This is a genomic window from Acinetobacter sp. WU_MDCI_Abxc222 (assembly GCF_025514755.1).
In the GTDB taxonomy this organism is placed as follows: Bacteria; Pseudomonadota; Gammaproteobacteria; order Pseudomonadales; family Moraxellaceae; genus Acinetobacter; species Acinetobacter geminorum.
The window spans coordinates 1-57,671 of sequence record NZ_JAHPVG010000005.1 but is presented as its reverse complement, the minus strand read 5'-3'; the positions used below and the strand labels follow the sequence as shown (position 1 = coordinate 57,671).

Here is a 57,671-nt window from a genome sequence, read left to right as displayed (position 1 = left end):
GAAACAGGTCAGTGGTGCAGGTTATTTAGATGCGAGTAGTCTTGATTCATTAGAAGACTTACTTTCAGCAACTGATATGCGTGCTGTAGAGGGCGACCGTCTGCTTATTTTAAAGCATGGTGATGTTTGGAAACGTATGTCTGTTGGTTTCAAAATGGATTTGAACCATTGGGATTCACGTATTGAAGCTCAGCGTAGTTGGTTTATTTCTCGTCAGCCTTATCTTGATCGTTTAAGTGCCCGTGCAAGTCGTTATTTGTACCATACAGTTAAAGAAGCTGAACGCCGTGGTTTGCCGACAGAACTTGCACTCTTACCTGTAATTGAAAGTTCATATGACCCAGCTGCAACTAGTAGTGCCGCAGCAGCAGGTTTATGGCAGTTTATTCCGAGTACTGGCCGTATTTATGGCTTAAAGCAAACTGGTATGTATGATGGCCGTCGAGATGTTGTTGAGTCGACTCGTGCTGCCTATGAGTTTTTAGGAAGCTTATATAATCAATTCGGTTCTTGGGAGCTTGCTTTAGCAGCCTACAACGCTGGACCGGGACGTATTCAACAAGCGATTAACCGAAATCAGGCAGCAGGTTTGCCAACTGATTATTGGTCTTTAAAATTACCTCAAGAAACCATGAACTATGTTCCGCGTTTCTTGGCTGTTGCCCAAATTATTAAAAATCCAAAAGCTTACGGTATTTCTTTACCACCAATTGCAAATAGACCCCATTTCCGTGAAGTAACTTTATCTGCACCTTTATCTTTAAATGAAATTGCTTCTGTAGCTGGATTAAGCCGTTCGGAACTCTATGCATTAAACCCGGGATATCGTGGTGAGATGGTGGATCCTGCAAGTCCAATGCGTATCTTGATTCCAGCAGATTTAAGTCCTTCAATTGATAATAAATTAAAAGGTATGAAGTCAGGCGGTGGTTCAGGTTGGTGGGCAAATGTGACTTCACCATCTAAGCCAGATGTAAGTGCTTCAACATCTGTGACAATTAAAACCACGCCTGCAAATCAGGTTCAACCAGTTAAACCGTCAACACCTACTAGAACAACGAGTAGCTCTACCACGGTAAAAACTTCAACTCCTCGTGGGTCTGATGCTTTAGCTGCGTTTGCAGCTTCGGCTGATGTACCAAGTGCTCCACGTATTCCTGTTGCTGTGACACCTGCGGCAAATATTAAGCAAGTGAAGACAGAGCCACCAATCTCGGCTGCAGAACGTGAAAAGATTTTAGCGGCAGTTCGAGCTGAAGGTGAGAAAGAAACAGTTCAGCAAGCTCTAGAGCCACAACCAACGCAGGCTGAAAAAGATCAAGTAGTTGCCGAGTTAAAAGCTATTGCACCACAAGGAACAGAAATTGTTGATCCTTATGATGGCAAAATTAAGTTAACTGCGATTCAAACAAGCCAGTCAGTTGCAGAGCAACAAGGTAAAGAAGTAAGTAAAGGTTTTGCATATCCAAAAACTTTAGCTGAAGACGTGACTGTTGCTAACTCTGAAGATGGGCGTCGCAATAAAGACAAACCTTATATTAAAACAGATACAGATGTAGTGGTTGTGCAGCCAAAAGGCAAACGCAGTACCTATACAGTTTTACCGGGTGATACTTTAGCCGTTATTGCGATGAAAAACGGCGTAAACTGGCGCGATGTTGCTAAGTGGAACCAGATTGATCCTGAAAAGACGTTATATGTTGGTTCAACGCTTTATCTTTATGACGCTAAGCCACAAGAAACTCAAACGACTTCAAAAAGCACAGCTAAACCAGATGTATATGTCGTTCAGGCTAACGATAGCTTAAGCGGTGTGGCAAACCAGTTTAATTTGTCAGTAAGACAATTGGCTGAATATAACGATTTGTCAGTGACTGATGGCTTATTTGTTGGGCAAAAACTTCAGTTAAAAGAACCAAAAAATAGTCGCGCAAGTGCTAAAGCAGAACCGAAAGCAGTTCAGGCAAGTGCAAAACGTATAGCAACTAAAAGCTATACTGTGAAGCGCGGTGAATACCTTAAATTAATTGCAGATCGTTATGCGCTCTCGAATCAGGAACTTGCTGAATTAACTCCAGGGTTAACTGCGGGCAGTAACTTAATGGTAGGCCAAAAAATTAATGTGCCTACCCAAGATATTTCTGTAGATGAAGTTGCTGAAATTAAGGCTTCTAGTAAATCTGAGAAAGCATCGGCAAGCGTTTCTTATAAAACAGAAGGCTATAAAGTACAACGTGGTGATACTTTATCTAGTATTGCAACTAAATCAAAAATTAGCCTAGCTGAGTTAGCCGAATTAAATAACTTAAAAGCAAATAGCTATGTACAGCTTGGTCAAACTTTAAAGGTACCAGCGGGTTTAAGTGTTCCAGATCAATACGTTGTACAGTCGGGCGATAGTTTAAATGCGATTGCGAATAAATATAATTTGCAAACAAGCTATTTGGCTGACCTGAACGGTTTGTCTCGTACTGCTGGTTTGCGTGCTGGTCAACGTCTAAAATTGACAGGTGATGTTGAAGAAGCACCAACTAAATCTTCTAAAAATACTAAAGAAGAAACACCAGAAACTTATACAGTTAAATCTGGTGATAGCTTAGGAAATATCGCTAATCGCTACCATTTACAGTTGGACTACCTTGCTTCACTAAATGGCCTTTCACGCACCAGTAGCGTTCGTGTAGGGCAGCGCTTAAAGCTAACGGGTGATGTCCCTACAATTGAAACGGCTAAAGCAGATACTAAGTCTTCAACTAAAACAGTTGTGGCTGGAAAAAACACTGAAAGATATACGGTTAAATCTGGTGAGTCTTTAAATAGTATTGCGAGCCGTGCAGGTATTTCAGTGCGTGAACTGGCTGAAATGAATGCATTAAAAGCAAATGCTAATTTACAGCGCGGTCAAAATATTGTGATTCCAAAAACTGTGGTGGAATACAAGGTGAAGCGTGGCGATACCTTGATCGGCCTTGCGAGTAAATATGGTTTAGAAACCAATTTCTTGGCTGAGCTGAATAATTTAACGCCTTCTACTCAGCTTCGCATTGGTGATGTGATTAAAGTGCCTAATTTGTAAAATAATTAGTCATTTATGCATAAATTAAATTTTCAACTGAGCCTGCTAGTCGGGCTCAGTGTCATTTCCCATAGTGTTTTTTCTGCACAGCAAACCACTTCATATATAGCGATTCATTCTAAGCCTAAGTATTTAGAAATGATGGCTATGCCATATGCAAATCCTAATGCACCTAAGGGTGGCCTATTAAGTCAGGCAGCTCAAGGAACTTTTGATAACCTCAATAGTATGAATGGGAAAGGGAATGCTACAGAAGGCGTGAATTATCTTTTTGATACTTTAATGACTCACTCACTTGATGAGGTTGGAGTTTTATATCCGCTTTTGGCTCAGAAAGTGAGTTATGACCCAGAAAAAACGCAATCAGTGACTTTCTATTTAAACCCTAAAGCGCGTTTTAGTAATGGGCAGCCAGTCACTGCGGCAGATGTTAAATTTAGTTTTGATGCTTATCAGACTAAATCTAATTTAGGTTTGCAAATGTACCTTGCTGATTTAGCAAAAACAGAAATAATAAACGCCTATCAAGTAAAGTTTAGTTTTAAGTCTATCCATAACCCTAAAATGCCATTCATTTTGGCAACCTTACCCATTTATTCAAAAGCAGATTGGCAAAAAAGAGATTTTAGCCGAATTACCTTACAACCGATTATTGGTTCGGGGCCATATGTAGTTGAACGAGTTGATCCGGGCAGAAGCATTAGTTATAAACGGAACCCAAATTATTGGGCAAAAGATTTGCCTATTAATAAGGGGCGTTATAACTTTGACCGCTTGAGATATGTTTATTATCGAAATTGGGATATTGCTTTTGAAGGATTTAAATCTGGGCAATACACTTTGCATGAAGAAACTAATCCTAAAAAATGGGTAACAGATTATCGATTTCCAGCCGTAAAAGCAGGGTTGGTTACTCAATATAAGTTTCGTCACCATAACCCGATTGCCACTGAAAGCTATGTGTTTAACACACGACGAAAACCTTTAAATGATATTCGTTTTAGACAAGCTTTAACCTATGCGTATGACTTTGAATGGCAAAATAAAGCTTTGTTTTATGGACAATATGAGCGCCTACAAAGTTATTTTGAAAATAGTGAATTAGCAGCAACAGGCCGACCTTCAAAAGCTGAATTAGAGTTGTTAAAGCCGTTATTGCCTAAGTTATCTCCACTCATGCAGCAAGGTGTTTTAGCAAACTGGAAATACCCAGTGTCAGATGCGAGTGGATTTAACCGTCAGAATTTGTTAACTGCACGGCAATTACTGATACAAGCTGGTTATAAAGTTCAAGAAGGGCAGCTATTTACGCCTGAGGGAAAGAAAGTTCAGCTCGAATTTTTAATTCAGCAAGATGGTAAACAACGAACACTTCTACCTTTTATTCGTAGCTTAAAAAAATTAGGTATTGCAGTTAATTTGCGTCAGGTTGATGCTCCGCAATATTTAGAACGGACTCGCCGTTACGATTTTGATATGACCACAATGAATTTGCCGCAATCTCTAAATCCGGGAAATGAACAAACTCAGTTTTGGGGGAGTGTAGCCGCAGCTCAGGATGGAAATTACAATTATGCGGGAATTCGCAATCCAGTGATTGATCAAGTGATTTCAAAACTCGTTGCGAGTAAAAGTCGTGAACAACAGATTATTTATACTCGCATTCTCGATCGATTGCTTAGAGCTGGTTATTATCAAATCCCAACTTATGGTAAAGGTGAAAACTGGTATGCTTATTGGAATATGTATCAACAACCTAAAGTTAAACCAGCACTTTCTTCTGGGATAGAATATTGGTGGAGTGATACAAACAAAGCCAAAAAAGTTGCCAAATATCTACATCAACAATAAAAAGCACTTGCCATAAAGGAAATCCTGCTATATGGGTTCATATATTCTCAAGCGACTTCTTTTAATGATTCCCACATTGTTTGTCATTCTATTGATTAACTTTGTGGTTGTGCAGATTGCACCGGGTGGACCAGTTGAGCAAGCAATACATCAGGCACAAAGCGATTTGGGAATTGGTCGTGCATTAAGTGCAGAAACTTATTATCAAGGTGCTCAAGGTTTAAGCCCTGAAATGGTTGAACAAATTAAGGCGCAGTATGGCTTTGATCGTTCTGCACCTGAACGTTTTTTCTTAATGTTAAAAGGCTATTTAACTTTAGATTTTGGACAAAGTTTCTTTAAAGATAAACCCGTTGTGCAATTGTTGTGGGAAAAAATGCCTGTTTCCATTTCACTTGGGCTGGTGAGTACTTTGCTCATTTACCTCATTTCTATTCCGCTGGGAATTAAAAAGGCAAAGCAGCAGGGCTCTTGGTTTGATCGATCCACTTCTTTAGTGCTTGTGGTGGGGTACGCTGTACCAAGTTTTGTATTTGCTATTTTGTTAGTTGTTTTTTTTGCAGGTGGATCTTATTTTCAATGGTTTCCACTACAAAACTTAGTATCAGATAACTTCCATCAACTTAGTGTCTGGGGCAAAGTTACCGATTATTTATGGCATATGACTTTGCCACTAATTACCATGGTATTAGGCGGTTTTGCCAGTTTAACCTATTTAACTAAATACTCATTTTTAGAAGAACTCAATAAGCCCTACGTTTTGGCTGCATATGCAAAAGGTTTGAACAGCCAACAGGTCTTATATAAGCATGTCTTTCGTAATGCTATTTTAGTTGTGCTCGCAGGGTTGCCAGAAGCGTTAGCGGGCATTTTCTTTGTAGGTAACCTATTTGTAGAAATTATTTTTCATTTAGATGGGGTGGGGTTGTTGGGCTTTGAAGCAATTGTTCAGCGTGATTATCCTGTTATTTTTGGGGTTTTATTTTTCTTTACTTTATTTAGCCTAATTTTACGTCTCATTTGCGATGTGTTGTACCAATGGATTGATCCGCGAATTCACTTTGACGCACAAGGAGGCAAATAATGTCTTTAATTGTGTGGACACGATTACAGCGTTTTAGACAGCATAAATTGGGCTGGGTCAGCTTTATTTTATTTAGTCTGATTTTGGTTTTGTCCTTAGCCGCGGAGTTGATTGCTAACGATAAACCGTTGTTAGTGAAGTATGAAAATTCTTACTATTTTCCTGTGTTTAAAACATATCCAGAAGCCACGTTTGGTGGGGTGTTTGAAACAGAAGCTGATTATAAAGATCCTGCTATACAAGCGCTTATTAATACTAAGGGATGGGCAGTTTGGCCCCTCATTCAATTTTCATATCAAACGCCCAATTTAGATTTGGCCGTTCCTGTGCCATCACCACCTTCCAAGCAAAACTGGTTGGGAACAGATGATCAGGGAAGGGATGTTTTTGCCCGCATTCTTTATGGCTTAAGAGTATCGTTACTTTTTGGTTTAGCTTTAACCTTTTGTTCCTCTTTATTTGGAATTACTGTAGGCGCCATTCAAGGTTATTATGGCGGTTGGGTAGATTTATTGGGGCAACGTTTGGTTGAGGTCTGGAATGGCTTACCCATGCTTTTTATGGTCATGATTTTAGTCAGTATGTTTGTTCCAAATGTATATTGGCTATTTTTCATTATGTTGTTTTTCGGCTGGACTGTTTTGGTGGGCATCGTTAGAGCAGAATTTTTGAAAGCTCGCCAGCTAGATTATGTTCGTGCAGCCCAAGTTTTGGGAGTGACCGATCGCGCGATTATTTTTAGGCATATTTTGCCCAATGCGATCAGTTCGAGTTTGTCTCAGTTACCTTTTATTTTAACGACTAATATTAGTGCGTTAACCGCTCTTGATTTTTTAGGGTATGGCCTGCCACCCGATGCAGCTTCATTAGGCGAGTTATTGTTGCAAGGTAAAAATAATTTAGATGCGCCATGGCTAGCAATTTCAGGCTTTTTTAGTCTGGCCATTGTTCTTTCACTTTTAATTTATATTGGGGAGGCGGCCCGTGATGCGTTTGACCCAAGAAAATAGTTTAAATACTGCTTCAACGTTATTGAAGGTAGAACATCTTTCAGTTCAAACCAAAGACCAAAAGATTTTATTAGAAGATCTAAATTTTTACTTAAATGAAGGGGAAACACTGGCTATTGTGGGGGAAAGTGGTTCAGGTAAATCGATGAGCTGCTTAGCAATAATGGGCTTGCTACAACAAAAATTAGAAATAACGGGTCAGGTCTGGATTGGTTCACAAAATATGCTTGAGCTAGATGAAAGAGCTCAATCAAATTTACGTGGTCGAAAAATCGCTATGATTTTTCAAGAGCCTGCTACTGCATTAAATCCGCTCCATCGGGTTGAAAAAATTATAGGGGAAAACCTTCTTTTATCTGGGTTTTCAAAACTTGAAGTTCGACAGCAAATATTTGAACTGTTAAAAGATGTTGGAATTGTTGAACCAGAACAAATTTTAAAACGTTATCCGCATGAGCTTTCTGGTGGACAAAGACAACGTGTCATGATTGCGATGACATTGGCACTTCGGCCTAAAATTCTGATTGCTGATGAACCTACTACTGCGTTGGATGTGGTCTTACAGATACAGATTTTAGAGCTATTAAAATCTTTACAAGCAAAATATGGAATGGCACTTATTTTAATTAGCCATGACCTCAATTTAGTACATCGCTATGCTGAGAAACTGATTGTATTGCAAAGTGGGCGTGTAGTAGAGCAAGGTGAACTGAGCCAAATCTTTGCAAATCCTAAAACAAGTTATACAGCACAGTTGTTAGATCATGATTTTGGAAAAGTAGAGTCTAGACCTGCTCAACAGAATGTTTTATCAGTTCGACAACTCAGCGTGCAGTTTCCTATAAGAAAAGGAATTTTAAATCGCATTCAAGGATATTTCACCGCAATAGAAGATTTGAGTTTCGATCTTGCTCAAGGTGAATCACTTGGGGTAGTTGGTGAAAGTGGTGCGGGTAAGTCATCTTTAGCTCTGGCTTTGGTTCAGCTTATTCAGAGCAAAGGACAGATTGTTTTCTTAGGTCAATATTTAAATCAGTTACAGCCAAAAGCCTTGCGTTTGATGAGATCAGATTTTCAACTCGTATTCCAAGATCCATTTGGCAGTTTAAACCCGCGTATGACAGTAGGGCAGATTATCGCGGAAGGGTTAAAATTAAAAGCTGTGAATGAAAACGAGATAAAGCAGCAAGTTGAATCTGCTTTGGTAAAAGTTGAATTGGCTGAAGATTTTCAACATCGTTATCCTCATGAGCTTTCAGGCGGTCAACGTCAACGTGTCGCCTTAGCCAGAGCTTTGGTGGTTCAGCCTAAACTTTTAATTCTGGATGAACCTACGTCGGCCTTAGATCGGACCACGCAAAAAACCATGATCAAGTTGTTGAGACAATTACAGCAAACTGAGCAGTTAAGTTATATTTTTATCAGTCATGATCTCAATATAGTAAAAGCACTGTGCCATAAAGTAATGGTGTTACGTCATGCCAAAGTTGTTGAATATCAGGAAACTGAACTCTTATTTTCTAAGCCTCAGAGTGAATATACGAAACAGTTAATTAAAGCATCCTTTTAAAGATATTTTTATAATTTATTGTTTTATATAAATAAATTTTAGTTAACTTCTAATGCAAAAAGTTGCATATTTTTATTTTTTTTAAAATTGACATGTGCTATTGTCAGTTATCGATTATGACTTGACATGACCAATAACTCATTTAAATTAGAGTAATTGCTCTAAAACTCAAAGAACAGAGGTTAACCATGAACCAGATTGCTCAACCCATCACAATTCGCAATACCACCTTTAAAAACCGAATTATTAAAGGTGCAATGAGTGAGGCACTTGCAAATTATGAAGGCCAACCAAATGACTTACATTTGGGTTTATATGGTGCATGGGCAAAAGGTGAGCTTGGCTGTGCGATTACTGGTAATGTCATGGTAAATGCCGGCGCAAAAAATGAACCAGGTGTTGTTGTTATCGAAAATGAACGTGACCTAGAGCGCTTAAAAGAATGGGCGGCATTAGGTAAAAAATATGGCATGGTGCAGTTGATTCAATTGTCGCACCCAGGTCGTCAGTGTCCAAAAGGTTTAAATAAAGAAACCGTAGCGCCTTCAGCCGTACCTTTTAGCCCAGCTTTAGCAACCATGTTTGGAACGCCACGTGAACTTACTCATGATGAAATTCTAGATATTATTAAACGTTTTGCGACAGCAGCTCACATTTGTGAAAAAGCAGGCTTTGAAGGGGTGCAATTACATGGTGCACATGGCTATTTAATTAGTCAGTTTTTATCGCCATTAACCAATAAGCGTACAGATCAGTGGGGGGGTTCAGTTGAAAATCGTAGTCGTTTTTTACTAGAGGTTTATAAAGCGGTGCGTGAAGCGACTTCAGATAATTTTATCATTTCAGTGAAACTTAACTCAGCTGACTTCCAGCGTGGTGGTATTAGCGAAGAAGATGTAATTTCAGTATTTAAAGCAGTGGATGAAGCTGGTATTGATTTAATTGAAATTTCAGGCGGTACTTATGAGGCACCAGCAATGGCTGGAGCTAAGGCCGACAAACGTAAAGCAAGTACGATTGCGCGTGAAGCATACTTTTTAGATTTTGCTGAAAAAATCCGCCAGCATGTTAAGTGTAAACTTATGGTGACAGGTGGCTTCCGTACGGTCGAAGGCATGAATGCTGCACTCGCAAGTGGTGCATGTGACTTTATTGGAATTGCTCGCCCATTTGCAGTAGAAACCGATTTAACAGAACGTTTAATTGCAGGGCAAGATGTTCGCTATGCTGTAAAACCGATTAAAACAGGTTTACCTTTTGTCGATAAAATGGCAATTATGGAAATCATTTGGTATGCCGCTCAATTTAAAACGATTGGCAAGGGTAAAAAACCAAATCCAAAACTTTCACCACTGGTGGTGTTTTTGAATTATGCCAAAGGTAATATTAAAGCGGTAATTCAAGGACAAGTGAATTCGCGTAAGTCTGCGTAAAACAAATGCGCCATTTCAATAACTGAAATGGCGCATTTGTTTTAGAACGTATAGCTCATACCTAATTGAACAGTACGTGATTCACCCGGATATGCATATAGATTGAAAGCGCTTTCATCATAAACTTTGTCAAAAAGATTTTTCAGATCTAAGTTAATACGAAGTTTCGGTGTTGCCTGATAGTAAGAAACTAAATCTGTAACAGCATAACCTTTCATTGTGTAAGTACTATTGGCTGTTTGACCTGCACGTTTATCAATATATTTTTGATTAATGCCCAGACCTAGGCCTTGTAAAGTGCCATCCTGAAATTCATAGATATTTAAAAGATTAAAACTATTCTTTGGAATATTGGCTAAAGTGGTTCCTTTTTTCAAAGTATTATCTTTGCTGACTTCTGCATCTGTATAGGCATATCCACCAATAATTTTCCAAGCTGGAGTGATTTGCCCTGCAACATTTAGCTCAATACCTTGACTACGAACTTCACCAGCAGCAACTTTATAGGCTGAATCTACAGGATCGAGAGTTAAGACATTTTCTTTTTTTGCATAAAAAATCGCAGAGTCAACCGATAGCATATTGTCGAGTGCTTGCCATTTAAAGCCTAACTCGTAAGCCATGCCTTCCTCTGGGTCAAATCCCTCTCCATTACGGCTAGCACCAGTGTTAGGTTTAAAAGATTTTGCAGCATTGCTATAGATTGAAAGGTCATCACGCGCTTTAAAAACTAAACCTAAACGCGGAATAAATGCGTCATGACTGGTATTCCAGTTTGCAGTATTCGGTAAAAGATTTTTGTAATCATGTTCGTAGTGCTCAAAACGTAAACCCACTAGTGCACTTAAACGCTCATTTAAATCGATTTGGTCTTGTACAAAAAGGGCAGTTGTTTTTAAATTTTCACGGTCATGGGTCGTAATGTTTTTAAGCTCGGGTAGAGGTTGGCCTAAAACTGGATCATAGATATTGATCGGGTAGTTATTTGACTTAGCATCTGAACGAATAATATATGACTTATAATCATAGTTTTCGTATTCAAGCCCAGTCACTAAAGTATGAGCTAGACCTAAAAGTTGGAAATTACCTGTTAGATTAATTTGGGCATCGGTATCTTGCCATTTTAATTCGCGATAGTTGTAATTTCGGTTTAAAGTTTCGCCGTCATCTTGAATGCCATTTGCCTCTACCGCATAGCCATGCAATTTACCATTTAAATATTGCACACCAGCATTTAGCTTCCAGTCATTACCAAGGTCGTGCTCGACTCTTAATTGAGTCATATTGTTATCATTGTAGAGTCGGTTGTTGTATTTACCTGTTTCCCATAAATAGGTTTCGGGTGAACTATTAAAAGACTTCTGACCTGCATAGCGTGTTTGACCACGATCAAGTGGATGCTGATTTCTTAAAATATCGGCTTCAAAGGTAACTTTTGTTGCGTCAGAAGCTTGCCATTGAATGACTGGTGCAATTCCATATCGTTTGGACTCGACATGATCGCGATAACTATCACCGCCTTCTGCAATCACATTTAGGCGATAACCTATATTTTCTGTATTAGGGATAATACCTGTGGTATCTACCGTAGTGCGATATAAACCTTCACTACTGAGCTGAGCACCTAAAGTGGTTTGTTGTTCAGACTTTGGTGTTTTAGAAATTAAGTTAAACGTACCACCTGGGTCACCACGACCATATAAGCTAGAAGAGGGTCCACGTAAAACGTCTACACGTTCAATAGTGTTGCTATCTGGAGCATTTGGATAACCACGGTTAATCGGGAATCCATTACGATAAAATTCACCGCTAGTGAAACCACGAAGATTAAAGCCTGTTAAACCTTGACCGCCAAAATTATTAGCACGGGTCACACCGCCAGCTAAATCAAGCGCTTCAATCAAACGTGTCGCGCCAATATCTTCGATTACTTTTTGAGTCACTACACTGACAGATTGTGGCGTATCTTTTAATGCGATTTCACTACGTGTTGCGCTACTTGAACTATCGACTTTATAAGTTTGGTTGGCAGCTTGTTGGGCTTTAATCTTAATGGTAGCGAGCGTTGTTGAGGAATTATTGGTTTCTGCGAAAGTACTTGAGATACAGCAGAGTTGAGCGATGCTCAGGGAGAGGAGGCGAAGTTTAAGATCCATTTAAAACCTTGTTGATAATAAATATCAGTATAAAAATAAGAATTATTATATTGTAAATCTATGTAAAGGAAATATTGGATCGGTGATATATATGTACAAGTGTATTTTATTTGGAAATACAGAGAACTAGAAATATAAAAAAGTTTAAAAATGGAATAGAAAGGAATTCTATAAGAAAAGAATATGGCGTCCCTACGGGGATTCGAACCCCGGTTACCGCCGTGAAAGGGCGATGTCCTAGGCCTCTAGACGATAGGGACGTTGAGGATGGCGGTATCTTAAGAAGCCGCCACCAAACTGTCAAGGAGGTAAGGTGACAGTTTGTTCAAAATATAGCAAAACAGTTCAGCAGTCTTCTGAGTATCGTACAAAGCAGAGTGTGCTTCTTTACCATCGAACTCAATTCCAGCTTGAATACAAGCTTTCGCAAGCACAGTTTGTCCAAACATAACAGCACTTAAAGTAACCGTATCCATCACTGAAAAGCTATGAAATGGGTTTTGGTTTTTTGTGCTTGTACGCGCAATTGCTGCTTGTACAAAACCAAGGTCAAAATGCGCATTGTGGCCCACTAAGACAGCATGTGTACAATGTTGCTGTTTACGGACTTCATTTACCGATTTAAAAATACGGCGTAATGCAGTGCGTTCATCTTCAGCCATTGCAATACGCATTGGATTGAATGGATCAATACCAATAAAATCTAACGAACGGCGATCGAGATTAGCCCCTTCAAACGGGTTAATATGTGCATGAAATGCTGGACCAGGGACAAATTGTCCCTGAGCATCATACACAATTGGAATGCACGCAATTTCTAGCAATGCATCTGTCTGGGCATTAAAACCTGCCGTTTCAACGTCAACAACAACAGGTAAGAAGCCACGAAAACGTTGGCCAATGACCGGGACAGAGGTTTCTTGTGTCACACTTTTCTCCATTGCAGCGTTTTCCCGGCATGCAGCGGGATAATTTTTTGATCATCTAAATAATCAAAAGATTCTGGAACGAGGTTATCTTCTTTTACCAAGGTAATGGTAGAAGTATTACGTGGTAGCCCGTAGAAGTCTGCACCAAAGTGGCTTGCAAAACCTTCTAAACGCTCTAATTTACCCACTTGGTCAAATGCTTGAGCATAAAGTTCAATTGCATTAGGCGCACTATAACAGCCCGCACAGCCACACGCATTTTCTTTTGCATTTTGCGAGTGAGGAGCACTATCTGTACCCAAGAAAAATTTAGGGTTACCGCTCGTTGCAACTTCAAGCAAAGTGGTCTGGTGAGTTTGACGCTTTAAAATTGGTAAGCAATAGAAATGCGGTTTAATACCACCAACCAACATATCATTACGGTTAAATAATAAATGTTGAGGCGTAATGGTTGCAGCCACATTGCGATCTTGTTCTAAAACAAAGTGCGCAGCATCGCTTGTTGTGATGTGTTCAAGTACCACTTTAAGTTTTGGAAACTGTTTTAATAACGGTGATAAAACTTCGTCTAAGAAGCGTTTTTCACGGTCAAAAATATCAACGTGGTTATGAGTCACTTCACCATGAAGCAATAACGGAACTTGATGCTCTTCTAGTTGCTCAATGACTGCATAAACTTTACGAATGTCACTTACACCGTTATCAGAGTTAGTGGTCGCGCCTGCTGGATAAAGTTTAATGGCATTTACATGTCCAGATTCTTTAATTTTACGAACTTCGTCTGGTGAGGTGAAATCAGTAAAATAAAGCACCATACGTGGGTCAAAGTTAAGACCCTCTGGAACATGAGCAAGAATACGTTCACGGTAAGCCAATGCTTCTTCCACAGTTTTTACAGGTGGAACAAGGTTTGGCATACAGATCGCACGAGCAAATTGCTTGGCCAAATCAGGTACAGTACGTTTTAATGCTAAACCATCACGTAAATGTGCATGCCAGTCATCTGGCTGGAGCAGGGTAATAGAATCCAAGGCAGTTCAAACTTCGAAATAAAACAAATGATAATCGATAAAGTGTGAAAATGGTAACGAGAATTACGGACAAATGGCAAAATAAAGCGGCAGAGGCCTTAAAAAATAATGTTATATTTTGTTAATGTGTAATGGGCAGGAATCAAGTAGTGGTGAATAGGGGAAATGTACATGAATTACTCAAAGCAAAAGAAGAAATAGAATATTTAGTAACTCTACATACCCATCGTTATGCCAATATACCTCTGCCACATCAATTAGAAAAAAAATTCTGGTGTTTAAATCTTGAGCGAACTAAACAGAATATCTCAAAATTTTTAGCAAGTGGCGTTTTAACCTATCTCATTTTCATATTGCTGGCTCTACCTACAGACTATTTGGTCATAGGGGTGCCTTATATTACTTGGGATTTTATTTACTGTTTACTTAGCGCAATTAATATTGCTTGTGCACTGCTGTTATTTTGGGTTTTTGCAAAGTTTAAAAAACTCACTGAATATTTTTATATCGCCGCATGTGGCATTGTATTTTTGACTATTATTATCAATGCAATGTTGCTCCTTAGCGTAGAAAATGTCGCTCTTAAAAACCAGTCGATGTTATTACTTTCCTTCTTATATATGCTGGGTTTTATTTTAAGCGGAATAAAGCCTCTACATATGCTTTATGTAGGTTTAACAGCAGCCTTTTGTGTTTTTTCCCTACTGATTTTATGGCAAGCGAATTGTGATTTTATTGCTTTGGGAAGAGCGCTGTTTGGAAGTTGTATTTTAGGTTTTTCAATTAGTACGATGCTTACCTCAAGAGAAAGAAGCCTTTTTTTAAATAATCAGCTTGCTGAGCTTAACGAACAGATTTTACGTATTGAAGCATCTGAATTGCTTCATTTAAGCCAGCAGGATGCACTGACGAATATCTCAAATCGACGTACTTTTGATGAGATGTTCGACTTTTTTTACTATCGTGCAAAGCAAGAAAAGCGCCCATTGGCTGTTTTATTTATTGATATCGATTTTTTTAAAAATTATAACGATTTTTATGGGCACCAAATGGGGGATAAAGTCATCTCATCTATTGCCGCTGCAATTAAAAATTCGATTCGGCATGTTGATTTTGTTGCCCGTTATGGTGGAGAAGAGTTTGTCGTGCTGTTACCGAAAACACCTGCTCAAGGCGCCTATGCCGTCGCTGCAAATATTTATAAAGCGATTGAGCGACAAGCGATTCCTCATGCAGCATCTTTAGTCTCTAAGCATGTCACGATTAGTTTAGGTTTTACTGTTTATACAGAAGGTTTTAAAGTAAATCAGGAAAAATTAATTCACGCTGCGGATCAAGCTTTGTACCGAGCTAAGCAGCTTGGACGTAACCAGATTTATTATCAACCTTTGGAAGTAGCAGAACTTGTTTGAGCACAAATATTTGAAATAAAAAAGCCACCGTTGTCGGTGGCTTTTTTATTAAGTAAGAAAATTATTTTTTCTTGCTATCAAGTTGTGGTACAGCAGAACCTTGGCCGATTGAAAGCAAACCAGCATCTGTATAGATACCAAGTTTTGCACGTGTATCGGTAATGTCGAGGTTACGCATAGTCAATTGACCAATACGGTCCATTGGCGTAAACATTGAATCGCCTTTTTCCATTGTTAAACGTTCAGCTTCGTACGTTAAGTTTGGAGATTCAGTGTTCATGATGGTGTAGTCATTACCACGACGAAGTTCAAGAGTTACTTCACCAGTAATCGCTTTAGCAACCCAACGCTGTGCAGTTTCACGCAACATAAGTGCTTGAGAGTCGAACCAGCGGCCTTGGTAAAGTAAACGACCTAAACGTAAACCGTTAATGCGGTATTGTTCGATCGTATCTTCGTTATGAATACCAGTAACCAAACGCTCATAAGCAATATGAAGAAGGGCCATCCCCGGTGCTTCATAAATACCACGAGATTTCGCTTCGATAATACGGTTTTCGATTTGGTCAGACATACCTAAACCATGACGGCCACCAATACGGTTTGCTTCAAGAATAAGCTCAACCGGATTGTCAAAAGTTTGACCGTTTAATGCAACAGGTACACCTTCTTCAAAACGTACAGTCACTTCTTCTGGAGTAATTTCAACTTCATCTTTCCAGAAAGCAACGCCCATAATTGGGTCAACGATTTTGATACCAGCATTTAAGTATTCAAGATCTTTTGCTTCGTGAGTTGCGCCCAACATATTTGAGTCAGTTGAGTACGCTTTTTCTTTTGACATTTTGTAGTCAAAACCGTTGTCGATCAGGAACTGTGACATTTCTGCACGGCCGCCAAGCTCATCGATGAAGTTTTGATCTAACCAAGGCTTATAAATTTTAAGATTCGGATTAGTCAACAAACCATAACGATAGAAACGTTCAATATCGTTACCTTTATAAGTTGAACCGTCACCCCAGATGTTTACGTCATCTTCTTTCATTGCAGTAACTAACATTGTACCTGTTACTGCACGACCTAATGGAGTCGTATTGAAATAAGGAACACCACCTGTACTGATATGGAATGCACCACACTGAATCGCAGCAATACCTTCAAGCGCAAGTTGTAAGCGGCAGTCAATTAAGCGAGCTTTTACAGCGCCGTATTGTTCTGCTTTCTTTGGAATTGCATCGTAGTCATCTTCATCAGGCTGACCTAAGTTTGCAGTATATGCATAAGGTTCTGCGCCTTTTTGTTTCATCCACAATAAGGCAGCTGAAGTGTCTAGGCCTCCGGAGAAGGCAATCCCAACTTTTTTGCCTACTGGTACATGCTGCAAGATAGTTGCATTATCAGTCATTGCTAATCCTAACATTTATGAAAAAGACCCCATATAGGCGGTCTTGAGAATTCTGAATGGCGGCTATTGTAGCACTATTCATGGTGCTTTTTTTCGCAAAAAAAGCATTAATTCACTTGTTCTGATTCGAAGTTTTAATTTGATAAAAAATATAAGGCTATTTATAGAATAAGAAGAAGTGAATGAAGTATTGTTCTTAAATAAATGGATTGACCATAAGCTCCGATAAATTTCTTTGCATGGTCATCCAAAATTATCAAAAAAGTATTAAAGTACTATGCAACAAGTTGCAAAAAATTATTGGGACGCAGCATGACAAGTTACGCCAATTTATTAAAACCATTACATTTGGGCTTTACTACCATTAAAAACCGTGTGGTGATGGGTTCCATGCATACGGGGCTTGAAGACCGTTTTTACAATTATCCAAAACTGGCAGCTTATTTTGAAGAGCGTGCGAAAGGTGGGGTTGGCCTGATTGTGACAGGTGGTATCTCACCGAACCGTCAAGGATGGTTAGCACCTGCTGGCGGAACCATGAATAGCTTATTTGATATTCCACAGCATCGTCTGGTTACACATGCTGTGCATAAACATGGTTCTAAAATCTTAATGCAAATTTTGCATGCAGGTCGCTATGGTTACCAGCCGTTTGTTGTGTCTTCAACTGCAATTAAATCTCCAATTTCACCTTTTAAACCACGCCAGCTTTCTGAAAAAAATATTCTGAGCACAATAGAAGATTACGCACAGTGCGCCGATATTGCCAAAAAAGCAGGTTATGACGGTGTCGAAATTATGGGTTCGGAAGGTTATTTAATTAACCAGTTTTTAAGTCGCCACGTGAACCAGCGTACTGACCGTTGGGGTGGTGAAATTGAAAACCGTATGCGCTTTCCAGTCGAGATTGTTAAAGCGATCCGTGCCAAAGTTGGTGAGAAATTTATTATTTGTTTCCGCTTGTCTTTACTCGATTTAGTCCATGACGGTAACACCATGCAAGAGGTGGTGACTGTAGCCAAAGCTTTAGAAAAAGCAGGGGTGACTTTATTAAATACCGGCATTGGCTGGCATGAAGCTCGTGTGCCGACCATTGTAACATCTGTGCCTCGTGCCGCTTTTGTCGACTACACTGCTCATGTAAAACAACATATTTCTATTCCGATTATTGCGTCAAACCGCATCAACATGCCTGAAACTGCCGAAAAAATTTTGGCAACTGGCAAAGCAGATATGGTTCAAATGGCACGCCCTTTATTGGCCGATGCGTTTTGGGTAAATAAAACTGCGACTAACCGTGTTGATGAAATTAATACCTGTATTGCGTGTAACCAAGCCTGTTTAGATCATGCTTTTAAAAATAAGCGTGTGTCTTGTTTGGTTAACCCACGTGCAGGACATGAAACTGAACTGGTCTATTTAAAGACTAAACAGCCTAAGCGAATTGCAGTTGTTGGCGGTGGAGTAGCGGGTATGTCGGCGGCAACTGTTGCGGCAAGCCGTGGCCATGCAGTGACGCTGTTTGAGGCAACTTCGGATGTAGGTGGTCAATTTAACTTTGCCAAAGTTGTACCAGGCAAAGAAGAATTTCACGAGACGATCCGCTACTTTAAAGTCCAACTCGAAAAAACAGGGGTGGACGTACGTTTAAATACTCGCGTAAATCGTGAACAACTTGAACGTGAAGGTTTTGATGAAGTAATTGTTGCAACTGGTGTAATCCCTCGCGCATTAAAAATTGAAGGAAGTGACGCACCACAAGTCCTTTCGTATGCTCAAGTTTTGAAAGGGGCAGAAGTCGGGCAAAAAGTTGCAGTGATTGGTGCGGGTGGTATTGGTTTTGACGTGTCAGAATTTTTACTTAAACCGCCACATCAACCACAGCCTCAACCTTTGGCAGATTGGCAACGTGAATGGGGTGTAGACCCAGATCCGAACTATGTTTCTGAAGGTGGTATGCAGCCGCCAGAAGTTGAACCAGCAATCCGTGAAATTTATTTACTACAACGTAAAACCACACCACTCGGTATTGGCCTTGGTAAGACTTCGGGTTGGGTACACCGTGCACAGCTTAAAAAGCATGGCGTACGTATGCTTCGTGGTGTGCAATATAAAGCAGTCACTGATGAAGGACTTTGGATTGAGCACAATGGTCAAGACCAGCTTTTACGTGTAGACACAGTTGTAGTGTGTGCAGGTCAAGAGTCGGTAAAAGACTTGATGCCAAAAGAAGGTGAGTCGACTATAGCGAATTACCATATTATTGGTGGTGCAAAGCTCGCAGCAGAGCTAGATGCGAAGCGTGCGATCAAAGAAGGAGCAGAATTGGCTGCGCAACTGTAAAATTGATGAAACAATATGCACTTGAACACAAAGCGATGATATTTTTCTTGAATAAAATGAATAAGCTTTGTATTCTTACGCACATGGAAGCGTGGCAGAGCGGTTTAATGCACCGGTCTTGAAAACCGACGAGGGTGTGAGTCCTCCGTGAGTTCGAATCTCACCGCTTCCGCCAAATTCAAAATAAGCCCTTGTTTTTACAAGGGCTTATTTTTTATCTGTAATTTTACCCCTCATCCTACCCCACATTAAAACTTGGATTAGAATAGTCAAAATAAGAACAATTCAGATGGCGTTGGATAATCGATAAATTGAGTTTAATTTGTCTCTTACAGAATAGACTCATATATGAATGTTTTGTCTATCTACTTTTACCTCTGTTCTTATTGCTCAGGATCATGGGGATTCTTATTGTTGGGGTTATTTTGATCAGTTATTGGCTGATCTGTAGGTAGTTTTCCCTTATTGGGGGTAATATGTATAAGGTAGCTTTTAAAATAATTTATAAAGTGATGAATATTTCTTTTAATTTTATCTGGACATTAAAATTATTATTAATAAAAATAGTAAATGAGTAAGGTTTTTTCTTACTCATTTACTGCTAATAATTTTTCATAGAATGGATGATTATTTTAAAAAACGTTTATATCCTAAGTTTTCAGAAACTTCAACGTAAGGATAGTTGATATTATTTAAGGTATTTATCAGTATCTCTGGATTACTTGGCAAGTTTGAATCTTCTAATCCAACAAGTACCCTGCCTTCAGCAGCGCCATGATTCCGATAGTGAAATAATGTAAAGTTATATGATGGCCCTAGTGAATTTAAGAATCTTAGAAGGGCACCAGGTCGTTCTGGAAACTCAATCCGAAATAGACGTTCATTAATTTTATTTGAATTTCCTCCGATTAGATATCGAATATGTAATTTCGCAATTTCATCGTCAGATAAATCATCTAAATCATAATTATTTTTAAGTAGATTATAAATCTCGTAACGTTCTTTTTCGCCTGATTTTAAGCTTATACCAACAAAGACATGAGCACTAGAATTCTCATTTAGACGATAATTAAATTCAGTAATATTTCGGCCCTCTAAAGCTTTACAAAATTTTAAAAATGCACCTTTTTCCTCTGGAATCTTGACTGCATAAATGGCCTCTTTTTTCTCACCAATTTCTGTACGTTCTGCAATATAGCGGAGGCGGTCAAAATTCATATTAGCTCCGCACACTATCGAGACAATATTTTTGTTTTTCAAAGCATATTTTTCTATATATTTTTTTATTCCTGCTAATGCTAATGCACCTGCTGGCTCAACAATACACCTATTTTCATCATAAATATCTTTAATAGCAGCACAAATCTCATCAGTATTAACAGTTACTACTTCTCTATCAACTATTGGACCTGAATTATCGGATTTATTTAACTGAATGATTTTGAATGGCAAGTCACCAATTTGCGATACTGCAATGCTATCTGCGAATAGGCCTACTTGTGACAAAACAACACGTTCATTTTTATCAAAAGCTGCCTTTAAACAAGCCGATTCATTATATTCAATAGGAATTACTTTAACGTGGGGGGCAATTTCTCCAAAATAAGCAGCAATTCCAGCTATTAATCCTCCACCTCCTACAGCAACAAAAACGTATTCAACATCATTGAATTGGCGCAAAATTTCGTTAGCAATAGTACCTTGTCCTGCTATTACTAGTTCATCATCATAGGGCGGAATAAATGTTAAACCTTCATCTTTTGATCGTTGAATAGCATATTTATTCGCTATATCAAAATTATCACCATATAGAATTACCTCACCACCTAATCGTTTAACTGCTTGAACTTTAATATCTGGTGTAGGTTTTGGCATTACAATAATAGTGCGTATACCTAGTTTGCATCCTGATAAAGCTACACCTTGCGCATGATTTCCAGCTGAGGCAGTAATAATGCCATTGTTTAATTGATTTCTGCTTAATTGACTAATGCAATTGTAAGCACCACGTAGTTTAAAAGAAAAAACAGGCTGTAAGTCTTCTCGCTTAAAATGAATATTGTTTTTAAATTTTTGGCTAATTTTAGGTGCTGGTTCAAGAGGGCTTTCAATAGCGACATCATAAACAGTTGATTGTAAAATTTTTCGAACCAAGCGTTGAAGCATATTAGTTTTCCTTATTACATATTCAAATTAAATAAATATTGAATTAAAATCAAGAATTTTTTCATAGGATAGTTTTATTATTAAATAATAAATAAATTTAAAAAGAAAGATAACTAATATCTTTTGAGTACAAGAATGCAGTAATTTTTTAAAAAAATTTTTAAATAAAAGTTGTTGAAATTTAATAATAAGTTTCTCAAATTATCTTACTTAAGTAGACAGATTATTCTACTTTTGATTTTTTCTAATTTTTTATATAAATTTTATAAATAATAAATTTATGCTTTATTTTGGTGCATTTTTAACTTTTGGTAAAAAAATAATTATAAAAATATTGACGATATATTTTTTGCGTGATAAAAAACATCCACTCAAATAAATTTAATACTTTTAATAAACTAAAATTTAAATGTGGAGTAAGTATGTCTTTTGAATATTATGAAGATGATTTTATAAATTTAGATGTAAATAAAATTTATAATTTATTGACGAAAGGTGATTCAGAAGGGCGTGTTTTATATATTATAAGAAATGCGGTGGATATTAAAATATGTCAGAAAATCGAGAAAAACTTTTATGAAATTATGAGTAATAAAGGAAATCATCGGCCTGATGATGGCTTTGTTAAAACAGAACAAATAGGTTCATCACAATTTCATAAGACTGGGGAAGAGTATATAGAGTCAACGCTACAATCTAATATAGATGTATTTAATTTATATACTGGAATCTCTAGCGATATTGTAAGGAGCTTATATCTTGATGAGAAGCTTGAAGATTTTTTTCTAAAAAAAGGGATTATTTATAGAGCTTCTGTATATAAGGGAAATTCAGCAAATTTTGCTACGACAAGACGATGGTTAGATAATGGAAATATGTCATTATGGCCACATGATGATAGTGCTCAACTTAGATTTGCCGAAAAAGATAAATATGAAATACATGAAATAAAAAATGTAATTTCATCAAATCTATGTATCTGTGATGCATCAAGTGGAGGAGAGTTAAAGGTTTGGAATTGTAAACCAGATGATAAAATTCGTAATGAATTCGGTATATTAAATACTGGATATCCTTATCCATTAGAGTTTTCTGAGAAATTTGAAAACTTTACAGTGCATTTGGCACCTGGGGATTTATATTTTTTGAACGCATCTTACCTACATGGTGTTACTAGTTCTGTAGCTAATGAAAGAATTAGCTCTGGCCGTTTTTTAGGATATTTTAATAACAAGATAGTTTATTGGACATAACAGGGAGTTATGAAAATGACTATTAATAATATTATACAAAGTTTAAAAAATGAAGGTTATAGCCGCTTTAGTCTTGAGGATTTTAAAGATTTTAAAGTGGATGAGTTAGATATTGATATTTTGAAGTCTCATTTTTCATTAATGCCTTTAGATAAATATTCGAATGGTAATAGACTACGTAACTATATTCAAGTTTCGTTAAATGATGGTGAGATAAAATATGGTAAATTTGAACCTTATCAACAGACCAAAAAATATAATCCAATTACAGGTGGTATTGTAAGAGATTATGAAAGTATTAGTAATAAAATATTAGAACTGGATCTGTTTAATCAAATTATTAAAAAAGATATTGAAATAATTGAAAGTATTGAAGAGATGAATCCAATTACTGATTTAATGATAGGTATACATCTTTTTAGATATAAAGCTGGAGTAAATCCAGCATATAGTTCACCATCTTGGTTACACAAAGATGATGAAGATATAGTTTTTTTACATTTGATTGATGTGTCTAGTGAGTTAATTGGTGGTGATAATATAATTGCAAAGAATCCAAAGAAAATTGAGTATGTTTTCAAGTTAAAAAAAATTTTTGATACTTTGGTTGTAAATCATAATTGTTATCATGCTGTGACCCCTATGGGGATACCGGATCATTATGATAAAAATAAATTTTTACATAGAGATATTATTTTGGTTACTTTTCAAAGAAGAGAAAAGGATAATTAAATGGATAAGTTGGCAGTAGTAGTTGGTAGTGATGGTGGTATAGGAAAAGAAATTGTATACCAATTACTGGATAATGATTATAAAGTAATTGGTCTCGATTTAAATAATAATATTTTTTTAGATAACTTTGAGTTTTATAAAATAGATATTGGTGATAGTAAAAAATTGTACCAATTTGATTTCGAAAATTTTAATTTTGGAGATTATAACGTTTTAATAAATGCTGCTGGTATTAGAGAGATTTTACCATTGTTAGATTTAGATTTAACTCAGTGGGAAGAGGTTATTTCAATAAATCTAACAGCTCCCTTTATCTTATCCAAAAATTTTTGTAGAAAATTAGTTGCAGAAGATAAAAAAGGTTCTATCGTTAATATTGCTTCTGTAAGTGGAATGATGGGTGAGCCTGATAGAACTGCTTATGTTTCATCTAAGCATGGATTAATTGGGCTTACTAAACAATTTGCAATTGAGTTTGGTAGAAAAGGAATCAGATGTAATTCGATATCACCTGCAATTACAAGAACTAGCATGACAGAGGCTTATTTTCAAGATGAAAAAATATTAGAAAAAATAAAGAATGGCATATATTCAACAAGAGTAGGTGAACCTAAAGATATTGCAAATGTTACATTATTATTGGCGAATAAGGATTCACTTTTTATTAATGGTTCAAACTTTGTAGTTGATGGTGGTTGGACCTGTGGAAAAGACCTCTAAATAAAATTTACTTATAAAGGATCTAAAATGATTAAAACGATTTGGCTTTCTTGGGAAGAACAGCAGAAGTTAAAAAAAATCTTAAACAATTTTAATGATTTCACCGATGATAAGTTATTCAGTTCACTTGATTTTTTAAAAATTCAACTGAAAGAAATACTTTCAGAAGATACTCTAAAGCAGTTACAATCATTTATAACAAGTGATACTAATATTATTAGAATCAATGGACTTCCTTTTGATTATGATATTGGTGAAACACCATATGATGGTTATGTTGATAATGCTGCCTTACCCATAGCAAGTGTTATGCAATTTGCAATTTTTGCAGCATGCAATATTTATCCTATTTCTTATTTAAGAGAGAACAAAGGGCTACTTTTTAGACATGTTGTTCCTACAAAGAAAAGAGCTAATAGGGTGAGTTCCCATGGTAGTGCTCTTACCTTGGATATGCACGTTTCTAACCCGATTCTTCCAATTATTCCTGAAAAAACAAATAATGTTTCGGGTTCACCAGAAATATTATCTTTTTATGGACTACGACCTGATCCTAATGTTTTTACTGAAGTCGTTGAACTTGATGAAGTTTTGGATCAACTAGACCAAGAAACAATTAATAAATTATGTGAAAAAAAATATTATTTCCGTATGCCTTCTTCATTTAATGGTGATGAATTAAAAGGTCCCTTAGCTATTTTAGGCGTAAAAGATGGTATTTATTATAATAGAACTGATATGGATACAGTGATTCCAATAGATTATGAAGCCTTAGTAAGTTTAAATAATTTCATGGAAGCAACAAAAACGGTAAAAAATTATAATCGCCTTCAACTTCCACCAGGTGATATGCTAATTTTTAAAAATCAAAGAACATTACATTCACGTCAAAAGTTTATTGCGCGTTACAATGGTTTGGATCGTTGGATGGTAAGGTTATATGGTACTACTGATATGACAAGACATCATTTTCATGACAATAAACAAAAGTACTTAGGAGTAACTTTTTAATGAATGCGCTTATAATTGTAGACAATAAAGATAATTTAAATAAAATTAATGATGTTAATTTGAGTGATATTAGTTATGTAAAAAAATACTTACCCTTAGATTGCGAAGAATTAGTATTTAAAAAAGAGTATGAGAATATTGATATAGCTGTTGAAAGTTGCAAAAAAATCATTATTTCTTTAAATGAGGAAAGATGGGATGATATTTTTTTAGGAATTAATGGAATCTTAACTCACATAACTGAAGAAACAACTATTGAAAACTATTCTGATTTACCTAAAGATAAATTGAAAATTTATGAAAAATTTTTAACATCGAAAAATCTAATTTTTATTAATAAGGTTTAGTTTCGTTCTTAAATCTTTAGTTAACATTGTGTATAACTAATTATTATGAAATAAATTATTAAAATGAGGTTTGCAATGCTCTCACAAAAATCAGCCAGTATAAAGTCCTCTGCAGTTAGAGAATTACTAAAATATAGTAAGGTTCCTGGAATTATTTCTTTAGCTGGAGGAATTCCTGCAACTGATCTAATTGACGTTGATGGAATAGATATTACTATTCGAGAAATTTTAGCTAAAGAGCATCGCAACCTTTTTCAATATAGTGTTACTGAAGGTGAGGAAAATTTTCGCTACCAAATAGCAAATTGGATTAAAGATTTTAATTTTAAAATAAATCCAGAAAATATCCTTATTACAAATGGTTCACAACAAGCGATAGACTTATTAAATAGAGTATTTTTAGATAAAGGTGATAAAGTCTTAGTAGAAAGACCTACGTATTTGGCTGCTTTACAACTTTTTGGTTATTCAGATGTCGAAGTAGTGGAGCTCGACTACACAAATGATAAATTGGATCTTAATTCATTAGAGATAGTTTTAAAGAAAGGGGGGGTAAAGATGTTATATTTAACACCAAACTTTGCTAATCCAAGTGGTAAAACTATTGATTATGAAACACGGGTTGGAATAATTAAATTAACCCATAGACATAATGTGGTAATAATTGAGGATGATCCATATGGCTTTCTTAGATTTAGTGGTGAATTTATAAAATCACTTTTTACTATTGCGCAAGAAATCTATGGTGAAAATCACAATGTATGCTATATGTCTAGTTTTTCTAAGATATTTTCACCTGGATTACGTTTAGGATGGACAGCAATCCCTTCTAAATTTATTCAAGCCGTGGTAGTAGCTAAACAAGCTCTAGATCTACACACTTCTACTTTAAATCAAAATATTGCTGCACATTATATTGAATCAGGAAAATTGAATACTAGACTAGATCTGCTTAAAAACACTTATAAAAAGCGAAGAGATTTATTAATTAACTCATTAAATAAATATGTAGGAGATGAACTATCTTTTAATGTTCCTCAAGGAGGTATGTTTTTGTGGTGTCATTTAAGAAGTAATATTAATGCAAAAATATTATTAGAAGAGAGTATTAATGAAAATGTAATTTTTGTTCCTGGTGAAGTCTTCTTTGCGCATAATCCAGAGAGAAACTCTCTTCGTTTATCATATTCTATGATTTCTTCTGAGAATTCTGATTCTGCAGCTTATAGGATTTTTAAATCTATTAGTAAGCTTAAAAGCAATAAAACAGTGTTGTCGAATTGAATATGACGTTTATATGACCTTGGTTTATTTTATAATGATTTCTAAGGTCCTGTTTATTTTTAATTTTTAAAGTTAGAGTATTCGTTTTTGGAAAATAATTTATTAAAAAAGTCTCAAAGATTAATTTATATAAAATTATCTTTAGTCTCTATGATCTGGGGAGGAACTTTTGTTGCAGGAAGATATATCTCAAGTTCTATACCTCCACTTATGTCAGCTAGTTTTAGATTTTTAATAGCTAGTGTTATTTTAACTTTTTTTTTAATATTCTTTACTGATGGTTTTAAAAAAATAGATATTAGACAATTATTAACCATCACTGCTTTAGGTTTTTGTGGTGTATATACATATAATGCTCTTTTCTTTTATGGATTAAATTATATAGATGCATCTAGAGCATCTCTGATTGTTGCTTCTAATCCACCTGTGATGGCTTTATTAGGATACCTTTTTTACAAAGAAAAAATTTCATGGTTAAAATTTATAGGTATAATTTTATGTGTCTTAGGAGCTTCTATAGTAATTTTCGGTAAATCTCCTGACTTGTTATTAAATCAACGTCAACTTTTTTGGTTAGGAGATATCTTAATTTTTGGTTGTGTATTAAGCTGGGCCGCTTATAGTATTTTCTGCAAAAAAATTGTAAATGAAATTGGCCCATTATATACAGTTACGTATTCAATTTATGCTGGTACTGTTATGCTTTTTATAACAGCTCTTTTAATGAAACAAATAAATTTTAATATTTTATCACAACTTACTTTTAGTTCTGTAATTAGTCTTTTTTATCTTGGAGCCTTAGGGTCGGCTTTGGGTTTTATTTGGTACTATGATGGCATACAAAAGATTGGCGCAACTAGAGCCAGTGTTTTTATAGCTTTAAATCCTTTAACTGCCGTTTTGTTAGGGGCTTTAGTACTTCACGAGAAATTATCTTTTTCAACTTTAATTGGGGGGGCTTTAATTATAGTGGGTATTATTTTGTGTAATAAAGTAATAGTTAAAAAAATCTAAAAATTTGGCACAAATAAGAAAGTATCAAAGGATGTATTTTTTGTAGTTTACTTCTCGTTGTTTCTGCTTAAATTGTTATTAAGTCCTTTTTATAAGGGCTTGTTTTTTTATCTGTTATTTTACCCCCCTAAACCTACCCCATATTAAAACTTGGATTAGAATAGTTAAAATAAGAATAATTCAGATGGCGTTGGATAATCGATAAATTGAGTTTAAGTTGTCTCTTGCAAACTAAATTTAGATGTAAATTTACTGTACACCTAGTTTTTGACCTGTTCTTATTGTCCTTGGTCATGATGATCTTCTTTATTGAGATCATTTTGCTTAGTCATTTTTGGGGATTTTAGATTAGTCTAGTATCCCTACTTTTTGATTCGGGTTAGGTGTGGTATTCGTTATACCTTGAAATGCGAATGCAACAGCTCGCTGTGACAAAGTACAGCGGGCTGACTTTTATAGAAGAATTTGGGAGTGGGCCATTAATCGGATGATTTCTCTGCTTCAGACAATAGTTCTCTTGCCATCTCTATTGCTTGCTTGTGTGAAGAGGCTAGAAGTAGGGGGTAACCCCAGAACTTGGCAAAAACGGTTGAAAAAGCTTTGTAGCCAAAACGTTTCGTTGAATTAGGTTCAATCAAGATCATTGCTAAAACAAGCCTTCGCAATTCAAGTTTGTGTTTTTTCATCCACAGGGCAGTACGTTTCTTCTCTTCTGGAGAGTGCTCATGGTCGTTGGTTGGCACGGTATCACTCAAGAGTATGAACGGTTTATCACGCTTTAAATTGGCTTCAAATTCATCGAAGTCTTTTTGGTGATCATGCCCAGGTTCTTGTGAAAGATTCATCCAAACCAAAGGGAAGTCAGAGCTATTCATTGACATGGTTGTCTCCTGTATTTTTGATATTTCGCCAAGTGGCTGAAATTGCGAATAGACCAGATAATGTAACGAAGAGTATTGCTGTAAAGGCTATGTGCCAACCGTCACGTGATCCGTCTGAGATTCCTCCTAGAGTCGTCAGAACAACAAGCAGGCTGCCGAGAGTTAGAACAATCCACTGTGCTGTTCGTGTGCCAATTAGTGCGAGAAGTACTGTGATGATCCAAGAGCCATAGAATGCGGAAAACATCCACAATACATTGGTCTCAAATGTAATTACCGGTGTCGCTCCATGAATTTTCACAAAGTCATTTATGTAAAAGAACAACTGGAACGTGACAAAAAATACAGCCCCAACGGTTGTCGTTAACCAGTAAAGAGTGATTTTATTTGCGTTATTCATGGGTAAGCCTTTGGGTGGGGTTGAAGTAGGAAGTGACATAAAAATTTCTCAAGAATCAATTGTTGGATATTCATAGAAACCGAAATTGGGTGAGGTATTTGTTCACTCGAAAATTAATACTTGTAATTCAAAGTGACCATCATGTTGCGCGGTGCGCCATAGCTCACTGTGTCGAAATCACCTTTTTGTAGAGCGTATTTTTTGTCGAACACATTGTTGAGGTTAATAGTCACGTTGGCCTGCTTCGTGATGGAGTAACGTCCCATCAATGATGCCAAGGCATAAGAACGTTGCTCTCCACCGAGCGAACTGGTGCCAGTATTCGGTGCCTTGTAGAAGCGGCTTTGCCATTTAACGCCGCCTCCCAATGTCAACTTGCTCAACTCTCCAGATAATTGGTAGGTGGTAAAAAGTTGAGCTGTGGTGCGTGGTATTTGCGAGTTCAAGCGGATACCAGTGCCGTCTTTCGCTGTAAAGTGGGCGATACCTGCGTAGATATTCCAGTTTCGTGCTAATTCTCCCTGCAAATCTAATTCGACTCCGCGTGATTTCGTCCCATCCGTGCTTTTATAGGCTTGAGCACCACTTGGTGTATAGGTTCCTGCAACCATATGTGCCGCGTTATCAAGTTCGGTTTCGAACAAGGCCACTGATGCATTCAAACGTTTGTCGAAGTATTCGCTTTTCAGACCGATTTCTTTGGTTTTGCCTTTGGACGGCGTGAGTACGTTGCCATTGTTGTCCCGATAGTCAGTTTGCGGGTTGAAGATACCTGTGTAGCTGATGTAGGTTGAATAGGTTTTGTTGATGTCGTAGATCAAGCCAGCATATGGGCTAAACTCACCATTCTTTTTGTAATGTAACGAAGCGCCGTTGAAGCTGTCATCAATTTCGTAGTTGCTAAAGCGACCACCGATGATGAGTTTTAGAGGTTCAGACAGCGAAAATCGGGCAGCGCTATAAACACCGCTTTGTTTGATTTGGGTGTGGGTCGGTATCCATGTCATGGCTTGGAAGTCGGGGCGGGGAAAGACTGAATTCAAGTCATAGATATTGATGGGTGCAAGGCCTGCATAGAACGGTGCGATGTCCGCTTGAGTCGCGGTGTGGCGTGAACTTGTCGCTCCAACCACAAGGTCATGTTGGCGACCCAGCAAATTGAATGGGCCACTTGCCATCACGTCGAAGCTGTTCTGACGACTTTGCCCTTGAGATGCCAGTGCTGCCGGATAAGCCCCATAGGGATAAGTACCTAATCCAGTGATGTGATCAGGTTGGCCGATTAGACCGAGCAGCTCTGCGTCGTAGTTCGTGCGATATTGATTGGCAATTGCCTGAAGTTTCCAGCCGTTGTCGAAGTGGTGTTCAATCTCGGCGAATGCTGTTTTAAGTGTATTATCCCAATGGCTCCAGTCTTGCGCATAGTTTTGGGAGCGCGAATATTCTGCTTGTGTGCCGTCGCTGAACCAAAGCGGCAAGCCTCCCCAGGTTGAGCCTTTGGGCTTGATGTCTTGGTAATCATAGCCTAGGCTTACCGTTGTATCTGGAGTTAAATCCGTTTCGATAATGCCATAGATGCCTTGCTTATCTGGTTTGTAGCCGTCGATGTAAGAGTGTCCATCCTGATATGTACCCACCATGCGTGCGCGGATGCTACCATCCTTGTTTAATGGTGTTGAGATGTCACCCATACCCCTGTAAGTATCCCAACTCCCAGCGCCAAATGAGGCAGCTACCGAAAAGACACGAGTTGGTCGTTTGCGAATCAGATTGATGGCAGCCGATGGATTGCCAGTACCAGTGAGTAAGCCTGAGGCTCCACGTACGATTTCGACACGGTCGTAGAATGCGGTATCAAGGACGCTGATGCCACTCCCGTTGATGGTGTTACCAATGATCGTGGGGATGTTGTCATACTGAATATTGTTGATTAAAAAACCACGAGAATAGAAGCTTGTTCGTTCACTGTCTGATTGATAGGGTGCAATACCGACGGTGTTTTCTAGTACGCCTTGCACCGAATTAAGTTGCTGGTCATCCATGCGTTGACAAGTAATCACCGTCGTTGACTGTGGTGTTTCCCGAAGAGATAGAGGTAAATGTACCGCTGCTGCTGTCTCGCCTGTTGTATAGGAGCCTGTACCGTCGGTCTTTGTCACATTCGCTTGAGCTGTTACAGCGATGGTCGGCAAAGTTATTGTATCTAGAGAAGTTTTTCCCTCAGATTTGTTTTGCATTTGAACGGGTTCATTGGCAAATACTCCTTGTCCACTCATAAGAATAGCTACGGCAAATGCCGAACCGAGTGCGTGGCGTGGGGCATCTTTGATGGGGCTATCCAGCTCAGAATAGGCAGTATTCATACCGATTTTCCATTCGCTGTTTTCAGCCTCTTTGGAATAGCACATTAAATAATACTCATTATCATCTGTGTGCTTTATTTAACAATAGACTTGTTCTTCTTGATGGCGAAATTGAGCCAAATTATTGTTTGATTAGGCCAATTATGATGAGCGGATGCTGCTATTGTTCTCGGACAGGTGTGTGATGTTTATGAATGATTACCCATGCAGGAGATATGTACTCTATGTCATTCCCAAGACAAGATGCTCTCATCAGATTGAGATTTCATCAGGAAGAATAGTGTTGGGCACTTGCGAAAACTCTTCACTACTCATGCGATCAGATAGGTAGCGGGCTGGAGGCTTGCCTACCGCCTTGCGGAACATGGTGATGAACCCACTGGCGTTTTCATATCCCAGCTCTAATGCCACTGTTTGCACGCTTTCACCTTTGGTCATACGTTGAAGTGCAAGGATCACGTGCAGCTGCCGACGCCAGCGTCCGAAGCTCATTCCAGTTTCATTCAGGAAACGTCGACTCATACTTCGTTCACTCATACCAATGTAGACGGCCCAATCCGCTTTTGTGGTTTTATCAGTCGGGTTTGCCAATAGCATTTTCGTGAGTTGGCGCAATCGCTGATCGCGTGGCATAGGCAAATGTAAGTCTTCTACTGGGGCTGCCACTAACTCGTCGAGCAATGTGGCAATTAGTCTTTCCTCTGGTCCGCCCAAAGCGTACAACTCAGGAAAGCCTACAGCTTTCAGCAGTAACTCACGTAGCAATGGTGATACCGAAATTGTGCAACAAGTTGTTGGAAGCTCTGCTGCTGCATCAGGTTTGATGAATAAGCAATAACATTCGGTATTACCGACTCCTCTTGCGGAGTGTGGTAAGTCTCCAGGTATCCATATTGCACACTGCGGCGGTACGATCCAAATACCATTTTCGATTTCACAGTTAAGGATGCCGCGAACGGAGTAAATGAGTTGAGCCTTGTGATGTTGATGTCTCGCATTTTCCCAGCCTTTGGTTACTGAGGTGGCGCTCAAAGCTACAACAGGTCGAGGTACGCTATCGACATCTCTAGGCGGAACCAAATCAGTGAGGGTAATGTGTGACATGACGTATAAAACCTCGGACGGAAGATGAGGTATTGGCCTAATTGAAAAATATTATGATGAACTTGGGCAATAATGTCTAATGATTCAGTTGGAGTATGAATATATAAAGATATTAGATCTGGTTATTGAAAGTAATTCTCTTATTCACTTGACGAATTGTGTTGTTAAGTATTAATTAATGCTTATGTAATAGTGATTTAGTTAGAAAGTTGGGGTTTGAGAATAGCGACGCTAAAATTGCATGCGAACTCAACCCTAAATAGACTATTTATAAATGTTAAGAATAGCTTATTTTCTTGTTTTCATTATCAGACTACTTTTTGGCGTAACTATCTTGCAAAGTAAAATCGCCTGATATGTACCGAATTTAAATTAATAGATATGGATAGTTCATGAATTTAATAAATCACTGTAGTAAGTTATTTCTTGCAATTTTTCTTATGATGAATCTTTCAAATACATATGCAGCAAAGATGGAGGCTGTAGATGCGGAAGTACAGGAGAGTGCTGTAGATGCAATGGAAGCTGCTGGAGCAGAAGCTGTAGAGGCTGATGGAGGGGAGACTGCATGTCGTGCTGACGAGGCTTGTGATGTTGCATCTGCTGTTTCTGAGGATGAAATGTACGGTGGCATTCAACAGGAATATGTCGTAAAAGGCTGCAAGGTAACAATCTACAACGATGGGCCTGTGAAAATGGTCAATGTAAAGACGGATCAACCATGTGATGCTCCACTTCCTAAAGACCATAAATTTTCTAGATAGACTTTGTGTACCTATAAATTATTTTGTTCGCCTTTCTGTTTTTTCTCAAAATCATGAACCATTCGAATACGCTCTTCGGTTGCAGGATGAGAGGATAAAGTATCAAGAACAACTGAAGATAATTTATTAGCTGAAGATTCTTCCTGAGAAGTTGGTGGGTTGGACTGATTTTTTTTATCGATACCTTCTTCTGTTGTATCGCTTAAACGTTGTAAGAAATTTGCAAAGTGCGAGACTTCTATATGCTTCCTATCCATCAACTGTAAAGCATATAGATCGGCTTCGGACTCAAATTTACGTGAGTAATTTGCACCAATCATAGCGGCAGGTAAGGACGTAAATAAGTCTGAATTATCTCCTGTCATTGCAATGTATAATATACTTAGGCCTAAACTGGTTAACCCTTGTTGCAAACTATGGCGATAAACCAAATGGCCTTGTTCATGGGCTAATACGCCTAAGATTTCCTGATTCGTATGTGCCAATTTGATCAGTTCATCTGTGATAATAATCGTATTATTGGGTAGCGCTACAGCATTAGCCCCTAACTGGTCGCCTTTACGGAAGACTAATTTGGCTGGTTTGTTTTCAGCAACAGTATTCAAATATTGTTTAGTAATTTGATCTTTTTGAGTTTGTGCTAATTGGCTGGGTGCAGTCCAATTATTTAATACATAATTCTCGGCTTCATCACCTAATTTCTTTAAAGTATTCTCAGGTAACTGAAAAGCAAGATAATGGGACGTTGCTGGAACCCCCCATTTGACTAGACTGATCGCAAAAGTAATCACAAAAATTACACTAAAAAGAATAAGACCCGGAGAGCGTTCAAATTTCCAGATCGAATGTTGAACCTTTTTAGTTGTGTAATTAAACCATTCAGGTAATGCACTATGAAATTCAATTCGTGCATCATCAGATAATTCAATTACTGGGTGTAACTGTCCCAGCGCACCAATCAATTTCATATCAGTATATTGATAATGACGCTGAAGTTCTAATTGCTCACCATACCGAATTAGAACTTCAGATTCAGATTGAGCTGAAATCTGAGCAGGGTATGGTTTAGACACTAGGCCATCATAGAAAGTGATATCTACTGCGTGGGACATAAATTATTAAACTCAGATTATTATAAAGAGATGTCGATATCAAAAATATCACTGATTTCTTCAGCTAAAGCACTTTGCTCTTGTTGGGCTAGATTCATCATTTGATCTGGATCATCTAATAAAATTAAACTCATCGATTCAATCTGGTATTTATGAATACGAACTGCAGCCCAAGCAGACATTAAACCTATGGATAAGATTTTTACAATCCAGTTTGATGCTACAATCCATGCAAAACGCCATTGATTACAGTCTGTTTTAAATTGACTGTTTCCAACTGTAGTATTGTTCCATGTCGTAATAAAAATACGTGCAGCGATTAATGGATAAATAAATAATCCAATAAATGCATATACCGTAAATATTCCGAAGAATATAGCGTTTGGTGAGAACCCAGAAATTGTTCCTGCCATAGCAAAGTAAATGATTGAAAAAATAGCAATTATACCAATTGCAATAAAAACTGGTATATAAACTGCAGCCATATATGCAGACCATTTCGCGTTTAATTTAAAATTTAATTGTCCAGCATATAAGTTGTTAAGATAATATTTTTTATATAGCCAAATAGCTACAGGTGTAAAGATTCCTAAAGTGAAAATATATACCAATATACTCAAAAGAAAGACTTTATAAGATTCTTTTATCGTTCCACCAAAATAAAAACGTGCGTTGCCGAACTTACTATTTCTTGCAGTAAAACGCAAAGTAGCGCGAATTAGCCAAGGTACTGCTGCATATAATGCAATTAGTCCAACCACAGTCGCAATCATTGAATACTGTGATGAAATTGCAAATACGACGTAAATTCCTAATGCAATTAAACGTCCAATCAAAATCTTGGTTGGAATCCCTGTAAAATCAAAGCGGCGTTCAAAAAATTCTGTATTGCCATAGAAATAGCGTAAGCGACGAACTTTAGCCCAAGGTGCATATAAGCTTAAAGTAATAATAGTCAAAAGAATATTAACGATCCAGATTCCAAAATATTCTGAGGCATTCCCATGAAACTTAAAATGATGAATTCCTGAGTGTGAAATTGGTGGAGTTGTAATATTTTGATCCTCATTTACATCTTGAGGAAGAGAGGTTAAAGCTTGGTCTTGCATTTTATTCTCTTTATTGAAAATATATGATCTTGATTGAATGTAATAGATAATTAGAAAACTATTGAGAATATTATATGTTTTTTATAAATTGAAATAAATAGAATGAAAAGCAAACAGCAATACCACTCGTGTCTTTCTGTGGCGAAACGGGAGAAAAAATCTTTTATTTTATATAAAGCTTCTTGTTATTTTAGTTGAGAATAATATTGTTTTCGCCAATCAAGATAGTTTAAATCTAAATAATCTTCATTCCCCAATTTTATGGAATAGTATGATCGCAAGGCTATTTCAAAAGCGCCTTCATGGTGTAAAAGCTCTGCAACTTGCTGCATAGTCAATCTACGTAATAAATTATGATAAAACTTATTCACTATTTTATCTGAATTTTCTTTATCTTCTTTAAATATTGAACTTAACTGAGATGATATAGCATCGAGTAAGTGAGGAATATTACATTCAATAATAAAATCACTTTCTAATCTCTTTTCTAGTGTTTCTTCTGCAATTGAGTGGATTATCAGTTTCGATATTATTTCTGAAGATTGTGAAAGAATCATTATTTCTCCTTTTTCTTCCAAATTTTCAAGTATTTTACTTACCTTATTTATATAGTCTTGATGAGTGTTCGTTAGCATTAAATTTTTAGTCTTATAGATTGTTATTAATATTATAAAATTTTCAATAATTAATATAGTACCCCTTATACGAAATACGGGCACAAACCCAAATCAATAAGCCTATAAATCGCTAAATTATTGTGACTTTATAAACCCCACTTTAACAATAACTCATTCATTATTTATCCTTACTTTTTAATGATCTAATTTAAAACAAATGTCATTTTGTGTGCTTGACTGTAAGAGAGTTGAATACTATTCTTCGCATGCTGGCCACATTGCCAGTCGGTTGTCGCAGACCGTCTCATAGAAGCATTAAAGGTTTTATACCTTTAGTGTCTAGCCCCTCGTGCCCCCTCTACGGTGGAACGGGAGGGGGACACCCACGGGTGTGCTGGATCTATGACCAGTCTGCGAACCCCCTTTCGTTCTGCCACCATAATTTTAATGATTTGGCAGAACTCCCAATAAAAAGGAGTTGGCTTTGCACATTCATTATTTCTTGGCAGTGGCTGCCAAAGTCTATGTCGACACAACTTAAAAATTTAAAGCAGCTTGAACGCCATAAGGTTTTCAGGCTTTAAGTCATTTTTACTTAAAACTTAGCAACTACAAAACTTGAGATGTGCCAAGCACCGTCTTACGGCTTTGCTGTGCCTTTTTTCTCCCAGAAAGGGCACAGGCTTTTTATCTCATTTAGAAACAACAAGAATTTATAACGGTAAAACGATGCCAACTTTAGAAATATCTTCCAAAAAATTACAGGTTATTCAAACTGCCATCCAACTTTTTACCACGCATGGATTTCATAATGCAGGCGTAGACCTGATTATCAAAAAATCCAAAATTCAAAAAGCGACGTTTTATAACTACTTTCACTCGAAAGAACGCCTTGTTGAAATGTGCCTAATCTTTCAAAAAAGCCGACTCAAAGAAGAAGTACTGGCAATTGTCTATTCACATCGCTATCCAAACGCAGCCGATAAACTCAAAGAAATTGTCCGCTTACATGTCGATGTAAATAGCCTTTACCATCTTTTGTTTAAAGCCATTTTTGAAATCAAGCTGCTTTATCCTCGAGCTTACCGCATGGCGATTGAATATAGAAAATGGCTACTTAAAGAACTTTTTGATTTGATATTTAGTTTAGAAAGTCGTGGCTTAAAAGCTGATGCAAACATGATTTTATTTATGATTGATGGCGCAATCATCCAACTTTTAGATCCAAATAAAGCTAGTGAAAGGGAGCAATTGTTGGATTATTTTTTAAATGTTTTGGAAAGAAGTTTGGTAACTGTATGATTAAGAGTATAAAAAAGTATATTAGTTATATTAATAATATATTCTATATCAGTAATTATATTATCTAACTTTTTATTAATTTTTACTTAAGCTCTTGTAATTGTAGTGATTCATTTTATGAGATGGTGTTTTATAAGGTGTTGATTTTTTAATCTTATTATATAGGCTCTAGAAAGTTATTATTTGTAAAAGGCTAGATTTGAAAATAGACAAATCTGTCTATTTTTTATAAAATATAGTAGTTTATAACTCAGATTTATAAAAAAAGTGATGTTTAATAATATCTTTCAAATTTTAGAGAATTTTGGTTTTCTTTCAAAACATCGTTCGGTATACCTTCAATTTTCAGATGCATCCCTGAATAGTCAAGTTTTTTTACAACGTATAGATGGGCAACATTATCTTAATCAGGGCATAACTGCAGATTTGATTTGTTTATCAACCAATGCTCATCTTCCACTTAAAAAATTTATAGGTGTACAGGTTTCTGTTGATCAGGTGACAGATCAAGGACAATTATTTCGTACTACAGGTATTATTACTGGAGCATCACAGGGGCAAAGTGATGGTGCTCTAACTTTATATAAACTCACAATAAGTGATTCAACTTATCTTTGGCATAAACGCAGAAATAGCCGTGTGTTTATGAATAAGAGTGTGAAAGAAATTAGTGAAATTCTTTTTCAAGAATGGCAAGGTAAAAGCCCATTATTTGCTGCTAGCCTCACACTAGATTTGAGTGGGTTAAAACAGCAATATGATACTCGTCCTTTCGTTATGCAGTTGAACGAAACTGACTATGACTTTCTAACTCGTTTATGGCGAAGTGAAGGTATTAATTGGCTGATTGATGAAGCGGAACTGATTGTACCGAATAATACAGATCATATTCAGGCACAAAAATTACGTCTCATTGATGATAATAACCAATTTCAAGCGCTGACAAGAAGAACGGTTCGTTACCATCGAAGTCATGCAACTGAACAGTTTGATAGCATGACTAGTCTAATCGCTGGTCGTAGTTTACAGCCGACTTCTGTGTATGTGCAGCGTTGGCAGTCAGATGTATTACAACAAACAGATGGGGCTGGTAATGTACAAAGCAAACATCAACATAGCAGTAATTATGACAATCAGAGTTTAAGTCTTGAAGATGCTTGGCATTTTAGCCCAGCATGGATACAAGATTTGAAAGGTGAAGATGGTGCAACACCAGCAAGTGGTCAGCAGCTAGAAAAGTTCAATCAAAACTTAAGTGCTTATCATGATGCTCAATCTAAGCAGTTTGTTGCTCAAACTACTATACGGGATACACAAGTCGGCTATTGGTTTGAACTTAATGAGCATCCGGAAATTGATCTACATAGTGGAGCAGACAAAGAGTTCTTAATTATTGGTAAGAGTTACTACAATCAAAACAATTTACCCAAAGATTTAAATCAGCAAATTCAAGCTTTGGTTCAACAAAGCGATTGGCAGTTGGGTAACACAGAAGAACGTCAGGGTAATGAGCTGATTTTACAACGCCGCAATATTAAAATTGTGCCTGAATATCAACCATTACAAAATCGGCCTAAAGCTTCTCCTCAACGTGCGCGTGTCGTTGGTCCAGCGGGTGAAGAGATTTATGTTGATCAATGGGGACGCATTAAAGTTCGTTTCTTGTTTACCCGAAGTGATGACCATAACCACGATGGTGGAGCGGGATGTAATGACAATGATACTGATTCGGCTTGGGTCGATGTTTTAACGCCTTGGGCTGGAAAGGGTTATGGTGTACGTTTCTTGCCACGTGTTGGAGAAATCGTTGCTATTAATTTCTTTGATGGTAATGTTGATCGCCCATTTGTAGTTGGACGCATTCACGAGGCCGAACGTCATCCAACCCGATTTGACCAGAAAGGACAGTTACCCGATACCAAAAAACTAAGTGGGATTCGTTCAGAAGAGGTGGGTGGAAAAGGCTTTAACCAGTTACGACTTGATGATACGACTGGGCAAATTAGTGCACAGTTACAAAGTAGCCATGCTACTAGTCAGTTAAACCTTGGTAATTTGAGCCATCCTAAAGAAAGTGCGACAAGTGAAGGTCGTGGTGAGGGGTTTGAACTCAGAACGGATCAATGGGGGGCTGTTCGAGCTGGTAGTGGTTTACTCATTACTACTCATAAACAAGACCAAGCCCAAGGTGTACACCTTGATGCAAATAATGCCGAACAACAAATAGAGGATAGCCTCAACAATGCCAAAGCACTTAGTGAAGTTGCTAAAAATCAGCAAACCGATCCACTAGAAGTGCTTGAAAATCTAAAAACTTTTTTAGAACAAATTGAACAGCAAGATAAAGATAAAGCAGCTGTATTTAAGCAAGCTATTATGGTGTTAAGTGCACCAAATAGCATGGCTATAGTGAGTAACGAAGACATACATCTAAGTGCAGATGGCCAATTAAGCCAAAGTGCTGGAGATAGTATTAATTTAAGCACTCAAAAGAACATAATTGCACACGCACAAAATAAGATCAGTCTTTTTGCAGCCCAACAGGGAGCTAGGCTCTATGCAGGTAAAGGGAAAGTTGAGATACAAGCTCAAGCTGACGGAGCAGACTTAATTGCACGTAAAGGCGTTCAGATTATTTCTACAGAAGATCGAATTGAAATTACTGCCTCTAAAGAAGTTGTAATCACATCTGGCGGTTCCCAAATTAAGATCAATAGTTCGGGAATTTTCCCCGTCACAGGTGGGAAGTTTGAGGTGAAAGCTGGGCAGCATGTATTTACTTCTGGAGCAAGTGTGAGTGCAAATACTCCACAGTTACCTGTGTTGGGAGAGCTAAATCAGCATAATTTGCGGTATCTTTTGAAAGATAAAGAAGGTATTCCGTTTGCTCATCATAAATATATTGCTTTTATGCCAAATGGGAAAAAGCTGGAAGGTATCACTGATGAGAATGGATATACTCAGTTAATTAAAACAGTACGTCCAGAAGAAATATCTCTCCACTTGTATAACAATGAAGAAATTAATATAGATTAGCCATGACAAAATTCTATCCATACGTTGTCTTAAAAACAAATGTTAGCCCTAAGTTGTTAAAATATAATATTTATATATACAACACGGTACTTAACCAAGCTGAGACAGCTATTCTTTTTAAAGATACTGCTTTTAAGAAAATAGGTAATGAGCTCTATCAAACTAAATCGATTGAAATTGATAGTTCAAAAATAGGGTTAGAACGACTAAGAGATTGTGTGATTATTCTTAATTTATATCGACTAAGTACTTCTGGGCAAGAAAGTTTAGTAATGAGTCGCTATATCATTCCAGATAAAATTGAATCTTATCCTTACCCAAATCATGAAAAGAATAAAAATATTCCAGTAACAAAATACGTTGAGTCTACCGCTTTCACTAAAGTTGTTAAAGGTGATGTTTCTAAAAATAATTTTGAACTTGCTTTAAATCGAAATCGAATTTTTCAGTGCATTGATCCAGGATGTAAACCAGGAGAGGCAAAAGATCCTTTTTCTAAGGCCCAAATTGAAGCTGGTTTACAATCCCGATTAAATGAGCCTTTTCCTGATCAGGATTTTTCATCATTGTGTGGTGCAGCTGCTTACTTTTTTTGTCTAATAAACTTAAGTCCCTCTAAATATAAATTAGCAGTAAAACAACTATGGGAAACTGGTCAAACTAAAATTGGTGAACTCTCAATTCAACCTTCACAGGATGGATGTAGACGAGTAAAAAATTTCTATCGTCCTAATGGTATACCTAAAGTTCCTCCAATTGACTGGATTACACTTGCAAGTTTACGTGAGTCAGAAAATTTTAAATTAAAATTAGATGATCCCGGACATGAGGTAGCAGGGATTACGACGCCTAAGGAGTTAGAACGATGGTTTAGAAAATCAGGTTTTCACATAGCTGCCTCATACCCAATCAAAATGGGAGGGTATGATCGATATTTTATTTCTGACATTAACAGTAAATATGCTGGACCTGATTATTATATTGTGACTTTAATTTCAGCAAGTCTATTGGATAGTGGTATTAGTTCAGGAACTAAACTGGTTCCTGATCACTGGATTGTTTGGACCGATAAGTTAAGGAACTTAAATGGTCAACCCATTAATGAATCTTCAAATACATTTGATACAAAAGTAACACTCAAAATGTTTACTTGGGGTGAGAATAGAACAAGATTGAAGAAAGAATTATCTTTATATAGCTTTGATCGAAAGGTTTTTTTTGCACTTGTAATAAAAAAGGAAAATTTCTAATGAAAAATAGACTAATCTTCATTTTTTCAGTCCTATTGATGCTTACTGGTTGTGGTAAGAAATATACAATAACACCTGATAGTCTGCCTATAGCTCATGTTAATCAAAATTATCAACAAATTATTAATATTTCAGGTGGTAAAACAGTGGATAAATATGTGGATTTTAAAAATAATATTCCTGATGATTTAGGTATATCGGTTAGTCCAGATGAAAGTAGTGGCTATAATCAAATTACGATCAAAGGTATTCCAAAATATACAGGCGTATTTACTATTTATATTTCGACGGGATTCTATGCTGGTGGTGATGCTGAAATAAATAAAACCTATACTCTTAAAGTTGAGGAATAAATATTTTACATTTTAAGAATTTGTAGAATTAAACTTTTACTTCTTTCTAAATAAAAAATAGTCTATTACTTATAGGCTATTTTTTATTTACACTTTTTATAAATGGAAATTTAACAATAAATTTTAATATTTGAAAGCTTGCTTAGTCGCGGTAGTTAATTCCGAAAAAAAGTATTTTTTGCTTCAATTGTTAAAAAGGAGAAATTTTAATGAAAATTAAACTTATTGCTATTTTCTCAATATTATTGATACTTACAGGTTGTGGTAAGAAATATACGATTACTCCTGATAGTTTGCCTATAGCTCATGTTAATCAGGAGTATAGACAACTTATTCAGATTTCTGGAGGTAAAGTTAGTGATACAAGTTCGCCTTTAAAAACAGATATACCTGAAAATTTAGGAATAACAATTCAACCTGCTAATGATCGAGATGGCTATAATATTATTGAGGTCAAGGGTATTCCAAAGTACGAAGGTATATTTACAATTCATATTTGGGCTGGTTTTTATGCAGGTGGCGGCAAGGAAATCAAGAAAACATATACTCTTAAAGTTGAGAAATAAATATCTTACATTTTAAGACTTTGTAAAATTAAACTTTTAATCCTTTCTAAATAAAAAATAGTCTATTATTTATGGACTATTTTTTATTTATAGTTTTTATAAATGAAAATTTAACAATAAATTTTAATATTTGAAAGTCTTCTTAGTCGTGGTAGTTAATTACGAAAAAAGTATTTTCTGCTTCAATTGTTAAAAAGGAGAAATTTTAATGAAAATTAAACTTATCGCTATTTTCTCAATATTATTGATACTTACAGGTTGTGGTAAGAAATATACGATTACACCTGATAGTTTACCAATAGCTCACGTTAATCAAGAATACAAACAAACTATAGAAATATCAGGAGGAAAAGTTGTCGATCATTATGCTAAATTAGAAACAAATATTCCTAAAGAATTAGGAATAACAGTTCAACCTACTAATGATCTAGAAGGTTATAATGTTATTGAGGTCAAAGGCACTCCAAAGTATAAAGGTACATTTACAATTCATATTTGGGTAGGATTTTATGCTGGTGGAGGTAATGAAATTAATAAAACCTATGCTTTTACAGTTCAGTAAAAATTAAATTAATCTCCATATCTGTTATTGAGCTAGATTATCTGTATATAAAAATAGTGACGATCAAAAATATTATTAGATTATTTTTTATTTCTTTGCACTAGGAAAAAAGGCGAATGGGAAGGAAAGCAATCAAATCTGCTTACTTTCCTTACTTTAAAAATAAATTAAACCTGAACTTAATTTATATAAATATTACTTCTTTTGCTTAAAACGGTATTTACATTTTAGACAGCGATAATCTTGAAAAATATTCTTGTCGATTATTACGCCAGCTTTCTTACCAAAAATATTACCAACTACACCACCAGTAATTCCTGCACTAATGGCACCAACAAAAGTCCCTACAGTTCCGCCAACAATTACACCTAAAGGGCCAGCAACAGTACCAATAGCTGCTCCAACAGTAGCACCAGTCGCAGCACCACCTACAGTGCCTGCCGTTGTGCCGGCAGCTGTGAGTAAAACACCGCCAGTTGTTCTAAGTAATTTGTCATGGTCACGTGCTTCAATTTCTGTAGAACCACACTTAGGACATTGCAGAGCTTTTTCCATAAAATTTCCTGTCTTTCATCATTGAGTGACACAGTTGAGGGCTAAATCAGTAAAGTGGGTAAAGAGCCTGTCTTGCGATGCAGTATCTTTTGCCTATTGAGTGATTGTAACGATAAACTGGTCTGCTTTGATTTTAGCTGAACATTGACACAAATATTTATAGATCATGTAAACACTTGTACTTTAATAATTATCTCATTAAATACCAATGTTTAGAATGACTAAGGTTTACATATTCATGTGTCTAGCAGAGAGCAATTCAATAATGATGAATAGAATGTGAATGGTTTTTCTGAAGTTACTTAGGGTGACAAGCTGGTAAATGATAAAAGGCTTATCCAGTTTGAATAAGCCTTCTTTAAAGATTAGAGTGATTTTTTCCAACTCAGAAATTTATATAGTCCAAACATGAATGTAATCCAGATTGGAATTAAAATAACAGATTTTTCAAACTCTTGGGTCCACATGATATATAAAATCATACCAATAAAAATCAAAACGATATAGTTACTTAAAGGTGAAAATAGAGCAGGGAACTTGGCAACTTTATTTTCAAGTTTCATGGCGCGTTTAAACTTCAAATGTGTAAAGCTAATAATTGCCCAGTTTAAAACCAGCGCAGCCACAGCCATGTACATGAGATAGCTTAAAGCTTCTTCTGGAATAAAGTAGTTCAGCAATACACAACCGAAAATCAGAATAGAAGAAAAGATAACAGCAGGTGTTGGAACCCCTTGTTTGCTGACTTTTGTAAAAATTTTGGATGCATGGCCTTGTACTGCTAGACCATATAACATACGACTGTTTGCATACATACCGCTGTTATAAACAGACAGTGCGGCTGTTAAAATAATAAAGTTAAGCAAATGCGCTGCCCAACCAATGCCAAGCTGACTAAAAATCATGACAAATGGGCTTTTATCTAAACCACCAAGGTCAAGCTGATTCCACGGAATAAGCGACATGATGATAGCAAGCGAAGCCACATAGAAAATCAAGATTCGAAAGATGACTTGGTTAATGGCTTGTGGAATGCTTTTTTCTGGATTTTCAGCTTCAGCAGCAGTCATTCCAATCAGTTCAATTCCGCCAAAAGCAAACATTAAAAAGGCGAGCATATAAAATAGGCCCGAGAACCCATGCGGAAAAAATCCGCCATGCTGCCATAAGTTTGCAAAGCTAGCGATAGAGTCACTACCTGCGGTAAGCAATAAATATAAGCCAAACACGATCATGGCAATGACTGCTGCGACTTTAATAATGGCTAACCAAAACTCAGATTCACCGTAAAATTTAACGTTGCCTAAGTTCAAACATGTGACCAAAACAAAGAAAAATAAGGCTGATATCCAAGCAGGAATGTGGGGCCACCAGTAATGCACATATTTAGCAACTGCTGTTAACTCAGTCATCGCGACCAGAATATAGACCACCCAATAGTTCCAGCCCGATAAAAAACCGGGGAATTTCCCCCAATATTTTTGTGCAAAGTAACTAAAGGAACCAACCACAGGTTCTTCTACGATCATTTCACCCATTTGGCGCATAATTAAAAATGCGACCAAACCGACAATGGCATAACCTAAAATAATAGAAGGACCAGCAGACTGGATGACTTGTGCAGAGCCTAAAAATAAACCTGTCCCGACAGCACCACCCATAGCGATCAACTGGATATGGCGATTTTTAAGTCCGCGTTTTAATTGGGAAGATGAATTGCTCAAAATATATGCGCTGAATAAAAAAGCTGGCGCTATTGTAATAGATTGGGTAGGGATAACCTAGTTTGAAAAGGATTTTACTCAGCTAAATAAAAAGGATCCGTACAAAGCTATACGGATCCCTTTTTGAAATCAGTTATTTTAATAAATTAGAAAGATACCATTTTGCCCGGATTAATCATTGCGCCAATGCCATACATACTTTTTGCGAGTGGAATAACCACGGGTGCAAGGGTACGACCAAAAATAATATTTTGATGATCAATTTTAGATAGCATTTCGAAGTCGTTAGATTGCCCAACAAAGTCATTCGCGATGGCTTTACCAATACGTACTGTCTGAGCAACGCCGTGACCACTCCAACCATGAACAGCATAAATTGGGAATTTATTGCCAAACTTACGGCTATCGACTGCACCATTTACGGTTAAATCGGTCGTGCCACTCCAGACAAAATCCATCTCTAGATTTTTAATTTGAGGGAAAACCGTATGAATTCGATGTTCTAAATAATTTAATGTTTTCTCTGGTCCCCAGCAGGTTCCTGTACCTTGGCCACCAAACAATAAGCGGTTATTAAATACAGGACGGTAGTAATCAATTTGAAACTGAGTGTCATAGACAGGATGTCCAAATGGTAAAAGCTCTTTTGTATCAAGCTCTAGCGGGGCAGTCGTTGCAACATAGGTATAAAACGGAATAGTGGTATTGTTTTGTTCTGATAAAAGTTTAAACGAAGCATGGTGCACTGCTAAAACTACAGACTTTTTAGCTTTCACGACAGCATTTGCAGTTTGAACATAAATACCATCTGGTTTTTCTTCTATTGAAATGACTTCTGTTTGTTCATAGACAGAACCGCCGTTTTGGCAAAAGCCATAAATTAAGCCACGGTTCAAAGCTAAAGGATGGATTTGTCCTCCCAACTCATCAATTAAGCCACCTGTATAGTAATCCGACTTAATATAGTCCATGAGTTCATGTTTACCCACAATGCGGGTATGGTCTTCACCTAAATATTTTCGTGCGTCGGCGCCTTGTGTTAAGCCAACTAAATGTCCTTCATGAACGGCGGCAGTAATGTGACCATATTTTCGGTCAAAGTTAAGTTGGTATTTTTCTGAGATATCATCAATGAGTTGCATCGCTTCTGTAGAGGTAAAATGCCAGAGTTTTTTGGCATCTTCATAGCCTAAGCGATCGGCCATTTCTTGAGCTTCCCAGCGAGCTAAACCGGGGGTAAGTTGTCCGCCATTTCGACCAGAAGCTGCACTACCAATGCGATTTTTTTCTAATAAAACAGTCTCTACGCCTTGTTCAGCTAAATGTAATGCACTCGATGAACCTAATAAACCACCGCCAATAACCACGACATCACATTCAATATCAGCTTTTAAACTGTCAAAAGTATGCCAATCAGAAAGTGAGCTTTCATAGTAGTTTGCTGGATTATCTGCCGATGCACCTTCTACAGTTGTTGCGTCAAATTTTGCATGCTTTGGATTTAACCAACTCCACTCTTTGCCCACTTGTAGAGATTTACTTGGTTTATATTCCACGTCTTTTAAAAGTTGAGGTTTAGAAATAATTTTCATGACGAAGTTCCTTAAAAATTAATAAGCATTACTGATAGCAATACTTTGTTTTTTAATCGTTTTATAGATAAATAGGAGAATGCCCAAAGCTAACCAGAAACATCCAAAAATCAGTGAAGATGAGTCAAGATTAAGCCAGAGGCAAATAATGCTGAACACAGAAATAAGCGGTAAAAATAGGTTTAGAAATTTGTTTTTAAAACCTGCGCGCTGTTTATCTTTAATATAAAACTTCATAAAAACTGAGAAATTTACGGCTGTAAAAGCGACTAGCGCACCAAAGCTGATGAGGCTTACGACTTGGGCTAAATCTAGAAAAACCGCAGACATTGAAATAAGACCAACAAACAAAACCGAGAAAAACGGTGTACCTAATGAAATATGAATTGTCCCAAAATACTTTTTAGGGAAAATATTATCGGTACCCATTATATACAGTAAACGTGAAGCACTGGCATGAGAGGCAAGGCCAGAAGCGACAGTGTTCATAATTTGTCCGCATAAGAATACAGATTGGAAAAAAGCACCACCCACGTAAAGCACAATTTCAGGCAACGCTTCAGATGGATGCTGAAAGCGTAGATTGTTTGGAAAATAAAGTTGAATAAACCAAGCTGCTGTGAAGAAAATAAGTCCACCCGCAAGAGTTGTTAACATGACTGCGCGGGGAATATTTTTGGTGGGTTGTTTGGTTTCATTAGAAAGCGTGGTAACCGCATCAAAACCTAAAAATGAAAAGCACAAAACTGAGGCACCCGCAACGAGGGGGAGTAAAGATTGGTGCTCATGCCAGAGTGGCGCCAAAGTAAGCACATGCTCATAACCTTGAGTCGAGCCAATACCTTTAATCACTAAATAAACAAAAATGACCATAAGTATGATGGGGGCAAATACAAACAACAGGCTTAAATTGGCGAGTAATCGAATGCGGAAACAATTCACTAAAGTGACTAGGCTTGCCGATACAAGCACCCAGAACCAGTAAGGCAGACTTGGGATAAGGGCTGTGAGATAAATTGCAGCTAGCAAAACATTAATGAGGGGTAATAACAAATAGTCGAGTAGCGAACACCAACCGACAAAAAAACCACTTTTAGGCCCTAAACTTTCAGCGGTATAGCTATATGCTGAACCTGATTTTTCTGAATTTTGACTAAATCTTGCATAGCTCCAAGCGGTGAGTAGCATGGCGCCAAGTGCGAGTAAATATGCCAGTGGTACGTGTCCATTGGTAATTCCGGAGACAATACCGAAGGTATCAAATACCGTCATAGGGGTCATGTAGGCAATACCAATAATCGTGACTTGCCAAAGAGACAGTTTTTTTAAGGAAGACGTTTTATTTTCCATGTCATTTCAACCTCAAATTCGTTGTTTTGCTTTTCATCCGGAAAAGCGATGCTATTTTTGAGCCAAAACTTCCCCTAGACCTGAATAAACAAGTCTGTTTGGAGAAACTTTGAACAAAAGCTAGGGGCTGTTTCGCTTTAGTGATGCCCTAAAGCAAGATCAGATATTTATATTTTCGGCTTCACTCTAGATCACGACCAGTTGAAAAGATTGACACGGTCGTGAGAAAACCTGCTCATGGCTTTGGTCTTTAAATAATGTGCCTGTTCTGATGGTGATGTCATTTGAAGTAATCACTCGAGAAGAGTCGTTAATCACAATTGCTTTTTGCTTAATATTCTTGAGCTTCGGCATAAGAAGTTTTTCGAGTGCGGAAACTAAAATATCGGTAGCAATTACACCGATAAATTGATCACGAATCATGACCGGATGGGCAAGGGTGATGGTGTATGCACCATTGCAAATATAGTCGACATAGGGTCCATGGATGCACGGACTTTTGTTTTGAGCAGGCTTATGAAACCATTCGAAAGAGCGAAAATCTAAAAATCGCTGAGCATTTTGATAGTTTTCAAGTTTGGCTTGCTGTAACTGATCTTCTTTTTTATACCACCATTCGAGTGTCCAATAATCCTGTTCTTCTTGCGTTGCAGGGCTATAACTTGCAAAACCAATGCCTTGACTGTAATGGCTTTCCTGTAATGCCTTTTTAATTTCCTTTTGCAAAGCTGTGCGTTCTGAACCTGAAAGCTTAACGTCTTTTGTTTTTTCAGGTTCATGTTTCGAAAGAATTTTGCTCGCTTTAGTTGCTAGCTTTTCTGTAATGGCTGTCGTTTCTTCAACCACCGTCTTTAACAAATTTTGAAGCTCTTCTATATCTAAATGTTGGGTCATTCCTATAACTCCTAAAATTCCGTATTTCTCACTCGATATTTTATAAGTGCTCTACATTATTGTTTTTATTCAATAGATAACTTATATCGAAGCATTTGGTCTGTTAGCATCGAAATGATTTTTCGCGCTTGAATAACAGCATCATCTTCATTGCCTTGAACAAAAGATGATAAAAGTTGGTGGTGTTGAGCGACGACCAGTTGATGAAATTGATCATCTTGATAAAGCACTGCGATGAGCGGCGCCCATTCGGCTTGTATAGTTAACTCTTGATTTGCCAAGCGAGCTGATTGAGCAAAAGAGGTGAGTGTGAGCAAGCAACGTAAATCAAGTTGGGCACGAGTGTCTGCTTCAACGGCCTGTTCAAATTGATCGATAAGTTCTTTGATTTTGCCCAGTTCATATTCAGTGGTTCTTTGTGCTGCCAAATATGCAGCATGACTTAAAATTGCACTATGAAACTCGCCTAAATCAGCTAGATATTCATTGGAAGCTTGACGCAGAGGATGCTTATTTAAGAGTAAATCGGAAGGTAACTCGCAAACAAAGCTTCCGCCGTTTCGTCCACGTCGTGTATCAATCAAACCTTTTACACGTAAAGTATTTAAAGCTTCACGAACTGTAATGGGTGACACTCCCATTAAGCGAGCTAGATCCGCTTCGTTAGGAAGCTGTTCATTGCTTTTGAGCAATCCAGAGATAATTGCATTTTCCAAGCGTTCTACAACTTGTTCCGATCGAGTTGCCTGAGCGATAGGTGCAAAAATTATCGTATATGCTGACATGGCGAATTCTCTAAAAGCTAAGTCAGAGACTTAGCTTAATGAAACGGATAAATGGTTAAAACACGCCATATTGATGGACTGCCTGTTCATCTTCAGGCACAGCTGGTATTGCATCCCAAAGTTCAACAATTTTGCCATTATCTACACGCCATAATTCAAAATAGGCATGTCGATTTCCAGCAATGCTTCCCTCAGAATGTGTCAAGACAAATTGACCATCAGCAATGGAGCGATGAGTTTTGGAGTATACCAAACCTTGTCCTTCATTACGGATATTGTTCAAAAAATCAATCACTGCCTTAACACCATCGCCAATATCTGGACTATGTTGAATGAACTGATCGTCGTGGGTGTATTCTTTAAATGCTTCGTAGTTGCCATCAATTAATGACTTCTTAAAGAACGAGGTCACAATCTCGCGGTTTTTCTCTGGATCATGGTGAGTGACGATTTCAGTCGGACCATCTAGTTGGGTTCTACCACTCACATTCGGAGCTGCTTCTGCTACCAGTCCATCCCAATGTTCCACAATTTTGCCGTCTTTCACTCGGTAAATATCAAAGCCAACTAACGGGTTTTCATCTAATCCTTGAAAGCGGCCATGAATTGCAACCAAGTCACCATCTGCCAATACACGCACAGCTTCATGTTGCATGTCGGGGCAGTCTTCTACCAATTGGCGAAGGCCTGAAATGCCATTTGCAACGAGTGGTGAGTGCTCTATAAAGTCTTCAGAAAAATAACGATCCAGAGCAGTGGTGTCGTGCAAATTAAAAAGCTCGTGATGGGCTTTAGTCACCAAGTCTTTCATTTCTTGTTTATTCATTTTGATCTCCTTTCAAAACTCATTGTTATTATTCGTTTGAACTCATCACATGTTTAACGCGAGTATATTCTTCAAAACCGTAGCCTGATAAATCTTTACCATAACCTGACTTTTTGAAGCCGCCGTGTGGCATTTCTGCGGTTAAAGGAATATGGGTGTTAATCCAAACTGTACCGAAATCGAGTTCACGAGACAGACGAGTTGCGCGGGCATGGTCTTTGGTCCAAACACTTGAAGCTAAGCCATATTCAACATCGTTGGCTTTTTCAATCGCATCATTTTCATCTGTAAATTTTTGAACGGTAATCACTGGTCCAAAAATTTCATTTTGAATTGCTTCGTCGTGTTGTTTTAAGCCACTAATAACCGTCGGTTCAAAATAGAAGCCTGGACGGTCTGCCTGTTTCCCGCCCGTTTCAACTTTAGCGTGAGCAGGTAAGTTGTCGATAAAGGCTTTAACATTTTTCAATTGGTTGGCATTGTTAAGTGGGCCATAAAGTGCGTCTTGATCATCTGGATCACCAAAACGGGTATTTTTTGCAGCTTCAACAAGTTTAGCTAAAAACTCATCATGAACTGCTTCAGACACAATTACACGTGTTGCCGCAGTACAGTCTTGGCCTGCGTTGAAATAGCCCGTTAATGCAATCATTTCAACTGCTTTATCGAGGTCGGCATCTTCAAAAACCACTACAGGTGCTTTACCACCAAGCTCAAGATGAGCTTTTGCTAAATTTGCCGCAGCAGAAGCAGCAACTTGTAATCCGGCGCGAACTGAACCTGTAATCGAAACGAGAGCAGGGGTTTTATGTGATACAACTTTTGAACCGACCTGAGCTTGGCCTAACACCACGTTAAATGCACCTTTAGAAAAAAATGGTGCAGCAATTTCTGCCAGTAAAAGCGTACTTTCAGGCGTAGTATCACTTGGTTTAAGCACTACTGTGTTACCTGCGGCTAAAGCTGGAGCAATTTTCCAAACAGCCATCATGAGTGGATAGTTCCAAGGTGTAACTTGCCCAACTACACCGACAGGTTCACGGCGAATAGAAGAGGTTAAACCTTCTAAATATTCACCTGAAGCAGTGCCATTGAGTAGGCGAGCAGCACCTGCAAAGAAACGAACCTGATCTGCTGATGCACCCACTTCTTCAGATGCAATTAAGTGTTTTAACTGACCCGTATTACGACTTTGTGCCTCAATTAAACGATCAGCATTTGCTTCAATAGCATCTGCCAAGTTAAGTAATGCTTTTTGACGAGTCGATGGTGTACTGCGTCCCCAAATTTTAAATGCTTCTTTTGCAGCAGCATAAGCTGCATCAACTTCTGCCTCGGTTGCATTCGGCGATTGTGCATAGACTTCACCAGTGACTGGGCTTACCAAGTCGAAATAATCATTTCCTTTGCTAGCAACATATTCGCCGTTAATAAAGTGTTGTAGTTGAGTTTTAGCCATTTTTTATACCTTGTCCTTAGGTTTTAACATATAACATATAATACTATATGTATTATGTTTTAAATTTTCTGTCAAATGCTTTGATGAGGGGAGTAAGTGAAAAAAGTTGGAATTTAAATCAAATTGGATTTTAAGTTTTTGATTTGATTGTTTAAAAAATATTAAAAATTTATTGAAGATTTTTAGGAAAGATTCATTGTCGTAATAGTTCAATAGATTTGATAAAAAATAATAGAATAATTTTTCTAATCGAGAGCAGCTTGATGAGCCAAACATTGTGCTTAGCTCATCAATTTTTTGATCTTATGATTTGAAATTAAAGTGAATGATTAGGTCTTATGACTCGCAAGCAGAATGCTGGTTTCACTATTATAAATACCTGAAATATTTCTAATTCTTTCTAATACTTTATCGAAGTTTTCTAAAGTGTCAGAGCGTAGCTCAACCAAAATATCCCATTTGCCATTGGTTTTATGCAAACATTCCACGGCACTTTCTAAGCGTAATTCTTTAATTACAGACTGTGCTTTAGTGCCTTCGACCATAATGCTCATCCATGCACGGATGACGTTGCGTTCAGCATTCGGTTTAAAACGAACCGTATATCCGGTAATAATGCCCGAAGACTCAAGATACTCCATTCTCTTCTTGATAGTTGCTCTTGAAACGTGAACTTTTTCGGCTAACTCTGTAACAGACATCCGTGCGTTATCTTTAAGTAAACCTAAAATAATTTGATCAATGTTATCCATATTGTAATTGTCAATTATCAAATTGGTAAAAAATAATTCATTTTTGACTGAATTACAAATTTTGTGAATCAATTTGATTTTGAATAATAGGGTCATCAGTTAAGCCTAATAATTCAATTTAATGGACTAGATAAGATGAATAATTTTGCAGTTTCTCGTAATGACTTTAACGAGTGGATGGTTCCAGTTTTTGCGCCGGCAAATTTCATTCCGGTACGTGGAGAAGGTTCACGTATTTGGGATCAAGAAAATAAAGAATATATCGATTTTGCAGGTGGGATTGCAGTAAACGCATTAGGTCATGCGCATCCAGTGGCAGTGAATGCTTTAACAGAACAAGCAACAAAACTTTGGCATGTAGGCAACGGTTATACAAATGAACCCGTTCTACGCCTTGCAAAACAACTCACCGAAAATACATTTGCCGATAAAGTGTTCTTCTGTAACTCTGGTGCAGAAGCGAATGAAGCGGCACTCAAGCTAGCTCGTAAAGTTGGACTCGACAGCGGCGTTGCTGGCAAAAGTGGCATTGTGGCATTTAACAATGCGTTCCACGGCCGTACCTTATTTACCGTTTCAGCAGGTGGTCAACCTAAATATTCACAAGACTTTGCACCACTTCCAAACGGTATCAACCATGTTGCCTTTAATGATTTAGAAGCTGCAAAAGCGGTCATTAGTGAACAAACTTGTGCCGTGATTGTTGAGCCGATCCAAGGTGAAGGCGGCGTTATTCCTGCTGATATTGAATTTTTAAAAGGTTTACGTGCACTGTGTGATGAGTTTGGTGCATTGCTGATTTTTGATGAAGTACAAACCGGTGTTGGCCGTACAGGTGCACTGTATGCCTACATGAACTCTGGTGTTATTCCAGATATATTAACGACTGCAAAAGCACTAGGTGGTGGTTTTCCAGTCGGTGCAATGCTAACAACTGATAAATTTGCACCGCATTTTTCTGTCGGTACACATGGTACGACTTATGGTGGTAACCCGTTAGCGAGTGCGGTTGCTGGTGCAGTATTTGAGTTTATTAATACACCTGAAGTGCTGAATGGCGTTAAAGAGCGTCATGATTACTATAAAAACGCTTTAAATCAATTAAATGAAAAATATGAAGTCTTTAAAACGATTCGCGGTGAAGGCTTATTGATTGGTTGTGCATTAAAAGATGAATTCGCTGGTAAAGCAAAAGATATTAATAATCTTGCGGGTGAAGAAGGTTTATTGAGTTTGATTGCTGGTCCAAACGTTGTACGTTTTACACCGTCTTTAATTATTCCATTTGCTGATATTGATGAAGGTCTAAAACGCTTTGAACGTGCGCTTGCTCGCTTTGTAGAAATGCAAAAGGATGTACAAGCAGCATGATGATTATTCGTTACATTGAACCTAAAGATGTTAATGACCTTTATCTGTTGGCGCAAAAAGCAGGTTTTGGATTGACATCTTTGCAGCCAAATATGGAAAAACTTGCTGCTCGTATTGAACGGGCGTGTAAGACAGTCGCAGGCGAACTTCCAAAGGCAGATCAGGTTTACTTATTTGTTTTAGAAGATACTGAACTCAACAAAGTTGTCGGTGTTTGCGGAATTGAAGTTGCACTTGGTTTAAAAGAACCTTGGTATAACTTTCATGTAGGAACTCAAGTTCATGCATCTGAACCCTTAAGTGTTTATAACGCTTTACCTACTTTATATTTGAGTAATGACCATACCAACTGTAGTGAGCTTTGTACTTTATTTTTAGACCCTGACTATCGCTTAAATAAAAATGGCAAATTTTTATCTAAAGTCCGTTTCTTGTTTCTCTCAGCATTCCGTCAATATTTTGAAGAAACGATTGTTGCCGAAATGCGCGGATATTCTGACGCCAATGGGCAGTCACCATTTTGGAATGCGGTAGGTCATAAGTTTTTTAATATCGAATTTACCAAGGCTGATTATTTAAGTGGAGTCGGGCAAAAGGCTTTTATTGCTGAGCTGATGCCAAGACATCCGCTCTATGTCGATATGCTGCCTGACGATGCTAAAGCTGCGATTGGAATTGTTCACCCAAATACCCGACCAGCCTACAACCTCTTGCTTGAAGAAGGACTGCGCTACAAAGGCTATGTCGATATTTTTGATGGTGGCGCAACGCTGCAAGCAGATATCGAAAATTTACGGGCAATTAAAGAAAGTCAGTCTGTAACGGTTCAAATTGAACAACCTGAAAATATCGCTGTAGGGGATGAAGCTTACATTGTGGCTAATGATGATTATGAAAATTATCGCGCCATTCTTGTGTATAGCGAACCTCATCAAAACATATTGCAGTTAACAAAAGAACAAGCAAAACAATTGAATGTTGAAAATGGCTCTTTAGTTCGGGTGCTAAGTGTTCAAGTTAAACAAGTTTCGAGTCCAGAAGTGGTCAATAAACTCAAAGCGACTGAACATTCTCGAGTGGCTGTTAATTAAGCAAAAATTACTATACATTTCACCAAATTTAAGAAGGAATACTATATTATCGCTAGCGCAAGATAGGTATATGGATAAATACAATCTTGCTCGCTGAGCTGGAATTAATTAGCCTGTTTTTCTATATAAAAGGTAAATCAATAAAATATTTAATTAATCTATATATTTTAAATGTTTATTGAAATTATATTGAGAAAAACGGGCTAATATAATAATGAAGGAAAGGATTGATGATTAATTTTTATTGTTATAGGTAATAGCTTTTAAAAAGGAATTTATAAGGTTTTAAGTGGTTTAATAATATTATTAACATGATTTAATGGACTAAATTAATAATCATATAATTTATTTATTATTAAAGCATTTACGACGGTTGCTATAAATTGGAGTAAATATTACATGAGTAAGAATAACGGAAAGCAGTTCCTGGAAGGAGATCTTCTTGGTAGTCAACATATGACTGAACAAGAAGAAGAGAAATTGCAGCGCTCATTAACCAATCGTCATATTCAGATGATCGCAATTGGTGGTGCAATTGGTACTGGATTATTTATGGGTTCCGGGAAAACATTAAGTGTTTCGGGTACTTCAATTGTTTTAACCTATTTAATTATTGGTTTCTTCTTTTTCTTCGTGATGCGGGCAATGGGTGAATTGTTGCTTGCGAATACCAATTTTAAAACCTTCGCAGATTTTGCAACGGCTTATCTTGGCCCGTGGGCAGGGTTTTTCCTTGGTTGGTCCTACTGGTGTAACTGGATTATTACTGCGATTGCAGACGTGATTGTAATCGGAGGGTACATGCAGTTTTGGTATCCTGATTTACCTGTCTGGATTCCAGCATTTACATCATTAGCGATCTTAACCATACTCAACTTTGTGGCTGTGCGATTGTTTGGTGAACTTGAGTTTTGGTTCTCACTCATCAAAATTACTGCAATTATTCTGTTTATTCTGGCTGGTATTTATTTAATTAGTACCGGATTTACTTCTCCAAATGGGGTTAAGGCCTCAATGAGCCATTTGTTTGAAACACAATCTATGTTTCCTTATGGTGTAACAGGTTTCTTAGCTGGTTTCCAAATTGCCATATTTGCGTTTGTGGGCATTGAGCTGGTCGGTACAACTGCTGCTGAAACAAAAGACCCGCACACTTCACTTCCAAAAGCAATTAACTCTATTCCTTTACGTATTTTATTGTTTTATGTGGGCGCATTGGTTTGTATTATTGCAGTCACTTCTTGGGCTAAGGTTTCACCAGAAAAAAGCCCATTTGTAGAAATGTTTACTTTAGTTGGGTTACCAATCGCGGCAGGTTTAATCAACTTTGTTGTTGCCACTTCGGCACTATCTTCGGCAAACAGTGGAATCTTTGCGACCAGCCGTATGTTATACGGTTTAGCTTTAGACAACGATGCACCTAAAAGCTTTAGTAAGTTATCTAAAAGAAAGGTTCCAATTAGAGGTCTTGTATTTTCAATGGCTTGTGTAACGCTTGGAACATCAATTCTGTTTATTGTTCCAAATGTCATGACAGCATTTACGATTATCTCAGCGCTGACTTCAATTTTATGTATTTTTACGTTTATGTTGATTGTGCTTTCTTATATTTATTATCGTAAAAAAAGTCCTGAACTACACATTCAATCTCAATATAAAATGCCAGGTGGTTTATTTATGGCATGGCTGACCATGTTATTTTTAGTGTTTACTATCGTAATTTTGGCTTTAGACCATGATACTTTAATTGCACTTGAGTGTTCACCAATCTGGTTTATTGGTTTGTTTATTGCCTATAAATATAAAAAGAAAAAGATGTTGCAGCTTGATATTTTAAAAGCACAAAAGGTTGATTATATTTAAGTCGATTATAGTTGTTTTTATATTAAAGCTAGGTGGATGCCTAGCTTTTTTATTTTTATAAAATATTGAGATATATATTGTAGTTGTGTAAAATAGTGTGATTATACGTACAATTCTGTCTATAAAATGTTAACTAAGAATTTTATAACTTCTTCCCTTATTC

At 37.2% G+C, this 57,671-nt stretch carries 46 protein-coding genes and 2 tRNA genes (1 of these 48 running past the window's edge); 26 read left to right on the top strand and 22 right to left on the bottom strand.

The features are described 5' to 3' along the window. The 6 genes from KTJ10_RS09515 to KTJ10_RS09490 form a co-directional block, all read left to right on the top strand. Positions 1-3,076 carry the 3' portion of a LysM peptidoglycan-binding domain-containing protein gene (locus KTJ10_RS09515; RefSeq protein ID WP_262441883.1) on the top strand. 140 nt of this gene lie to the left of the window's left edge, so 3,076 of the gene's 3,216 nt are visible here — the last part of the coding sequence; the start codon falls outside the window, past its left edge; the stop codon is at positions 3,074-3,076. Between the two features lie 15 nt (positions 3,077-3,091). Further along, complete coding sequence (locus KTJ10_RS09510) at positions 3,092-4,927, top strand: extracellular solute-binding protein (protein ID WP_262441882.1); 1,836 nt, start codon at positions 3,092-3,094, stop codon at positions 4,925-4,927. Positions 4,928-4,958: 31 nt separating this feature from the next. Continuing rightward, a complete protein-coding gene (locus tag KTJ10_RS09505) occupies positions 4,959-6,011 on the top strand; it encodes a microcin C ABC transporter permease YejB (RefSeq protein WP_262441881.1) in 1,053 nt (350 codons plus the stop codon). Next, positions 6,011-7,021 (top strand): ABC transporter permease, encoded by a 1,011-nt coding sequence (locus KTJ10_RS09500; protein ID WP_057085813.1) that lies wholly within the window; start codon positions 6,011-6,013, stop codon positions 7,019-7,021. Before KTJ10_RS09505 ends, KTJ10_RS09500 begins: the two co-directional genes overlap by 1 nt. Beyond that, a complete protein-coding gene (locus KTJ10_RS09495; protein ID WP_080779853.1) occupies positions 6,996-8,591 on the top strand; it encodes an ABC transporter ATP-binding protein in 1,596 nt (531 codons plus the stop codon). The genes KTJ10_RS09500 and KTJ10_RS09495 overlap by 26 nt, the downstream gene beginning before the upstream one ends. A 188-nt stretch (positions 8,592-8,779) precedes the next feature. Then, a complete protein-coding gene (locus tag KTJ10_RS09490) occupies positions 8,780-10,024 on the top strand; it encodes an NADH:flavin oxidoreductase/NADH oxidase family protein (RefSeq protein WP_057085941.1) in 1,245 nt (414 codons plus the stop codon). 41 nt (positions 10,025-10,065) lie between these two features. Here KTJ10_RS09490 and KTJ10_RS09485 read toward each other — a convergent pair whose 3' ends face one another. The 4 genes from KTJ10_RS09485 to pyrC all read right to left on the bottom strand — a co-directional run bounded on the left by KTJ10_RS09485 (position 10,066) and on the right by pyrC (position 14,140). After that, positions 10,066-12,180 carry a TonB-dependent siderophore receptor gene (locus tag KTJ10_RS09485; protein ID WP_130127876.1) on the bottom strand — a complete coding sequence of 705 codons (2,115 nt, stop codon included), beginning with the start codon at positions 12,178-12,180 and terminating at the stop codon, positions 10,066-10,068. A 184-nt stretch (positions 12,181-12,364) separates the two neighbouring features. Next, positions 12,365-12,440: transfer RNA gene (locus KTJ10_RS09480), tRNA-Glu, on the bottom strand. An 18-nt stretch (positions 12,441-12,458) separates the two neighbouring features. Continuing rightward, a complete protein-coding gene (gene rnt / locus KTJ10_RS09475) occupies positions 12,459-13,121 on the bottom strand; it encodes a ribonuclease T (RefSeq protein ID WP_002117536.1) in 663 nt (220 codons plus the stop codon). Then, positions 13,106-14,140, bottom strand: coding sequence for a dihydroorotase (gene pyrC / locus KTJ10_RS09470; RefSeq protein WP_005070491.1), 1,035 nt, complete (start codon positions 14,138-14,140; stop codon positions 13,106-13,108). The genes rnt and pyrC overlap by 16 nt, the downstream gene beginning before the upstream one ends. Before the next feature lie 149 nt (positions 14,141-14,289). Between pyrC and KTJ10_RS09465 the strand changes: the two genes are divergently transcribed. Then, positions 14,290-15,552 carry a GGDEF domain-containing protein gene (locus KTJ10_RS09465; protein WP_262441879.1) on the top strand — a complete coding sequence of 421 codons (1,263 nt, stop codon included), beginning with the start codon at positions 14,290-14,292 and terminating at the stop codon, positions 15,550-15,552. A gap of 61 nt (positions 15,553-15,613) precedes the next feature. Here KTJ10_RS09465 and argG read toward each other — a convergent pair whose 3' ends face one another. Further along, a complete protein-coding gene (gene argG / locus KTJ10_RS09460) occupies positions 15,614-16,972 on the bottom strand; it encodes an argininosuccinate synthase (protein WP_014206117.1) in 1,359 nt (452 codons plus the stop codon). Positions 16,973-17,269: 297 nt separating this feature from the next. Between argG and KTJ10_RS09455 the strand changes: the two genes are divergently transcribed. Together KTJ10_RS09455 and KTJ10_RS09450 are read left to right on the top strand one after the other, a co-directional pair. Continuing rightward, positions 17,270-19,300, top strand: a complete 2,031-nt coding sequence (locus KTJ10_RS09455; protein ID WP_206216301.1) for an NADPH-dependent 2,4-dienoyl-CoA reductase — start codon at positions 17,270-17,272, stop codon at positions 19,298-19,300. 85 nt (positions 19,301-19,385) lie between these two features. Next, positions 19,386-19,475, top strand: a tRNA-Ser gene (locus tag KTJ10_RS09450). Between the two features lie 452 nt (positions 19,476-19,927). On the opposite strand, the gene ilvA is transcribed toward KTJ10_RS09450, so the two are convergent. Continuing rightward, positions 19,928-21,466 (bottom strand): threonine ammonia-lyase, biosynthetic, encoded by a 1,539-nt coding sequence (ilvA, locus tag KTJ10_RS09445; RefSeq protein WP_262441878.1) that lies wholly within the window; start codon positions 21,464-21,466, stop codon positions 19,928-19,930. A 422-nt stretch (positions 21,467-21,888) separates the two neighbouring features. On the opposite strand from ilvA, the gene KTJ10_RS09440 reads away from it, so the two are divergent. The 7 genes from KTJ10_RS09440 (at position 21,889) to KTJ10_RS09410 (ending at position 27,827) form a co-directional block, all read left to right on the top strand. Continuing rightward, positions 21,889-22,719 (top strand): hypothetical protein, encoded by an 831-nt coding sequence (locus KTJ10_RS09440; protein ID WP_262441877.1) that lies wholly within the window; start codon positions 21,889-21,891, stop codon positions 22,717-22,719. 15 nt (positions 22,720-22,734) lie between these two features. Beyond that, positions 22,735-23,451, top strand: coding sequence for a 2OG-Fe dioxygenase family protein (locus KTJ10_RS09435; RefSeq protein WP_262441876.1), 717 nt, complete (start codon positions 22,735-22,737; stop codon positions 23,449-23,451). Beyond that, positions 23,452-24,171 (top strand): SDR family NAD(P)-dependent oxidoreductase, encoded by a 720-nt coding sequence (locus tag KTJ10_RS09430; protein ID WP_262441875.1) that lies wholly within the window; start codon positions 23,452-23,454, stop codon positions 24,169-24,171. Positions 24,172-24,198: 27 nt separating this feature from the next. Further along, positions 24,199-25,182: a TauD/TfdA family dioxygenase gene (locus KTJ10_RS09425; protein ID WP_262441874.1), complete on the top strand. Its 984-nt coding sequence runs from the start codon at positions 24,199-24,201 to the stop codon at positions 25,180-25,182. After that, a complete protein-coding gene (locus tag KTJ10_RS09420) occupies positions 25,182-25,529 on the top strand; it encodes a hypothetical protein (RefSeq protein WP_262441873.1) in 348 nt (115 codons plus the stop codon). The genes KTJ10_RS09425 and KTJ10_RS09420 overlap by 1 nt, the downstream gene beginning before the upstream one ends. Before the next feature lie 75 nt (positions 25,530-25,604). After that, a complete protein-coding gene (locus tag KTJ10_RS09415; RefSeq protein WP_262441872.1) occupies positions 25,605-26,813 on the top strand; it encodes a PLP-dependent aminotransferase family protein in 1,209 nt (402 codons plus the stop codon). Between the two features lie 87 nt (positions 26,814-26,900). Further along, the gene (locus KTJ10_RS09410; protein ID WP_262441871.1) at positions 26,901-27,827 is read left to right on the top strand and encodes a DMT family transporter; all 927 of its coding nucleotides are present in this window, start codon (positions 26,901-26,903) and stop codon (positions 27,825-27,827) included. A gap of 479 nt (positions 27,828-28,306) precedes the next feature. Here KTJ10_RS09410 and KTJ10_RS09405 read toward each other — a convergent pair whose 3' ends face one another. The 4 genes from KTJ10_RS09405 to KTJ10_RS09390 all read right to left on the bottom strand — a co-directional run bounded on the left by KTJ10_RS09405 (position 28,307) and on the right by KTJ10_RS09390 (position 32,575). Beyond that, complete coding sequence (locus KTJ10_RS09405; RefSeq protein ID WP_130173936.1) at positions 28,307-28,708, bottom strand: hypothetical protein; 402 nt, start codon at positions 28,706-28,708, stop codon at positions 28,307-28,309. Then, the gene (locus KTJ10_RS09400; RefSeq protein ID WP_262441870.1) at positions 28,695-29,108 is read right to left on the bottom strand and encodes a hypothetical protein; all 414 of its coding nucleotides are present in this window, start codon (positions 29,106-29,108) and stop codon (positions 28,695-28,697) included. The genes KTJ10_RS09405 and KTJ10_RS09400 overlap by 14 nt, the downstream gene beginning before the upstream one ends. A 113-nt stretch (positions 29,109-29,221) precedes the next feature. Continuing rightward, complete coding sequence (locus KTJ10_RS09395; RefSeq protein ID WP_262441869.1) at positions 29,222-31,471, bottom strand: TonB-dependent siderophore receptor; 2,250 nt, start codon at positions 31,469-31,471, stop codon at positions 29,222-29,224. Between the two features lie 252 nt (positions 31,472-31,723). Then, positions 31,724-32,575: an AraC family transcriptional regulator gene (locus KTJ10_RS09390; protein ID WP_199978112.1), complete on the bottom strand. Its 852-nt coding sequence runs from the start codon at positions 32,573-32,575 to the stop codon at positions 31,724-31,726. Positions 32,576-33,015: 440 nt separating this feature from the next. Here KTJ10_RS09390 and KTJ10_RS09385 point away from each other — a divergent pair, with 440 nt between their 5' ends. Continuing rightward, positions 33,016-33,339, top strand: a complete 324-nt coding sequence (locus KTJ10_RS09385) for a hypothetical protein (protein WP_199978126.1) — start codon at positions 33,016-33,018, stop codon at positions 33,337-33,339. Between the two features lie 11 nt (positions 33,340-33,350). Here the strand turns inward: KTJ10_RS09385 and KTJ10_RS09380 are convergent, their stop codons facing one another. The 3 genes from KTJ10_RS09380 to KTJ10_RS09370 form a co-directional block, all read right to left on the bottom strand. Beyond that, positions 33,351-34,451: a M48 family metallopeptidase gene (locus KTJ10_RS09380; protein ID WP_199978113.1), complete on the bottom strand. Its 1,101-nt coding sequence runs from the start codon at positions 34,449-34,451 to the stop codon at positions 33,351-33,353. Between the two features lie 20 nt (positions 34,452-34,471). After that, complete coding sequence (locus KTJ10_RS09375; RefSeq protein WP_069122592.1) at positions 34,472-35,560, bottom strand: YjgN family protein; 1,089 nt, start codon at positions 35,558-35,560, stop codon at positions 34,472-34,474. Positions 35,561-35,745: 185 nt separating this feature from the next. Continuing rightward, positions 35,746-36,117, bottom strand: coding sequence for a hypothetical protein (locus tag KTJ10_RS09370; RefSeq protein ID WP_068611589.1), 372 nt, complete (start codon positions 36,115-36,117; stop codon positions 35,746-35,748). A gap of 789 nt (positions 36,118-36,906) precedes the next feature. Between KTJ10_RS09370 and KTJ10_RS09365 the strand changes: the two genes are divergently transcribed. The 6 genes from KTJ10_RS09365 to KTJ10_RS09340 all read left to right on the top strand — a co-directional run bounded on the left by KTJ10_RS09365 (position 36,907) and on the right by KTJ10_RS09340 (position 43,246). Then, positions 36,907-37,479: a TetR/AcrR family transcriptional regulator gene (locus KTJ10_RS09365; RefSeq protein WP_262441868.1), complete on the top strand. Its 573-nt coding sequence runs from the start codon at positions 36,907-36,909 to the stop codon at positions 37,477-37,479. A gap of 270 nt (positions 37,480-37,749) precedes the next feature. Continuing rightward, positions 37,750-40,515 carry a type VI secretion system Vgr family protein gene (locus tag KTJ10_RS09360; RefSeq protein ID WP_262441867.1) on the top strand — a complete coding sequence of 922 codons (2,766 nt, stop codon included), beginning with the start codon at positions 37,750-37,752 and terminating at the stop codon, positions 40,513-40,515. A gap of 2 nt (positions 40,516-40,517) precedes the next feature. After that, complete coding sequence (locus KTJ10_RS09355; protein WP_262441866.1) at positions 40,518-41,765, top strand: hypothetical protein; 1,248 nt, start codon at positions 40,518-40,520, stop codon at positions 41,763-41,765. Beyond that, positions 41,765-42,118: a hypothetical protein gene (locus tag KTJ10_RS09350; protein ID WP_262441865.1), complete on the top strand. Its 354-nt coding sequence runs from the start codon at positions 41,765-41,767 to the stop codon at positions 42,116-42,118. Before KTJ10_RS09355 ends, KTJ10_RS09350 begins: the two co-directional genes overlap by 1 nt. A 209-nt stretch (positions 42,119-42,327) precedes the next feature. Continuing rightward, entirely contained in the window at positions 42,328-42,684 is a 357-nt protein-coding gene (locus tag KTJ10_RS09345) for a hypothetical protein (RefSeq protein WP_199978116.1), read from the top strand. Between the two features lie 208 nt (positions 42,685-42,892). Further along, the gene (locus KTJ10_RS09340; RefSeq protein ID WP_262441864.1) at positions 42,893-43,246 is read left to right on the top strand and encodes a hypothetical protein; all 354 of its coding nucleotides are present in this window, start codon (positions 42,893-42,895) and stop codon (positions 43,244-43,246) included. A 195-nt stretch (positions 43,247-43,441) separates the two neighbouring features. On the opposite strand, the gene KTJ10_RS09335 is transcribed toward KTJ10_RS09340, so the two are convergent. The 9 genes from KTJ10_RS09335 to KTJ10_RS09295 form a co-directional block, all read right to left on the bottom strand. After that, positions 43,442-43,801: a hypothetical protein gene (locus KTJ10_RS09335; RefSeq protein ID WP_002120526.1), complete on the bottom strand. Its 360-nt coding sequence runs from the start codon at positions 43,799-43,801 to the stop codon at positions 43,442-43,444. A 365-nt stretch (positions 43,802-44,166) separates the two neighbouring features. Continuing rightward, positions 44,167-45,525, bottom strand: coding sequence for an amino acid permease (locus KTJ10_RS09330; RefSeq protein ID WP_262441863.1), 1,359 nt, complete (start codon positions 45,523-45,525; stop codon positions 44,167-44,169). A 146-nt stretch (positions 45,526-45,671) separates the two neighbouring features. After that, complete coding sequence (locus KTJ10_RS09325) at positions 45,672-47,117, bottom strand: NAD(P)/FAD-dependent oxidoreductase (RefSeq protein WP_044099646.1); 1,446 nt, start codon at positions 47,115-47,117, stop codon at positions 45,672-45,674. Positions 47,118-47,135: 18 nt separating this feature from the next. Next, a complete protein-coding gene (locus tag KTJ10_RS09320; protein WP_174755632.1) occupies positions 47,136-48,467 on the bottom strand; it encodes an APC family permease in 1,332 nt (443 codons plus the stop codon). A gap of 186 nt (positions 48,468-48,653) precedes the next feature. After that, complete coding sequence (locus KTJ10_RS09315) at positions 48,654-49,361, bottom strand: cache domain-containing protein (RefSeq protein WP_199978118.1); 708 nt, start codon at positions 49,359-49,361, stop codon at positions 48,654-48,656. A 65-nt stretch (positions 49,362-49,426) separates the two neighbouring features. Further along, a complete protein-coding gene (locus KTJ10_RS09310) occupies positions 49,427-50,146 on the bottom strand; it encodes a FadR/GntR family transcriptional regulator (RefSeq protein WP_046813644.1) in 720 nt (239 codons plus the stop codon). A 55-nt stretch (positions 50,147-50,201) separates the two neighbouring features. After that, positions 50,202-50,972, bottom strand: a complete 771-nt coding sequence (locus tag KTJ10_RS09305) for a nuclear transport factor 2 family protein (protein WP_016802970.1) — start codon at positions 50,970-50,972, stop codon at positions 50,202-50,204. Between the two features lie 28 nt (positions 50,973-51,000). After that, complete coding sequence (locus tag KTJ10_RS09300) at positions 51,001-52,431, bottom strand: gamma-aminobutyraldehyde dehydrogenase (protein ID WP_262441862.1); 1,431 nt, start codon at positions 52,429-52,431, stop codon at positions 51,001-51,003. 329 nt (positions 52,432-52,760) lie between these two features. Beyond that, the gene (locus tag KTJ10_RS09295) at positions 52,761-53,183 is read right to left on the bottom strand and encodes an Lrp/AsnC family transcriptional regulator (protein ID WP_002001056.1); all 423 of its coding nucleotides are present in this window, start codon (positions 53,181-53,183) and stop codon (positions 52,761-52,763) included. Between the two features lie 135 nt (positions 53,184-53,318). Between KTJ10_RS09295 and KTJ10_RS09290 the strand changes: the two genes are divergently transcribed. From KTJ10_RS09290 to KTJ10_RS09280, 3 genes are all read left to right on the top strand, one after another. Then, positions 53,319-54,554, top strand: coding sequence for an aspartate aminotransferase family protein (locus KTJ10_RS09290; RefSeq protein ID WP_262441861.1), 1,236 nt, complete (start codon positions 53,319-53,321; stop codon positions 54,552-54,554). Then, positions 54,551-55,645, top strand: a complete 1,095-nt coding sequence (astA, locus tag KTJ10_RS09285; RefSeq protein WP_262441860.1) for an arginine N-succinyltransferase — start codon at positions 54,551-54,553, stop codon at positions 55,643-55,645. The genes KTJ10_RS09290 and astA overlap by 4 nt, the downstream gene beginning before the upstream one ends. Positions 55,646-56,044: 399 nt before the next feature. Then, complete coding sequence (locus KTJ10_RS09280; protein ID WP_262441859.1) at positions 56,045-57,508, top strand: amino acid permease; 1,464 nt, start codon at positions 56,045-56,047, stop codon at positions 57,506-57,508. The last annotated feature ends 163 nt before the right edge of the window (positions 57,509-57,671 follow it).

Excerpts from the sequence above, each read along its gene's own strand:
- KTJ10_RS09455 (WP_206216301.1), top strand. The coding sequence starts at position 17,270 with ATGACAAGTTACGCCAATTTATTAAAACCATTACATTTGGGCTTTACT.
- KTJ10_RS09420 (WP_262441873.1), top strand. The coding sequence starts at position 25,182 with ATGAATGCGCTTATAATTGTAGACAATAAAGATAATTTAAATAAAATT.
- KTJ10_RS09435 (WP_262441876.1), top strand. The coding sequence starts at position 22,735 with ATGACTATTAATAATATTATACAAAGTTTAAAAAATGAAGGTTATAGC.
- KTJ10_RS09300 (WP_262441862.1), bottom strand. The coding sequence starts at position 52,431 with ATGGCTAAAACTCAACTACAACACTTTATTAACGGCGAATATGTTGCT.
- ilvA (WP_262441878.1), bottom strand. The coding sequence starts at position 21,466 with ATGCTTCAACGCTTGGTTCGAAAAATTTTACAATCAACTGTTTATGAT.
- argG (WP_014206117.1), bottom strand. The coding sequence starts at position 16,972 with ATGTTAGGATTAGCAATGACTGATAATGCAACTATCTTGCAGCATGTA.
- KTJ10_RS09350 (WP_262441865.1), top strand. The coding sequence starts at position 41,765 with ATGAAAAATAGACTAATCTTCATTTTTTCAGTCCTATTGATGCTTACT.
- KTJ10_RS09375 (WP_069122592.1), bottom strand. The coding sequence starts at position 35,560 with ATGCAAGACCAAGCTTTAACCTCTCTTCCTCAAGATGTAAATGAGGAT.
- KTJ10_RS09490 (WP_057085941.1), top strand. The coding sequence starts at position 8,780 with ATGAACCAGATTGCTCAACCCATCACAATTCGCAATACCACCTTTAAA.
- KTJ10_RS09395 (WP_262441869.1), bottom strand. The coding sequence starts at position 31,471 with ATGAATACTGCCTATTCTGAGCTGGATAGCCCCATCAAAGATGCCCCA.
- KTJ10_RS09325 (WP_044099646.1), bottom strand. The coding sequence starts at position 47,117 with ATGAAAATTATTTCTAAACCTCAACTTTTAAAAGACGTGGAATATAAA.
- KTJ10_RS09280 (WP_262441859.1), top strand. The coding sequence starts at position 56,045 with ATGAGTAAGAATAACGGAAAGCAGTTCCTGGAAGGAGATCTTCTTGGT.
- KTJ10_RS09505 (WP_262441881.1), top strand. The coding sequence starts at position 4,959 with ATGGGTTCATATATTCTCAAGCGACTTCTTTTAATGATTCCCACATTG.
- KTJ10_RS09405 (WP_130173936.1), bottom strand. The coding sequence starts at position 28,708 with ATGTCAATGAATAGCTCTGACTTCCCTTTGGTTTGGATGAATCTTTCA.
- KTJ10_RS09425 (WP_262441874.1), top strand. The coding sequence starts at position 24,199 with ATGATTAAAACGATTTGGCTTTCTTGGGAAGAACAGCAGAAGTTAAAA.
- KTJ10_RS09430 (WP_262441875.1), top strand. The coding sequence starts at position 23,452 with ATGGATAAGTTGGCAGTAGTAGTTGGTAGTGATGGTGGTATAGGAAAA.
- KTJ10_RS09360 (WP_262441867.1), top strand. The coding sequence starts at position 37,750 with ATGTTTAATAATATCTTTCAAATTTTAGAGAATTTTGGTTTTCTTTCA.
- rnt (WP_002117536.1), bottom strand. The coding sequence starts at position 13,121 with ATGGAGAAAAGTGTGACACAAGAAACCTCTGTCCCGGTCATTGGCCAA.
- KTJ10_RS09290 (WP_262441861.1), top strand. The coding sequence starts at position 53,319 with ATGAATAATTTTGCAGTTTCTCGTAATGACTTTAACGAGTGGATGGTT.
- KTJ10_RS09510 (WP_262441882.1), top strand. The coding sequence starts at position 3,092 with ATGCATAAATTAAATTTTCAACTGAGCCTGCTAGTCGGGCTCAGTGTC.
- astA (WP_262441860.1), top strand. The coding sequence starts at position 54,551 with ATGATGATTATTCGTTACATTGAACCTAAAGATGTTAATGACCTTTAT.
- KTJ10_RS09400 (WP_262441870.1), bottom strand. The coding sequence starts at position 29,108 with ATGAATAACGCAAATAAAATCACTCTTTACTGGTTAACGACAACCGTT.
- KTJ10_RS09390 (WP_199978112.1), bottom strand. The coding sequence starts at position 32,575 with ATGTCACACATTACCCTCACTGATTTGGTTCCGCCTAGAGATGTCGAT.
- KTJ10_RS09440 (WP_262441877.1), top strand. The coding sequence starts at position 21,889 with ATGTCTTTTGAATATTATGAAGATGATTTTATAAATTTAGATGTAAAT.
- KTJ10_RS09365 (WP_262441868.1), top strand. The coding sequence starts at position 36,907 with ATGCCAACTTTAGAAATATCTTCCAAAAAATTACAGGTTATTCAAACT.
- KTJ10_RS09485 (WP_130127876.1), bottom strand. The coding sequence starts at position 12,180 with ATGGATCTTAAACTTCGCCTCCTCTCCCTGAGCATCGCTCAACTCTGC.
- KTJ10_RS09305 (WP_016802970.1), bottom strand. The coding sequence starts at position 50,972 with ATGAATAAACAAGAAATGAAAGACTTGGTGACTAAAGCCCATCACGAG.
- KTJ10_RS09340 (WP_262441864.1), top strand. The coding sequence starts at position 42,893 with ATGAAAATTAAACTTATCGCTATTTTCTCAATATTATTGATACTTACA.
- KTJ10_RS09295 (WP_002001056.1), bottom strand. The coding sequence starts at position 53,183 with ATGGATAACATTGATCAAATTATTTTAGGTTTACTTAAAGATAACGCA.
- KTJ10_RS09310 (WP_046813644.1), bottom strand. The coding sequence starts at position 50,146 with ATGTCAGCATATACGATAATTTTTGCACCTATCGCTCAGGCAACTCGA.
- KTJ10_RS09320 (WP_174755632.1), bottom strand. The coding sequence starts at position 48,467 with ATGGAAAATAAAACGTCTTCCTTAAAAAAACTGTCTCTTTGGCAAGTC.
- KTJ10_RS09345 (WP_199978116.1), top strand. The coding sequence starts at position 42,328 with ATGAAAATTAAACTTATTGCTATTTTCTCAATATTATTGATACTTACA.
- KTJ10_RS09315 (WP_199978118.1), bottom strand. The coding sequence starts at position 49,361 with ATGACCCAACATTTAGATATAGAAGAGCTTCAAAATTTGTTAAAGACG.
- KTJ10_RS09380 (WP_199978113.1), bottom strand. The coding sequence starts at position 34,451 with ATGTCCCACGCAGTAGATATCACTTTCTATGATGGCCTAGTGTCTAAA.
- KTJ10_RS09385 (WP_199978126.1), top strand. The coding sequence starts at position 33,016 with ATGATGAATCTTTCAAATACATATGCAGCAAAGATGGAGGCTGTAGAT.
- KTJ10_RS09415 (WP_262441872.1), top strand. The coding sequence starts at position 25,605 with ATGCTCTCACAAAAATCAGCCAGTATAAAGTCCTCTGCAGTTAGAGAA.
- KTJ10_RS09335 (WP_002120526.1), bottom strand. The coding sequence starts at position 43,801 with ATGGAAAAAGCTCTGCAATGTCCTAAGTGTGGTTCTACAGAAATTGAA.
- KTJ10_RS09370 (WP_068611589.1), bottom strand. The coding sequence starts at position 36,117 with ATGATTCTTTCACAATCTTCAGAAATAATATCGAAACTGATAATCCAC.
- KTJ10_RS09500 (WP_057085813.1), top strand. The coding sequence starts at position 6,011 with ATGTCTTTAATTGTGTGGACACGATTACAGCGTTTTAGACAGCATAAA.
- KTJ10_RS09355 (WP_262441866.1), top strand. The coding sequence starts at position 40,518 with ATGACAAAATTCTATCCATACGTTGTCTTAAAAACAAATGTTAGCCCT.